Origin of the sequence: Streptomyces deccanensis (genome assembly GCF_022385335.1) — a bacterium.
Taxonomy (GTDB): Bacteria; Actinomycetota; Actinomycetes; order Streptomycetales; family Streptomycetaceae; genus Streptomyces; species Streptomyces deccanensis.
Genome location: NZ_CP092431.1, coordinates 2627939 through 2685609, shown reverse-complemented (window position 1 = coordinate 2685609; position 57671 = coordinate 2627939). Strand labels below are relative to the sequence as shown.

The 57671-nt window shown below is 71.2% G+C and carries 45 protein-coding genes, 1 tRNA gene and 1 pseudogene (2 of these 47 running past the window's edge); 21 read left to right on the top strand and 26 right to left on the bottom strand.

Translation table 11 applies throughout. The features are described from left to right. The 3 genes in view from L3078_RS11990 to L3078_RS11980 are tightly spaced (each overlapping or abutting the next) and all read right to left on the bottom strand, a layout consistent with a single transcriptional unit that may run on beyond the window. Positions 1–10, bottom strand: the beginning of a protein-coding gene (locus tag L3078_RS11990) for an ADP-ribosylglycohydrolase family protein (RefSeq protein WP_239753426.1). It extends 1193 nt beyond the left edge of the window; the window shows 10 of its 1203 coding nt (coding positions 1–10); the start codon lies at positions 8–10; its stop codon lies off the left edge, out of view. Then, positions 7–1488 carry an ADP-ribosylglycohydrolase family protein gene (locus L3078_RS11985; RefSeq protein ID WP_239753425.1) on the bottom strand — a complete coding sequence of 494 codons (1482 nt, stop codon included), beginning with the start codon at positions 1486–1488 and terminating at the stop codon, positions 7–9. The genes L3078_RS11990 and L3078_RS11985 overlap by 4 nt, the downstream gene beginning before the upstream one ends. After that, positions 1485–2591, bottom strand: a complete 1107-nt coding sequence (locus L3078_RS11980) for an ADP-ribosylglycohydrolase family protein (RefSeq protein WP_239753424.1) — start codon at positions 2589–2591, stop codon at positions 1485–1487. The genes L3078_RS11985 and L3078_RS11980 overlap by 4 nt, the downstream gene beginning before the upstream one ends. A gap of 289 nt (positions 2592–2880) precedes the next feature. Here L3078_RS11980 and L3078_RS11975 point away from each other — a divergent pair, with 289 nt between their 5' ends. From L3078_RS11975 to L3078_RS11965, 3 genes are all read left to right on the top strand, one after another. Then, positions 2881–3609 (top strand): VIT1/CCC1 transporter family protein, encoded by a 729-nt coding sequence (locus tag L3078_RS11975; protein WP_239760286.1) that lies wholly within the window; start codon positions 2881–2883, stop codon positions 3607–3609. Between the two features lie 396 nt (positions 3610–4005). Next, positions 4006–8607 carry a glutamate synthase large subunit gene (gene gltB, locus L3078_RS11970; protein WP_239753423.1) on the top strand — a complete coding sequence of 1534 codons (4602 nt, stop codon included), beginning with the start codon at positions 4006–4008 and terminating at the stop codon, positions 8605–8607. After that, positions 8600–10060: a glutamate synthase subunit beta gene (locus L3078_RS11965; RefSeq protein ID WP_239753422.1), complete on the top strand. Its 1461-nt coding sequence runs from the start codon at positions 8600–8602 to the stop codon at positions 10058–10060. The genes gltB and L3078_RS11965 overlap by 8 nt, the downstream gene beginning before the upstream one ends. 150 nt (positions 10061–10210) lie before the next feature. On the opposite strand, the gene L3078_RS11960 is transcribed toward L3078_RS11965, so the two are convergent. From L3078_RS11960 to L3078_RS11950, 3 genes are all read right to left on the bottom strand, one after another. After that, positions 10211–11140, bottom strand: a complete 930-nt coding sequence (locus L3078_RS11960; RefSeq protein ID WP_239753421.1) for a rhomboid family intramembrane serine protease — start codon at positions 11138–11140, stop codon at positions 10211–10213. 130 nt (positions 11141–11270) lie between these two features. Then, positions 11271–12248, bottom strand: coding sequence for an acyl-CoA dehydrogenase family protein (locus tag L3078_RS11955; RefSeq protein WP_239753420.1), 978 nt, complete (start codon positions 12246–12248; stop codon positions 11271–11273). A 116-nt stretch (positions 12249–12364) separates the two neighbouring features. Then, positions 12365–13504 carry an acyl-CoA dehydrogenase family protein gene (locus L3078_RS11950; protein ID WP_239753419.1) on the bottom strand — a complete coding sequence of 380 codons (1140 nt, stop codon included), beginning with the start codon at positions 13502–13504 and terminating at the stop codon, positions 12365–12367. Positions 13505–13553: 49 nt separating this feature from the next. Between L3078_RS11950 and L3078_RS11945 the strand changes: the two genes are divergently transcribed. The 3 genes from L3078_RS11945 to L3078_RS11935 are packed head-to-tail and all read left to right on the top strand — an operon-like array spanning position 13554 to position 16197. After that, positions 13554–14342, top strand: a complete 789-nt coding sequence (locus L3078_RS11945; protein WP_239753418.1) for an SDR family oxidoreductase — start codon at positions 13554–13556, stop codon at positions 14340–14342. A 14-nt stretch (positions 14343–14356) separates the two neighbouring features. Beyond that, positions 14357–14998: a TetR/AcrR family transcriptional regulator gene (locus L3078_RS11940; RefSeq protein ID WP_239753417.1), complete on the top strand. Its 642-nt coding sequence runs from the start codon at positions 14357–14359 to the stop codon at positions 14996–14998. A gap of 41 nt (positions 14999–15039) precedes the next feature. Then, entirely contained in the window at positions 15040–16197 is a 1158-nt protein-coding gene (locus tag L3078_RS11935) for an acetyl-CoA C-acetyltransferase (RefSeq protein WP_239753416.1), read from the top strand. Here the strand turns inward: L3078_RS11935 and L3078_RS11930 are convergent. The 4 genes from L3078_RS11930 to L3078_RS11915 are packed head-to-tail and all read right to left on the bottom strand — an operon-like array spanning position 16181 to position 19722. Next, positions 16181–17230: an NAD(P)H-dependent flavin oxidoreductase gene (locus tag L3078_RS11930; protein ID WP_239753415.1), complete on the bottom strand. Its 1050-nt coding sequence runs from the start codon at positions 17228–17230 to the stop codon at positions 16181–16183. The two genes, L3078_RS11935 and L3078_RS11930, sit on opposite strands and share 17 nt — an antisense overlap. Next, a complete protein-coding gene (locus tag L3078_RS11925) occupies positions 17230–17997 on the bottom strand; it encodes a CoA-transferase subunit beta (RefSeq protein WP_239760285.1) in 768 nt (255 codons plus the stop codon). Before L3078_RS11925 ends, L3078_RS11930 begins: the two co-directional genes overlap by 1 nt. Positions 17998–18008: 11 nt before the next feature. After that, entirely contained in the window at positions 18009–18857 is an 849-nt protein-coding gene (locus tag L3078_RS11920) for a CoA transferase subunit A (RefSeq protein WP_239753414.1), read from the bottom strand. Then, positions 18850–19722, bottom strand: a complete 873-nt coding sequence (locus tag L3078_RS11915) for an enoyl-CoA hydratase family protein (protein WP_239753413.1) — start codon at positions 19720–19722, stop codon at positions 18850–18852. Before L3078_RS11915 ends, L3078_RS11920 begins: the two co-directional genes overlap by 8 nt. Positions 19723–19788: 66 nt before the next feature. On the opposite strand from L3078_RS11915, the gene L3078_RS11910 reads away from it, so the two are divergent. Both L3078_RS11910 and L3078_RS11905 read left to right on the top strand, forming a co-directional pair. Continuing rightward, the gene (locus tag L3078_RS11910) at positions 19789–20541 is read left to right on the top strand and encodes an SDR family oxidoreductase (RefSeq protein WP_239753412.1); all 753 of its coding nucleotides are present in this window, start codon (positions 19789–19791) and stop codon (positions 20539–20541) included. After that, positions 20538–21470: an SDR family oxidoreductase gene (locus tag L3078_RS11905; protein ID WP_239753411.1), complete on the top strand. Its 933-nt coding sequence runs from the start codon at positions 20538–20540 to the stop codon at positions 21468–21470. The genes L3078_RS11910 and L3078_RS11905 overlap by 4 nt, the downstream gene beginning before the upstream one ends. Positions 21471–21584: 114 nt before the next feature. On the opposite strand, the gene L3078_RS11900 is transcribed toward L3078_RS11905, so the two are convergent. After that, positions 21585–22577, bottom strand: coding sequence for a hypothetical protein (locus L3078_RS11900; RefSeq protein WP_239753410.1), 993 nt, complete (start codon positions 22575–22577; stop codon positions 21585–21587). Positions 22578–22660: 83 nt separating this feature from the next. On the opposite strand from L3078_RS11900, the gene L3078_RS11895 reads away from it, so the two are divergent. The 5 genes from L3078_RS11895 (at position 22661) to L3078_RS11875 (ending at position 29230) form a co-directional block, all read left to right on the top strand. Further along, positions 22661–23047, top strand: a complete 387-nt coding sequence (locus tag L3078_RS11895; protein WP_239753409.1) for a chorismate mutase — start codon at positions 22661–22663, stop codon at positions 23045–23047. 71 nt (positions 23048–23118) lie between these two features. After that, complete coding sequence (locus tag L3078_RS11890) at positions 23119–23643, top strand: response regulator (RefSeq protein WP_239753408.1); 525 nt, start codon at positions 23119–23121, stop codon at positions 23641–23643. 90 nt (positions 23644–23733) lie between these two features. Further along, positions 23734–26238 (top strand): aminopeptidase N, encoded by a 2505-nt coding sequence (gene pepN / locus L3078_RS11885; RefSeq protein ID WP_239753407.1) that lies wholly within the window; start codon positions 23734–23736, stop codon positions 26236–26238. 185 nt (positions 26239–26423) lie between these two features. Next, the gene (locus L3078_RS11880) at positions 26424–27797 is read left to right on the top strand and encodes a pyridoxal phosphate-dependent decarboxylase family protein (RefSeq protein WP_239753406.1); all 1374 of its coding nucleotides are present in this window, start codon (positions 26424–26426) and stop codon (positions 27795–27797) included. Then, complete coding sequence (locus L3078_RS11875; protein WP_239753405.1) at positions 27794–29230, top strand: lysine N(6)-hydroxylase/L-ornithine N(5)-oxygenase family protein; 1437 nt, start codon at positions 27794–27796, stop codon at positions 29228–29230. The genes L3078_RS11880 and L3078_RS11875 overlap by 4 nt, the downstream gene beginning before the upstream one ends. A gap of 88 nt (positions 29231–29318) precedes the next feature. On the opposite strand, the gene L3078_RS11870 is transcribed toward L3078_RS11875, so the two are convergent. Beyond that, positions 29319–31127: a 5'-nucleotidase C-terminal domain-containing protein gene (locus L3078_RS11870; protein ID WP_239753404.1), complete on the bottom strand. Its 1809-nt coding sequence runs from the start codon at positions 31125–31127 to the stop codon at positions 29319–29321. Between the two features lie 177 nt (positions 31128–31304). Here L3078_RS11870 and L3078_RS11865 point away from each other — a divergent pair, with 177 nt between their 5' ends. Both L3078_RS11865 and pyk read left to right on the top strand, forming a co-directional pair. Continuing rightward, positions 31305–32024, top strand: coding sequence for an SIMPL domain-containing protein (locus L3078_RS11865; protein WP_239753403.1), 720 nt, complete (start codon positions 31305–31307; stop codon positions 32022–32024). 110 nt (positions 32025–32134) lie between these two features. Next, on the top strand, positions 32135–33571 hold the full coding sequence (pyk, locus tag L3078_RS11860) for a pyruvate kinase (protein WP_239753402.1): 1437 nt from the start codon (positions 32135–32137) through the stop codon (positions 33569–33571). Between the two features lie 4 nt (positions 33572–33575). Here pyk and L3078_RS11855 read toward each other — a convergent pair. Both L3078_RS11855 and L3078_RS11850 read right to left on the bottom strand, forming a co-directional pair. Beyond that, a pseudogene (locus L3078_RS11855) lies at positions 33576–34342 on the bottom strand (transcriptional regulator). A gap of 81 nt (positions 34343–34423) precedes the next feature. Then, a tRNA-Leu gene (locus L3078_RS11850) sits at positions 34424–34506 on the bottom strand. 99 nt (positions 34507–34605) lie between these two features. Here L3078_RS11850 and L3078_RS11845 point away from each other — a divergent pair. Beyond that, positions 34606–35262, top strand: coding sequence for an ANTAR domain-containing response regulator (locus L3078_RS11845; RefSeq protein ID WP_239753401.1), 657 nt, complete (start codon positions 34606–34608; stop codon positions 35260–35262). A 94-nt stretch (positions 35263–35356) separates the two neighbouring features. On the opposite strand, the gene L3078_RS11840 is transcribed toward L3078_RS11845, so the two are convergent. The 9 genes from L3078_RS11840 to L3078_RS11800 form a co-directional block, all read right to left on the bottom strand. Then, entirely contained in the window at positions 35357–36073 is a 717-nt protein-coding gene (locus L3078_RS11840; RefSeq protein ID WP_239753400.1) for an ABC transporter ATP-binding protein, read from the bottom strand. After that, positions 36070–36981 carry an ABC transporter ATP-binding protein gene (locus L3078_RS11835; RefSeq protein ID WP_239753399.1) on the bottom strand — a complete coding sequence of 304 codons (912 nt, stop codon included), beginning with the start codon at positions 36979–36981 and terminating at the stop codon, positions 36070–36072. Before L3078_RS11835 ends, L3078_RS11840 begins: the two co-directional genes overlap by 4 nt. Positions 36982–36984: 3 nt before the next feature. Then, complete coding sequence (locus L3078_RS11830; protein WP_239753398.1) at positions 36985–38811, bottom strand: branched-chain amino acid ABC transporter permease; 1827 nt, start codon at positions 38809–38811, stop codon at positions 36985–36987. Between the two features lie 5 nt (positions 38812–38816). Beyond that, entirely contained in the window at positions 38817–39749 is a 933-nt protein-coding gene (locus L3078_RS11825; protein WP_086801603.1) for a branched-chain amino acid ABC transporter permease, read from the bottom strand. A gap of 108 nt (positions 39750–39857) precedes the next feature. Next, positions 39858–41087 carry a branched-chain amino acid ABC transporter substrate-binding protein gene (locus L3078_RS11820; RefSeq protein WP_239753397.1) on the bottom strand — a complete coding sequence of 410 codons (1230 nt, stop codon included), beginning with the start codon at positions 41085–41087 and terminating at the stop codon, positions 39858–39860. A 279-nt stretch (positions 41088–41366) separates the two neighbouring features. Continuing rightward, complete coding sequence (locus L3078_RS11815) at positions 41367–42026, bottom strand: Tat pathway signal sequence domain protein (RefSeq protein ID WP_239753396.1); 660 nt, start codon at positions 42024–42026, stop codon at positions 41367–41369. Beyond that, the gene (locus L3078_RS11810) at positions 42023–42439 is read right to left on the bottom strand and encodes a hypothetical protein (RefSeq protein WP_239753395.1); all 417 of its coding nucleotides are present in this window, start codon (positions 42437–42439) and stop codon (positions 42023–42025) included. Before L3078_RS11810 ends, L3078_RS11815 begins: the two co-directional genes overlap by 4 nt. 81 nt (positions 42440–42520) lie before the next feature. Continuing rightward, positions 42521–43009 carry a PaaI family thioesterase gene (locus tag L3078_RS11805; protein WP_239753394.1) on the bottom strand — a complete coding sequence of 163 codons (489 nt, stop codon included), beginning with the start codon at positions 43007–43009 and terminating at the stop codon, positions 42521–42523. 66 nt (positions 43010–43075) lie between these two features. Continuing rightward, positions 43076–45355 (bottom strand): FdhF/YdeP family oxidoreductase, encoded by a 2280-nt coding sequence (locus tag L3078_RS11800; protein ID WP_239753393.1) that lies wholly within the window; start codon positions 45353–45355, stop codon positions 43076–43078. Between the two features lie 155 nt (positions 45356–45510). Between L3078_RS11800 and polA the strand changes: the two genes are divergently transcribed. Beyond that, a complete protein-coding gene (gene polA, locus L3078_RS11795; protein WP_239753392.1) occupies positions 45511–48237 on the top strand; it encodes a DNA polymerase I in 2727 nt (908 codons plus the stop codon). Positions 48238–48752: 515 nt separating this feature from the next. Here the strand turns inward: polA and L3078_RS11790 are convergent. After that, positions 48753–49604, bottom strand: coding sequence for a DUF4184 family protein (locus tag L3078_RS11790; protein WP_239753391.1), 852 nt, complete (start codon positions 49602–49604; stop codon positions 48753–48755). Positions 49605–49980: 376 nt separating this feature from the next. Here L3078_RS11790 and L3078_RS11785 point away from each other — a divergent pair, with 376 nt between their 5' ends. From L3078_RS11785 to pgfA, 3 genes are all read left to right on the top strand, one after another. Then, on the top strand, positions 49981–51768 hold the full coding sequence (locus L3078_RS11785) for a lytic transglycosylase domain-containing protein (RefSeq protein WP_239753390.1): 1788 nt from the start codon (positions 49981–49983) through the stop codon (positions 51766–51768). A gap of 161 nt (positions 51769–51929) precedes the next feature. After that, positions 51930–52064 carry an SPW_0924 family protein gene (locus L3078_RS11780; RefSeq protein WP_107072277.1) on the top strand — a complete coding sequence of 45 codons (135 nt, stop codon included), beginning with the start codon at positions 51930–51932 and terminating at the stop codon, positions 52062–52064. Positions 52065–52086: 22 nt separating this feature from the next. Beyond that, positions 52087–53079, top strand: coding sequence for a cell envelope lipid trafficking protein PgfA (gene pgfA / locus L3078_RS11775; RefSeq protein WP_239753389.1), 993 nt, complete (start codon positions 52087–52089; stop codon positions 53077–53079). On the opposite strand, the gene hrpB is transcribed toward pgfA, so the two are convergent. Together hrpB and L3078_RS11765 are read right to left on the bottom strand one after the other, a co-directional pair. Then, positions 53069–55564, bottom strand: a complete 2496-nt coding sequence (gene hrpB, locus L3078_RS11770) for an ATP-dependent helicase HrpB (RefSeq protein WP_239753388.1) — start codon at positions 55562–55564, stop codon at positions 53069–53071. The two genes, pgfA and hrpB, sit on opposite strands and share 11 nt — an antisense overlap. A 25-nt stretch (positions 55565–55589) precedes the next feature. Continuing rightward, a complete protein-coding gene (locus L3078_RS11765; RefSeq protein WP_239760284.1) occupies positions 55590–56507 on the bottom strand; it encodes a class I SAM-dependent methyltransferase in 918 nt (305 codons plus the stop codon). Positions 56508–56823: 316 nt separating this feature from the next. On the opposite strand from L3078_RS11765, the gene rpsA reads away from it, so the two are divergent. Continuing rightward, positions 56824–57671: the 5' portion of a 30S ribosomal protein S1 gene (gene rpsA, locus L3078_RS11760; protein WP_184895379.1), read on the top strand. The gene runs 649 nt beyond the window's last position; only the first 848 of its 1497 coding nucleotides appear in the window; it begins with the start codon at positions 56824–56826; the stop codon falls past the right edge of the window.

Below are 57671 nucleotides of genomic sequence, written 5' to 3'. Positions count from 1 at the left end.
CGGGCGTCATGCCCGGCTAACGCCGGGGTGGGTGGGGAGTTCCGCTGTGCCGAGAAGTTCGGCGAGGTGGACGAGGTCGGTGCCGGTGAGACGGGGGAGGGCGCAGCCGGAGAGGGTGCGGCAGGCGTCCCGCCAGGTGTCGGGGATGGCGGTGCCGCCGCCGAGTGCTCCGGTCAGGGCGCCGGCGAGGGCGGGCGCGGAGTCGGCGACCCGGGAGAGGCAGGCGGCGGCGGGGACGGCCTCGGCGATCCGGCCGCGGGCGGCGGTGGCCAGGGCGAGGGCCACGGGGACGGTCTCGGCGGCGGCGATGCCGTAGCTGTAGACATGGTCGACGATCTGGTGTTCGAGGAGCGGGACCAGGGCGAATGTTCCTTCTTTTTTGTGGCGGTGGGCGAGGTCGAGGGCGTGGCGGGCGTTGCGGCCGATCTCCGTCTCGGCGGGGAGTTCGGCGAGGGCCGCGGCGGCGCAGTCGTCGACATCCGCGCCGGTGAGCGCCAGCGCGAGCGCCGCGGCCATCGCGCGGGCGCCGTGCACGCCGTCGCCGTCCTGGGTGTAGCGGGCGTCGAACTCGGCGAGGTCGGCGGCGCGGCGGGGGTCGCCCGGGTGGGCCACCGCCAGGACGCAGGCGCGGACGCAGGCCGCGTCGTCGAAGTAGTGCGGGTTGTCGTGGCCGGTGGCGGGCGGGCGCAGGCCGGTGGCGAGGTTGCCGAGGCCGGCGCGTACGGAGATACGGGCGCGCAGGGGGAGCACGGCGGACTCGACCTCGGGGGCGCGTTCGGCGGCGGCGGCGATCTCGCTGGCCACGGCGTTCCAGGAGAGGTCGATGGAGGCGCGGGTACGGCGTTCCAGGCTGAGGTCGCCGAGGGCGGCGGCGTCGCCTGCGCGGAGGAGGGCCTCGGCGGCGAAGGCCGCCCATTCCGCGTCGTCGGAGGGGCCGAGGCGGAGGGGCTCGGGGGGTTGGTTGAGGGCGATGGGGACGGGGAGGGTGGTGGTGGCGTTCTGCTCGGCGAAGGTGTCCAGCTCGCGGGTGAGGCGGCGGGTCCACTCCGGCATGCGGGCGGCGCGGTGGCGGGCGGCGGGCCAGCCGGCGGCGTCGCCTGCGGCGAGGCCGAGGAGGAGGCCCTCGATGCGGGTGCCCTTCGGGGGGCGGGGCCTGCCGGCCTCGGCTTCGCCTTCGGCCGCTTCGTTCTTCCCACCCGCACCGCCCGTGCGGCTTTCGTCGTCGCGTGCGGGTGGCCCCTGTGGGGCGCCTCCACCGTCGGCGGCCGCGGCTCCGTGGGTGGGCGGCTTCGCCGAGACCGGGCGAGCGGGCGCGAAGCGCTCGGGGGCGAGCGGTGGGTCGGTCGTGGGGGCGGGGGCGAGCAAGTCGGTCGGGGGTGCGAGGTCGAGAGCCGCGGCGTCGAGCATGGGCGGCCCGGCGGGCGGCTCCTCGTACGGTGACGAGGGGGACGTGGGGGGCGTGTCGTCCCATGGGGTCGGTGGGGTCATGCGGGGGTCTCCGTCGGGTCGGCCGGGGCGAGGGTGAAGGTGGTCGGGGGCGGCAGGGGGCGGTCGCCGTGGGGGAAGAGGGCCGGGCCCGTGGTCCATTTGCCGCCCTCGGTCGGGACCAGGAGTTCGGCCACGTCCAGGACGTGGTGGCCGGTCATGGAGGGCAGGCAGCTGCCTCGCGCCGGGCCGATCGCGGCGGCCCACTCGGCCGGGATCGACGACGCCCCCCGGGTCGCGCCGGCCAACGCGCCGGCGACCGCGGCGGTCGTGTCGGCGTCGCGGCCCATGTTCACCGCGGTCAGCACCGACTCGGTGAAGTCGCCGTCGGCCGCCGCGTAGGCGCCGAAGGCGAGGGCGACGGCCTCGGGGGCGAGGTCGGTCCAGGGGTAGCCGCCGATGACGACGGCGGAGCGGACCGCGCGTTCGCCCCGGTGGGCGACGGCGACCGCCCGGCGCAGGGAGCGCGCCGTCCAGGAGTCGTCGGGGATCACGGCGAGCGCGGAGGCCACGACCGCGATCGTCGGCGCCCCCGCCATCGCGGCCGCCACGCCCGCCGCGACCGCCTGGCCGCCGTAGATGCCCTCGCCGTCGTGGCTGACCGAGCCGTCGACGGCGACCAGCCGGGCGGCCTCCGCCGGGCGGCCCGCCGCGAAGACGCCGAAGGGGGCCGCGCGCATGGCCAGGCCGTCGCTCCAGGCGTGCCGGTGCTGCGCGGAGATCGGCGCGGCGAGGCCCCGGCGGAGGTTCTCCAGGGTGCCGCGTTCGCTGAAGCCGGCGCCCCGGAACGGGCCCTCGTCCAGGTCCGCGATCCACTGGTGCCAGGCCGTCTCCACATGGGTGACGGTGAGGGCCGAGCCGTGCCGGGCCAGCAGCAGCCCGGAGAAGATCGCGTACTCGGTGTCGTCCGTGCCGGAGGGGCTCTCGGCCACATACCCGGTGATGCGCCCCCAGCGCGCGCGGATCTCGGACGGCTTCATGTTCTCGGCGGGCGCCCCCAGCGCGTCGCCGACGGCGAGCCCGAGCATGGCCCCCCGTGCCCGCTCGCGGAGGTCGGCGGCGCCCCCGGGCGCCGGGACCGAGGGAATGCAGGCGATGGAAGGCATACGGTCGCCTCTCTGGCCCATGGGCAGGTCCGGCCCGGCGGGCAGTTGATCCGCTCTCAAGATTTGTCAGCTTTCGCTGGGAAGATCTCTCCCACATCGGGTGCCTCGGCGGCGCGCGGAACGCTCGTGTATCACCCGGTCGACATCTGTGCAGGGTCATGTACGAATGAGCGGCGGCCGTTTCTCGAACAGCCGCCGCCCTCGGTGAGCGCCTGGGTAAGTACGGCCTTCCTTGCTGGCAGAAGCGATTTTCCGAGCGTACGTTCGACGTGAGGAAAGGGGCTTGATCGTGGCGATCATCGACACCGAAGCCGCGTTGCACGAGGCGCACCGGGACAACCACACCCATCGGGACGTGAACGGCGGCTGGCTGCGGCCCGCCGTGTTCGGGGCGATGGACGGGCTCGTGTCCAACCTGGCGCTGATGACCGGTGTCGCCGGTGGAACGGCCGGGCGGGAGGCGGTCGTCGTCGCCGGGCTGGCCGGGCTCGCGGCCGGCGCCTTCTCCATGGCGGCCGGCGAGTACACCTCCGTGGCCTCGCAGCGCGAACTTGTCCAGGCCGAACTCGACGTCGAGCGGCGGGAGTTGCGCAAGCATCCCAAGGACGAGGAGAAGGAGCTCGCCGCGCTCTACGAGAGCCGCGGGGTCGAGCCGGGGCTCGCCCGGGAGGTCGCGCGGCAGCTCTCGCACGACCCCGAACAGGCCCTGGAGATCCACGCCCGCGAGGAGCTGGGCATCGACCCCGGCGACCTCCCGTCGCCCACCGTCGCCGCCGTGTCGAGCTTCGGCTCGTTCGCGCTGGGTGCCCTGCTGCCCGTGCTGCCGTATCTGCTCGGTGCGAGCGCGCTGTGGCCCGCCGTGCTGGTGGCGCTCGTCGGGCTCTTCGGGTGCGGTGCCGTGGTGGCCAGGGTGACGGCCAGAACCTGGTGGTTCAGCGGGCTGCGGCAGCTGGCCCTCGGCGGCGCCGCGGCGGGTGTGACGTACGCCCTGGGCAGCCTGTTCGGGGCGGCCGTATGATGGATCGGATGGCTACGTATGCGCGGGACCGCATAAGTAGTCGTTACCAGGCGGTTTCGAATGCTTAACCGCTGGGCATGAGCCGTAAGCGCCGCGGGCAACGACGCCCGTCAAGCACCTGAAGCACCCTGAAGCACCTGAGTAGTGGGCGACGACGCCTCCTGCGCCCGGTCGACCGACAACGATCTGTACGGTCGGCTCCCCCTTGATCGCGTTCGATCACGCCACCGCGTGCGGCCACCCCTCCGCGCCGCGGCGTCCGCATGTTGGGACGAAGTATCCGCTTCCCGAGAATCGTTCCATCATGTAACCTGCACGAAATTTTGCACCTTACGCAGAGGGCCAGCGTCGTCCCTCGGCACATGCATATGCCAGATGACGACGACGGGAGAGCCGATGCGTACGCCGCGCCAGCCGTCCCAGCACTCCACGAATGGCCAGAAGTGGTCGTTCATGGATGCTCGCCCTGCTGCGCAGGGTATGTACGACCCCCGCAACGAGCGCGACGCCTGTGGCGTCGGCTTCGTGGCCACCCTCACCGGCGAGGCGAGCCATGCGCTGGTCGAGCAGGCGCTCACGGTTCTGCGCAACCTGGAGCACCGCGGGGCGACCGGTTCGGAGCCCGACTCGGGTGACGGCGCCGGCATCCTCTCCCAGGTTCCCGACGCGTTCTTCCGTGAGGTGGCCGGATTCGAGCTGCCCGAGGCCGGCTCGTACGCCGTCGGTATCGGCTTCCTGCCCGAGGAGGGCACCGAGGACGCCGTCGCCCGCATCGAGGCCATCGCCGCCGAGGAGGGCCTGACCGTCCTCGGCTGGCGCGAGGTGCCCGTCGCCCCCGAGCTGCTCGGCGCCACGGCCCGCTCGACGATGCCCGCCTTCCGCCAGGTCTTCGTCTCCGACGGGTCCTCGAAGGACATCGACCTCGACCGCAAGACGTTCGTGCTGCGCAAGCGCGCCGAGCGTGAGGTCGATGTCTACTTCCCCTCGCTCTCCGCGCGGACCATCGTCTACAAGGGCATGCTGACCACCGGCCAGCTGGAGCCCTTCTTCCCGGACCTGTCCGACCGCCGCTTCGCCTCCGCGATCGCGCTCGTGCACTCCCGGTTCTCCACGAACACCTTCCCGTCGTGGCCGCTCGCCCACCCGTACCGCTTCGTCGCGCACAACGGTGAGATCAACACGGTCAAGGGCAACCGCAACTGGATGGTGGCCCGCGAGTCCCAGCTGGCCTCCGACCTGTTCGGACCGCAGGACAAGCTGGACCGGATCTTCCCCATCTGTACGCCGGACGCCTCCGACTCGGCGTCCTTCGACGAGGTGCTGGAGCTGCTCCACCTCGGCGGCCGCTCCCTGCCGCACTCCGTGCTGATGATGATCCCGGAGGCGTGGGAGAACCACGACTCCATGGAGCCGGCCCGCCGCGCCTTCTACCAGTTCCACTCCACGATGATGGAGCCCTGGGACGGCCCGGCCTGTGTCACCTTCACCGACGGCCGCCAGGTCGGCGCGGTCCTCGACCGCAACGGCCTGCGCCCCGGCCGCTACTGGGTCACCGACGACGGCCTCGTCGTCCTCGGCTCCGAGGTCGGCGTCCTCGACATCGACCCCGCCAAGGTCGTCCGCAAGGGCCGCCTGCAGCCGGGCCGCATGTTCCTCGTCGACACCGTCGAGCACCGCATCATCGAGGACGACGAGATCAAGGCCCAGCTCGCCGCGGAGAACCCGTACGCGGAGTGGCTGGAGGCCGGGGAGATCGAGCTCTCCGACCTGCCCGAGCGTGAGCACATCGTGCACACCCACGCCTCGGTCACCCGCCGCCAGCAGACCTTCGGCTACACCGAGGAGGAGCTGCGCGTCATCCTCGCGCCGATGGCCAAGGCCGGCGCCGAGCCCATCGGTTCCATGGGCACCGACTCGCCGATCGCCGCGCTGTCCTCGCGCCCGCGTCTGCTCTTCGACTACTTCACCCAGCTGTTCGCGCAGGTCACCAACCCGCCGCTGGACGCGATCCGTGAAGAGCTGGTGACGAGCCTGCGCTCCTCACTGGGCCCGCAGGGCAACCTCCTGGAGCCGACCGCCGCGTCGTGCCGCAGCGTCACCCTGCCCTTCCCGGTGATCGACAACGACGAGCTGGCCAAGCTCATCCACATCAACGCCGACGGCGACATGCCCGGCATGAAGGCCGCCACGCTCTCCGGTCTCTACCGGGTCTCCGGCGGCGGTGACGCCCTTGCCGCGCGCATCGAGGAGATCTGCGCCGAGGCCGACGCCGCCATCGAGAACGGCGCCCGGCTGATCGTCCTCAGCGACCGCCACTCCGACGCCGAGCACGCGCCGATCCCGTCGCTGCTGCTCACCGCGGCCGTCCACCACCACCTCATCCGCACCAAGCAGCGCACCCAGGTGGGCCTGCTGGTCGAGGCCGGTGACGTCCGCGAGGTCCACCACGTCGCCCTGCTCGTCGGCTTCGGCGCCGCGGCCGTCAACCCGTACCTGGCGATGGAGTCCGTCGAGGACCTCGTCCGTGCCGGAACGTTCCTCTCCGGTATCGAGGCCGAGCAGGCGATCCGCAACCTGATCTACGCCCTCGGCAAGGGCGTCCTGAAGGTCATGTCCAAGATGGGCATCTCCACGGTCGCCTCCTACCGCGGCGCCCAGGTCTTCGAGGCCGTCGGTCTCGCGGACGAGTTCGTGGAGAAGTACTTCAACGGCACGGCCACCAAGATCGGCGGCGTCGGCATCGACGTCATCGCCAAGGAGGTCGCCGCCCGCCACGCCAAGGCGTACCCGGCCAGCGGCATCGCGCCCGCGCACCGTGCCCTGGAGATAGGCGGCGAGTACCAGTGGCGTCGCGAGGGCGAGCCGCACCTGTTCGACCCGGACACGGTCTTCCGCCTCCAGCACTCCACCCGCACGCGCCGCTACGACATCTTCAAGCAATACACGAACCGGGTGAACGAGCAGTCCGAGCGCCTGATGACGCTGCGCGGCCTGTTCGGCTTCAAGGCCGGCGAGGGCCGTGCGCCGATCTCCATCGACGAGGTCGAGCCGGTCTCCGAGATCGTCAAGCGCTTCTCGACCGGCGCCATGTCGTACGGCTCGATCTCGCGCGAGGCGCACGAGACGCTCGCCATCGCCATGAACCAGCTGGGCGGCAAGTCCAACACCGGTGAGGGCGGCGAGGACCCGGACCGCCTCTACGACCCGGCGCGGCGCTCGTCGATCAAGCAGGTCGCCTCCGGCCGCTTCGGTGTGACCTCCGAGTACCTGGTCAACGCGGACGACATCCAGATCAAGATGGCCCAGGGCGCCAAGCCCGGTGAGGGCGGCCAGCTGCCCGGCCACAAGGTCTACCCGTGGGTCGCCAAGACGCGTCACTCGACGCCGGGCGTGGGCCTCATCTCCCCGCCGCCGCACCACGACATCTACTCCATCGAGGACCTGGCCCAGCTGATCCACGACCTGAAGAACGCGAACCCGCAGGCGCGGATTCACGTCAAGCTGGTCTCGGAGGTCGGCGTCGGCACGGTCGCGGCCGGTGTGTCCAAGGCGCACGCGGACGTCGTCCTCATCTCCGGCCACGACGGCGGAACGGGCGCCTCCCCGCTCACCTCGCTGAAGCACGCCGGTGGCCCCTGGGAGCTCGGCCTCGCCGAGACCCAGCAGACGCTGCTGCTCAACGGCCTGCGCGACCGCATCGTCGTCCAGACCGACGGCCAGCTGAAGACCGGCCGTGACGTCGTCATCGCCGCGCTGCTCGGCGCCGAGGAGTTCGGTTTCGCGACCGCGCCGCTCGTCGTCTCCGGCTGCGTCATGATGCGCGTCTGCCACCTGGACACCTGCCCGGTCGGCATCGCCACGCAGAACCCGACGCTGCGCGACCGGTTCTCCGGCAAGGCCGAATACGTCGTGAACTTCTTCGAGTTCATCGCCGAGGAGGTCCGCGAGATCCTCGCCGAGCTGGGCTTCCGCTCCATCGAGGAGGCCGTCGGCCACGCCGAGGCGCTCGACGTGACCCGCGCGGTCGACCACTGGAAGGCGCAGGGCCTGGACCTGGAGCCGCTGTTCCACGTGCCCGAGCTGCCCGAGGGCGCCGTCCGCCACCAGCTGATCGAGCAGGACCACGGCCTGGAGAAGGCGCTCGACAACGAGCTGATCAAGCTCGCCGCCGACGCGCTGGCCGCGAACGACGCGACCGACGCCCAGCCGGTCCGCGCCCAGGTCAAGGTCCGCAACATCAACCGCACCGTCGGCACGATGCTCGGCCACGAGGTGACGAAGAAGTTCGGCGGGGCCGGTCTGCCCGACGACACCATCGACATCACCTTCACCGGCTCGGCCGGCCAGTCCTTCGGCGCCTTCCTCCCGCGCGGTGTCACGCTGCGCCTGGAGGGCGACGCCAACGACTACGTCGGCAAGGGCCTCTCCGGCGGCCGCGTGATCGTCCGTCCCGACCGGGGCGCCGACCACCTCGCCGAGTACTCGACGATCGCGGGCAACACCATCGCCTACGGCGCGACCGGCGGCGAGCTGTTCCTCCGCGGCCGTACGGGCGAGCGGTTCTGTGTCCGCAACTCCGGCGCCCTGGTGGTGTCCGAGGGCGTGGGCGACCACGGCTGCGAGTACATGACCGGCGGCCACGCGGTCGTCCTCGGCGAGACGGGCCGCAACTTCGCGGCCGGTATGTCGGGCGGCATCGCGTACGTCATCGACCTGAACCGCGACAACGTCAACGTCGGCAACGCGGGCGCCGTCGAGGCCCTCGACGACACCGACAAGCAGTGGCTGCACGACGTGGTGCGCCGCCACGCCGAGGAGACCGGCTCCACGGTCGCCGAGAAGCTGCTCGCCGACTGGGACGTGTCCGTGGGCCGCTTCAGCAAGATCATCCCCAGCACGTACAAGGCAGTGCTCGCCGCCAAGGCCGCCGCCGAGCAGGCCGGTCTCTCCGAGACCGAGATCACCGAGAAGATGATGGAGGCGGCGATCAATGGCTGACCCGAAGGGCTTCCTCAACCACGGGCGCGAGGTCGCCAAGTCCCGCCCCGTCGACGTACGGCTGAAGGACTGGAACGAGGTCTACGTTCCGGGCTCGCTGCTCCCGATCATCTCGAAGCAGGCGTCCCGCTGCATGGACTGCGGCATCCCGTTCTGCCACAACGGCTGTCCCCTCGGGAACCTCATCCCCGAGTGGAACGACTACGCCTACCGCGAGGACTGGGGCGCCGCCTCGGAGCGCCTGCACGCGACGAACAACTTCCCGGAGTTCACGGGCCGGCTGTGCCCCGCTCCCTGCGAGTCGGCGTGCGTGCTCGGCATCAACCAGCCGGCCGTCACCATCAAGAACGTCGAGGTCTCGATCATCGACAAGGCGTGGGACAGCGGCGACGTCGCGCCCCAGGCCCCGGAGCGCCTCTCCGGCAAGACGGTCGCGGTCATCGGCTCGGGCCCGGCGGGCCTCGCCGCCGCCCAGCAGCTGACGCGGGCCGGCCACACGGTCGCCGTGTACGAGCGCGCGGACCGTATCGGCGGCCTCCTGCGCTACGGCATCCCCGAGTTCAAGATGGAGAAGCGGCACATCAACCGCCGTATCGAGCAGATGCGCGCGGAGGGCACCCGCTTCCGTACCGGCATCGAGATCGGCCGCGACCTCAAGGCGACGGACCTGAAGAAGCGGTACGACGCCGTCGTGATCGCCGCGGGTGCGACGACCGCGCGTGACCTGCCGGTGCCCGGCCGCGAGCTGGCCGGCATCCACCAGGCGATGGAGTACCTGCCGCTGGCCAACAAGGTGCAGGAGGGCGACTTCGTGGCGCCCCCCATCACGGCCGAGGGCAAGCACGTCGTCGTCATCGGCGGCGGCGACACCGGCGCGGACTGCGTGGGCACCGCCCACCGCCAGGGCGCGGCCTCCGTCACGCAGCTGGAGATCATGCCGAAGCCGGGCGAGGACCGCGCGCCGAACCAGCCGTGGCCGACCTTCCCGATGCTCTACAAGGTCACCTCCGCGCACGAGGAGGGCGGCGAGCGGGTCTACTCCGTCTCCACCACCCACTTCGAGGGCGACGAGGACGGCAACGTGCAGTGGCTGCACCTCGTCGAGGTCGAGTTCGTCGACGGCAAGCTGACGCAGAAGCCGGGCACGGAGCGGAAGATCCCCGCCCAGCTGGTCACGCTGGCGATGGGCTTCACCGGCACCGACCGGGAGAACGGCCTGGTCGAGCAGTTCGGCCTGGACCTCGACGAGCGCGGCAACATCGCGCGCGACGCCGACTTCCAGACCAACGTGCCGGGTGTGTTCGTGGCGGGCGACGCGGGGCGCGGTCAGTCCCTCATCGTCTGGGCGATCGCGGAGGGCCGCTCGGCGGCCCGTGGCTGCGACCGCTTCCTCACGGGCGCGAGCGACCTGCCGGCCCCGATCCGCCCGACGGACCGCTCGCTGACGGTCTGACGACCTGAGCGACACGGGACGGTGACCTTCACGGGTCACCGTCCCCCACACACGTCCCGTACAACGGCGTACGGAACACAGACGGCGCCTGCCCACCAGTCCCCGACCGGACTACCGGGCAGGCGCCGTCGCATGTACCGGCTGAGGGCCTCAGCCCGTCATCGCCGCCGCCTTCGCCAGGGCCAGCACCGCCAGCAGCGCCAGCACCCCCGCGCACACCCCCGCCTGCACCAGCACCCGCCGCCGATCCCGGGGTGCGTACGCGAAGCCCAGGGCGATCAGGCCGCCGGTCAGGAGGCCGCCGAGGTGGCCCTGCCAGGACGTCACGACCGCGGAGATGACCAGCCAGATCAGGAGGCCCGCCATGAAGCGGTTGATGCCCGCCGGGTCGGCGCCGAGGCGGCGGGCCAGGACGTAGTACGCCGTGCAGACGCCGAAGATCGCGCCGGAGGCGCCGACCGTGCGGGCGTCGGGGGCGAGGAGGAGGACCAGGACGGAGCCGCCGAGGGCCGACAGGAGGTACAGGCTCAGATAGCGGGCCCGGCCGAGCTGGGCCTCCACCACCCGGCCCACGTTCCACAGCGTGACCATGTTCATCACGATGTGCAGGATGCCGAACGTGCCGTCGGTGGGCGGGATGTGGAGGAAGGCGCCGGTGAGCAGGCGGTACCACTCGCCGTCGATCACGCCTTCGAGGTGGAAGTCGGCCGGGTAGGCGCTCTGCCAGACGTAGTGCAGTCCGTCCGGGCCGGCGAGGCCCCGGCCCAGCATCGCGAAGTCGTCGACGATCGACGGGCGGAGCAGTTCGGCGACGTAGGCCACGACGTTAAGGCCGATCAGGACGTACGTCACCAGCGGGACCGCCGAGATCCGGCCGCCGAAGGCCGTGCGGGCCTGACGAACCGTACGCGCGCCCTCCTGCACGCACTCCGGACACTGGTGGCCCACGGCCGCGTCGCGCATGCAGTCGGGGCAGATGAACCGCTCGCAGCGGGTGCAGCGGACGTACGACTCCACTTTCGGGTGGCGGTAGCAGGTGGTGACGGCGGGCTCGGACGACGACGGGGACTCGGGTTCCACGGCCGGCTCCTTGTGGGTGCGGGGCTGATGACGAGCCGGTGAGGACGGCGGCGAACAAAATAGCGAACGATGGGGAGGGGTGGTGAGGGGAGGCCCGATCCCGAGCCGTAGGTCGCGCAGCGACGGGAGGTCACCGCCGGCGGCCGCCACCGCTGAGGACCATGTCCCGGCACTCGGCCGGAGCGCCCCACGCGGTTCGCAGGGCGCGGGCCTTGGTCAGCCAGAGGGAGAGGTCGTACTCCGCCGTGTAGCCGATCGCGCCGTGCAGTTGCAGCGCCGTGCGCGCGGTCGTGTACGCCGCCTCGCACGCCGTCACCTTGGCCGCCGCCGCGTCCACCGGGTCCAGGGTGACCGCTGCCCCGAACACCAGCGGGCGCGCGAACTCCAGGGCCACCTTGGCGTCCGCCAGCCGGTGTTTCACCGCCTGGAACGACCCCACGGACACACCGAACTGCTTGCGCTGCCTGACGTACGCCACCGTCCTGTCCAGGAGGGACAGCCCGACGCCCAGCGCCTGGGCGGCCACCGCGAGACGGGCCCAGGTGAGGGCGTGGGGGAGGGGCGCGTGGGGGGCGAGGAGTTCGCCGCCGGGGGAGAGGTGGGTCAGACGGCGGGCCGGGTCCAGGGAGGGGCGCACGGGGCCGTGGCCGGGGGCGAGGCGCAGTCCGCCTGCCGCCGGGTCGAGGGACAGGCGGGTCTCCGCCGCGTCCCCGTCCAGCGCGTACGACCCCGGCGCCGGCGCCACCGTGGCCATCGCCTTCCCCGACACCAGCGCCGGGAGCAGGCGCTCGGCCGGGCCCGGGTCGTCCAGGCCGGCCAGGAGGACCGTCGCCGTCACCGTCTCCACGAGCGGGCCCGGAACGGCGTGCCGACCCAGCTCCACGAAGGCGACGGCCAGTTCGACGGGGAGCGGACCGACCCCCTCGTACGCCTCCGGCGCCGCCAGCGCGAAGACGCCCGCTTCCGCGAGACGCGCCCACACCGCACGCCCCACCGCGTGCTCCCCGCGCCCCCAGGCCCGTGCGACGGCGGGTGTGCCGGCGGCCGTCAGCATGGCGTCCAGCGACTCGGCGAACGCCCGCTGCTCGGTGTCCAGGAGGAAGCGCATCGGAGGCGGCCCCTTCGGTTCGGGAGGGGGCCACGCGTCGGGCGGTGGCCCTTGGGGTCGAGATGAGGTGGAGGCCCCGCGACCGCGACGGCCCCTCGGACGGACGTCGTCGCGCGTCAGCGGCGGCCCTTCGGCAGGCCGAGGAGGCGTTCGGCGATGATGTCGCGCTGGATCTCGTTGGTGCCGGCGTAGATCGGGCCGGCGAGGGAGAAGACGTACCCCTCGGACCAGCCGGTGTCCGCCGCCTCGCCCTCCTCGCCGAGCAGGTCGAGCGCCGTCTCGTGCAGGGCGATGTCGTACTCGGACCAGAAGACCTTGTTCAGGCTGGCCTCGGGGCCGATCGGCGTGCCCTGAAGGAAGCGGGAGGCGGCCGCGTGGGTGAACAGCTCGTAGGCGCGGGCGCCGATCAACGCGTCGGCCACCGCGTCGCGCGCGGACGCCGGGCTCCCCCGCTCCTGCCAGAGGCCGAGCAGCCGGTCCGCGGCGGCCAGGAAGCGGCCCGGGGAGCGGAGCGTCAGACCGCGTTCGTTGCCGGCGGTCGACATCGCGACGCGCCAGCCCTGGCCGGGCGCGCCGATGACGTCCTCGTCCGGCACGAACACGTCGTCGAGGAAGAGTTCGGCGAACGCGGGCCTGCCGTCGAGGCGGCCGATCGGGCGGACCGTCACACCGGGGGCGCGCAGGTCGAACATGAGGTACGTGAGCCCCTGGTGGGGCCGGGCGGTCCCGGGCTCGCTGCGGAACAGGCCGAACGCCCGGTCCGCGAACGCCGCCCGGGACGACCAGGTCTTCTGCCCCGTCAGCAGCCAGCCCCCGGCCGTGCGCACGGCCCGGGAGGTGAGCGAGGCCAGGTCGGACCCGGCCTCGGGCTCCGACCACGCCTGGGCCCACACCACCTCGCCGCAGGCCATGGGCGGCAGCACGCGCGCCCGTTGCTCCTCCGTGCCGTGGTCGAAGAGGGTCGGGGCGAGGAGGTTGACGCCGTTCTGCCCGACGCGGCCCGGGGCGCCCGCCGCGTAGTACTCCTCCTCGAAGACCAGCCAGCGCGGCAGGCCCGCGTCGCGGCCGCCGTACGCGGTCGGCCAGTGCACCACCGACCAGCGGTCGGCGGCCAGTTCGGCCTCCCAGGCGCGGTGTGCGGCGAAGCCCTCCTCGGTCTCCAGGGAGGGCAGCGGCTCCGACGGGACATGGGCGCGCAGCCAGGCGCGGGCCTCGGCGCGGAAGGCCTCGTCGGCGGGGGAACGGGCGAGGTCCATGGAGCGCTGCTCCTTCCCTAACAAGTGTTTGGTAGGTTAGCGTGCCCGCATGAAGAACGTCGACCCTCCGACGTACGTCCCCGGCCACGGTCTGCTCGCCGGACGGACCGCCGTGATCACCGCGGCGGCCGGCGCGGGCATCGGCGGAGCCACCGCGCGACGCTTCCTGGAGGAGGGCGCGCGCGTACTGATCAGCGACGCCCACACGCGCAGGCTCAAGGAGTACAAGACCGAGCTGGTCGCTGAGTTCGGGGCGGACTCCGTCCGCGCGGTGCCCTGCGACGTCACGAACGACGACCAGGTGAGGGCCCTGTTCGAAGCGGCGGCCCGGCTGCACGGACGGCTCGACATCGTCGTCAACAACGCCGGCCTGGGCGGCACCTCGGACCTCGTCGACATGACCGACGAACAGTGGTCCAGGGTGCTGGACGTGACACTCAACGGCACCTTCCGCTGCACCCGGGCCGCCCTGCGACTCATGCGGGAAACCGGGACCGGCGTGATCGTCAACAACGCCTCCGTCGTCGGCTGGCGCGCCCAGGCCGGCCAGGCGCACTACGCCGCGGCGAAGGCCGGCGTCATGGCCCTGACCAGGTGCGCCGCGATCGAGGCGGCCGCGTACGGGGTCCGGGTCAACGCCGTGTCGCCGAGCCTCGCCATGCACCCGCACCTCGCGAAGGTCACCACCCCGGAACTGCTGGAGGAACTGACCGCACGCGAGGCCCTCGGGCGGTACGCCGAACCCTGGGAGGTGGCCAACGTGATCGTCTTCCTCGCGTCCGGCTACTCCTCGTACCTGACGGGTGAGATCGTCTCCGTCAGCAACCAGCACCCGTGAGGACGAGGAACAGCGTGCCGACCAAGAAGAAGCCCACGACGACCGCCGGCGACAAGCCCCCCGCCGCGCCCGCCCGCCGTCGGGAACTCCTCGACCGGGCCGCGACGGTCTTCGCCGACCTGGGCTACAACGCCACCACCGTCCGCAGGATCGCGGACGACGTCGGCATGCTCGCGGGCAGCCTCTACTACTACTTCGAGTCCAAGGACGCGATGCTGGAGGAGATCCTGCGGACCTTCCTCGACGAACTCTGGGAGGGCTACGACGCCGTCCTGGACGCCGAACTGCGCCCCCGGGAGACCTTCGAGGCCCTGGTCGTCGAGTCGTTCCGCGCCATCGACCGGCACCGCGCCGCCGTCGCGATCTACCAGAACGAGGCCAAGAAACTGGTCGCGCAGGACCGGTTCCAGTTCCTCGACGCGTCACAGCGCAAGTTCGAGAAGGCATGGCTGACCACGCTGGAACGCGGCGTGGCCGCCGAGGAGTTCCGGGCCGACCTCGACACCAGGCTCACCTACCGGTTCGTGCGCGACACGGTGTGGGTCGCCGCCTCCTGGTACCGGCCCGGCGGACGACTCGGCCCGGAGGAGATCGCCCGCCAGTACCTGTCGATGGTCCTGGAGGGGATCGCCGTACGCGCGGAGCCCCAGCCCTGACGCACATGCGGTGAACAACCTTTGACAACAAGGGAGTTGCCATGGCCGAGGCCTACATCGTCGAAGCAGTCCGCACGCCCGTGGGGCGGCGCGGAGGAGGGCTCGGCCAGGTCCATCCGGCCGACCTCGGCGCCCATGTCCTAAGGGCGCTCGTCGCACGCGCCGGCGTGGACCCGGCCGCCGTGGAGGACGTCGTCTTCGGCTGCCTGGACACCGTCGGCCCGCAGGCCGGTGACATCGCCCGCACCAGTTGGCTGGCCGCCGGGCTGCCCGAGGAGGTACCGGGCACCACCGTCGACCGGCAGTGCGGCTCCTCGCAACAGGCCGTGCACTTCGCCGCGCAGGCGGTGCTCTCCGGCACCCAGGACCTGGTGGTCGCGGGCGGCGTCCAGAACATGACGATGATCCCCATCGCCTTCGCCTCCCGCCAGGCCGCCGTCCCCCTCGGACTCACGGACGGCCCCTTCGCGGGCAGCGAGGGCTGGCGGGCCCGCTACGGCGACCGGCCGGTGAACCAGTTCGCCGGCGCCGAGATGATCGCCGCGAAGTGGGGCATCAGCCGACGCGACCAGGAGGAGTACGCGCTGCGCTCGCACCGGCGCGCGGTACGGGCCGTCGACGAGGGCCGCTTCGCGCGCGAGACCGAGCCGTACGGTGACGTCACCGTCGACGAGGGGCCGCGCCGCGACACCACGCTGGAGAAGATGGCCGCGCTGAAGCCCGTCATCGACGGCGGCACCGTCACCGCCGCCTGCTCCTCCCAGGTCTCCGACGGCGCCGCCGCGCTCCTGCTCGCCTCCGAACGCGCCGTACGGGAGCACGGGTTGACCCCGCGCGCCCGCGTGCACCACCTCTCCGTACGCGGTGAGGACCCCATACGGATGCTCACCGCCCCGATACCGGCGACGGCGTACGCCCTGAAGAAGTCCGGCCTCACCCTCGACGCGATCGACCTCGTGGAGATCAACGAGGCCTTCGCACCGGTCGTCCTGGCATGGCTGAAGGAGACGGGCGCCGACCCGGAGAAGGTCAACGTCAACGGCGGCGCGATCGCCCTCGGCCACCCCCTCGGCGCGACCGGCGCCAAGCTCATGACGACCCTCCTGCACGAACTGGAGCGCACGGGCGGCCGGTACGGGCTCCAGACGATGTGCGAGGGGGGCGGGCAGGCCAACGTGACGATCATCGAACGACTGTGAGCCGCCGCAGCACCTCGTCCGCCTCCGCCATGATCCGGTCCACCAGCTCCGCGCACGACGGCAGGTCGTCGATCACCCCGGTGACCTGCCCGGCCGCCATCACCCCCAGGTCCGTACGGCCGTCCACCAGCGCGGACCTGAGCAGCATGGGCGTGTTCGCGGCGAGCAGGACCTGACTCCAGGCGAGGTCCTTGCCGTGCCGCAGCGCGAGGCCGTCGCGGACCATGGCGCGCCAGGTGAGCCCGGACAGCCGCCGGAAGCCCGCCGCGTGGCGTACGGCGCGCAGCAGGGCGCGCGCCCGTCCGGACGCCTCCAGCGCGCTCACGAACTCCGTGCGGAGCATGCGGTGCGGCAGCCCGTCCACGGCCCGCGTCACCGTGACGTCCTTGACGGTCGCCGCCAGATAACGGGCCTTCACCGCGTCGGGCACCGTCGAGTCCGAGGTGAGCAGGAACCGCGTGCCCATCGCCACCCCGGCGGCCCCGAACGCCAGCGCGGCCACCAGCCCCCGCCCGTCGTGGAAACCGCCGGCGGCCACCACGGGAATGTCGACGGCGTCCACGACCTGCGGCAGCAGCACGGTCGTGGCCACCTCCCCGGTGTGTCCGCCGCCCTCGCCGCCCTGCACGACCACCGCGTCCGCCCCCCACGCCGCCACCTTCTCGGCGTGCCGCCGGGCGCCCACGGACGGGATCACCACCACCCCCGCGTCCTTGAGCTCGGCGATCAGCTCCCTGGACGGCGCGAGCGCGAACGACGCCACCCGGACGCCCTCCTCCACGAGGATCCGCACCCTCTCCCGCGCGTCGCCCGCGTCGGCCCGCAGATTCACCCCGAACGGCGCGTCCGTGCGCGACCGCACCTCCCGTACGGCGTCCCGGAGCCGCGCCGGTGTCATCGTCGCGGAGGCCAGGATGCCGAGCGCCCCCGCGTTCGCCGCGGCGGAGACCAGCCGGGGACCGGCCACCCAGCCCATACCGGTCTGCACGACCGGGTGGCGGACGCCGACGAGCCGGGTCAGCGCCGTCTCCATCAGCCCCGGACCTCACGGTCGCGGCTGCCCGCCGGGTCGATCACCTCACGGATCAACCGCAGCTCCTCCGCCGTCGGGTCCCGCGTGTACGGCACCTCGTCCGGGACGGCGAGCGCGAAGCCCGTCGCCTCCGCGACCTCCTCGACGGTGACCCCGGGGTGCAGCGAGGCCAGCCGCATCGCGCGGTCCGGTGTCGCGAAGTCGAACACCCCGAGGTCGGACACCACACGCGGCAGGTGGTGGAAGCGGGCGGCGGCCGGATGCGCGGCCACGCGGTCGTGACCCACCCCGCACACCATGTCGACCGCCTCGACGAACACCCGCCGGGAGTGCTTCGGAACCCAGTAACTGGTCGGGTTGTTCAAGGTGTTGACCGGCGCTCCCCGCACCCCCAGCAACTGCCGCCTCGGCCTCGCCCAGTCGCCGACGCAGGAGATGTTCTGATTGCCGTACCGGTCGATCTGGCTCGCGCCCATCATCACGTGCCGCCGGCCGCCGGTGACCAGGTCCAGATGCCGACGGTAGGGCAGCCAGCCCTCCACGGTGCCGTCGAGGTCGACGAGCAGCGCCTCGCCGTCGGTCAGCAGCAGGTCCGGCGAGAAGGTCCGCCTGGCGAGGCGTGCGCCCAGCGACGGGATCAGCCCCATCGGACTGGCGAGGATCTCCCCGGCCCCGCGCCAGGCCTCGGCGCAGGCGATCACGCAGTACTCGGCGCGCGTCGCTCCACTCGCCGTTCCGCTCGTCGTTCCGTGCGTCGCTCCGCTCATCGGCCCCTCGTTCACGAGCCCTCCTTCTGCCAGGTCCGTACGGCCGACTGGTAGGCGGGCTCGTCGCCGGAGAGGAACCGCTCGGCGAAGTCCTCCCAGGGCGTGGTCGCGTACATCCTCTGGAAGGCCTCGTCCCGGCCGTGGTCGGGGGCGCAGGAGGTGAAGTGCGCGCCGTTCGGCGCCTCGATCACACCCGTGACCACATGGCGGCCGACCAGCAGCGTCTGCGGAGCCGCCTCCTTCGTCAACTCGGCCGTGTCCACGATCCGTTCGCAGGAGACGTACGCCGTGTCGGCCGCCTCGCAGAACAGGTCGTCGAAGTACGGGTCCGGGCCCAGATACTGGCCGTTGCCCCGGCGGTCGGCCCGGTTGACGTGCACGAACGCGGCGTCGAGGCGCAGGGCGGGCATGGCGACGAAGGTCTCGCCGTCGTCGTACGGCGAGGTGACCGTCCGCAGGCCGGGGTTGACCCGCATCACGTCCGAACCGATGCCCGCCCGCACGGGCAGGAAGGGCAGCCGGTACGCGGCGGCCCGCAGGCCCCACAGGAACATCGCCTCGTCCACCTCCATCAGCTCGAACGCGCCCCGCTCGCGCGCCGCGCGGAAATGGGGTTCGAGGGGGATGGAGTCCAGGGTGGCGAAGGGGGCGACCAGTTTCCTGATCCGTCCGGCGGCGGCGAGCATGCCGACGTCCGGACCGCCGCACGAGACGACGGTGAGATCGCCGATCCCGGCCCGGAGCACCGCCCTCACCAGGGCCATCGGCTTCCGGCGCGACCCCCAGCCGCCGATCCCGACCGTCATCCCACCCACCAGCCGCGAGGCGGCCTCATCGGCGGTCATGGTCTTGTCACTCACCCGGGTCCCCCTCCACCGCGCCGCTTCCCTCCACCGAGCCCCTTCCCTCTGCCGCGCCCCGCCGCTCGGTCGGCGGGCGTGCCTTGGCCGCGCCGGCCGTCCCGGCCTTACCCGCAGTCCCAGTCCCTCCCGCCGTCCCGAACCGGTCGCGGATCTCGTCCGCCAGTCCGCTGAGGTTCGCCTCGAAGGTGAAGCCCTGTTCGAAGCGGTAGCTGCGGCGGACGTCGACGGGGTCGATGCCGTTGATGGCGGCCTTGGCCAGGCGCAGCAGGCGGCCGTCCTTCGCGGCGATCTCCCGGGCCAACTCCAGCGCGGCCGAGGGAAGTTCGGCACGCGGTACGACCCGCCACACCGAGCCGTGCGCGCGAAGCTCCGCGGCAGTCGCCGTACGCGAGGTGTAGTACAGCGCGCGCATCAGATGCCGGGGCACCAGCCGGGCCAGATGCGTCGCCGCACCCAGCGCGCCCCGGTCCAGCTCCGGCAGCCCGAAGGTCGCGTCCTGGCTCGCCACGATCGCGTCCGCGTTCCCCACCAGCCCGATCCCACCGCCCAGACAGAACCCCTGCACGGCGGCGACCACCGGCACCTCGCACTCGTACACCGCCGCGAAGGCCTCCGCGCACCCGTGGTTGGCGCCGATCAACGCGCTCTGCCCCACCGCCTGGATCTCCTTGATGTCCACCCCGGCGTTGAACCCGCGCCCCTCCGCACCCAGCACGACACACCGCACCTCCGGATCGCGCCCCGCGCCGCGCACGGCCTCCGCCAGCTCGAACCAGCCGCGCACCGGCAGCGCGTTCACCGGCGGGAAGTCGACCGTGACGACGGAAATCCCCTTTTCCGGGGACGAGGTGGAGACACTCATCGGAGCATCAGCTACCTTCCACCTAACGTTTGTTTGGTGCGTCTCTTCTGCGGAAGGTAGCAGCGGATGCGGCTCAACGGAAAGGTCGCCGTCGTCACCGGCGGCACGCGCGGCGTCGGCGCCGGCATCGCCCGCGCGTTCACCGAAGCCGGCGCCGACGTCGTGACCTGCGCCCGCAGACCGCCCGAAGTTCCCCTCAAGGGCGCCGAGTTCATACCGCTGGACGTCCGCGACCCCGACGCGGCGCACCGCTTCTTCGCCGAACTGCCCCGCGTGGACGTCCTCGTCAACAACGCCGGCGGCACCCCCTACCGCCCGCTCACCGAGGCCGACGCCCGCCGCCACGCGCGCGTGCTCGAACTCAACCTCACCGCCCCGCTGACCGTCTCCCTCGCCGCCCACGCGCATCTGCGCCGGACCCGGGGCGCGATCGTGATGATCGGCAGCGTCAGCGGCAGCCGCCCCTCACCCGGCTCGGCCGCCTACGGCGCCGCCAAGGCGGGCCTGGAACACCTCGCCCGCTCCATGGCCGTGGAGTGGGCCCCGGAGATCCGGGTCAACACCCTCGTCCTCGGCATGGTCCGCACCGAGCTCTCCCACCTCCACTACGGCGACGACGCCGGTGTCGCCGCCGTCGCCCGCACCGTCCCGCTGGGCCGCCTCGCCGCCCCCTCCGACATCGGCGACGCGGCGGTATTCCTCGCCTCCGACGCGGCCGCCTACATCACCGGTGCCTCCCTCCTCGTCCACGGCGGCGGCGAACGACCCGCCTTCCTGGACGCGGCGACGGCCCACACCGACGAAGGAGAACCACCATGAGCGGCACACACCGGCACCGCCCGGCGCGGCTCTGCGAAGGGCGCGTGGTTGTCGTGACCGGCGCGGGCCGCGGCCTCGGGCGCGCGCACGCGCTCGCGTACGCCGCCGAGGGCGCCCGCGTGGTCGTCAACGACCTCGGCGTCGGACTCGACGGCACCCCCGACCCCGACAGCCCCGCCGCCCGGGTCGTCGAGGAGATCCGCGCCCAGGGAGGGGAAGCGGTCGCACACGGCGGTGACATCGCCACGTCCGACGGCGCCGCCTCCCTGATCCGCACCGCCCTGGACACCTACGGCCGCCTCGACACCCTCGTCAACAACGCCGGCTTCCTGCGCGACCGGACGCTCGTCAACCTCGACGAGGACGACTTCGACGCTGTCCTCCGCGTCCACCTCAAGGGCCACTTCCTGCCCCTGAAACACGCGGCCGCCCACTGGCGCGCCGAGACCAAAGCGGGCCGCACCCCCACCGCGCGCATCGTCAACACCAGCAGCGGCGCGGGCCTGCTGGGCTCACTCGGCCAGGGCAACTACAGCGCCGCCAAGGCCGGCATCGTGGGCCTCACCCTCGTCGCCGCCGCGGAACTCGCCCGCTACGGCGTCCAGGTCAACGCCATCGCCCCAGCGGCCCGCACCAGGATGACCGAGACGGTCTTCGCCGAGACCATGGCCGCCCCCGACACCGGCTTCGACGCCATGGCCCCCGAGAACGTCTCCCCCTTGGTGGTGTGGCTGGGCTCCCCCGCGAGCGACGGCGTCACCGGTCGCGTCTTCGAGACGGAAGCGGGCCGCATCACCGTCATGGAGGGCTGGCACCCGGGCCCGACCGACGACAAACACGCCCGCCGCACCCCAGAGGAGGCGGGCGAAACCGTTCGAAAGCTCCTGGCGGAGGCCCGCCCCCCGACCCCGGTATACGGCACCTCATGACCGAGGCTCCACCACACAGGGGCGCGGGGAACTGCGCGACAAGCCCCCACCCACCCGCACCCGCCCCTCACGCGCACCCACCACCCCCTCACGCGAACCGAGCTCCCCCATCCCCTACGTGTCACACTCCAACACCGTCCGACACAACCCACACCGAGCCCGCACCCGCCCCCGCACCGGCACCCGAATCCGCTGCTGACACGTCGGACAGGGAAACGACACCCGCAACGCCACCCCCCGCCCCTCCGGCGTGAACGCATACGAGACCCCCGCACCCCCGGCCCCCGCACCCCCGGCCCCCGTACCCCCGGCCCCCGTACCCCCGGCCCCCGTACCCCCGGCCTCAGTACCCCCCGCCCCCGCACCCCCCGCCCCAGCCGACCGCAGGGACGACGCATGGCGCCGATCCCGCACATACCGCCGCCGCCCCACCCACCCCGCCGCCGTCAGCGGCGGCTGCCGCTCGTCGCTCCGCGCCCGCACCCGCCCCTCCGCGAACGCGGAATACGCCTGCGCACTGGTGAACCACACCGACGGATCCTCACCGAACACCTGCGCCCGCTTGGCCAGCACGTACCCGAACTCCTCCGGCGTCAGATACCCCAGCTTCTGCGACGACGCGGCGTCCTCCCGGTACGCGTCCAGCAGCAGCCACCCCGCCCCCAGATACGTCGCCGCCGTGTCCGTCAGGATCTCGTTCTCCCGCGTACCGGGAAACGACAGCCCCAGCCGGTGCAGATAGACGTGCATCACCTCGTGCGCGAGGGCCGCCCCGATGTCCCGCCGATGCCTGCGGAAACGGTCGTTGAGCTCGACGAAGTACTCCGGCCCCGCCGCCAGCTCCACATGCGCCGCGTGCGTCATCTCCCGGAACGAGACGATCATCCGCGCGTCCGGCAACCGATAGTGCCGCACCAGCTCCCGCGCCACCCGCTGCGCCCCCAGATACAGATCGTCGGTGTCGCAGAACGCCACGTCCACGGGGGCCACACTGGTGGCGAAGGTCTGGATCGTGTCGTACGAGAGCCGCTTGTACAGCGCGGTGATCGACGCCCGCACGGTGTCCAGATGCGGGTAGCCGTGCTCGACAGGTCCGCCGTTCGCCACGTCCGCACCCCCAGAAGACGCCCCGATACGTTCCACTCTAAGCCGGTGCGGGCCGCGAACCACGGCGTCGTAGGGTGACGACCATGACCACCAGCAACACCAACCAGGCGAACAGCGGCGCCGCCCCGGCCGGCGACGTCGACGCGGACGTCCGGGCCGAACTCACCCGGCTGCGCGACAGCATCGACAACATCGACGCCGCCGTCGTCCACATGCTCGCCGAACGCTTCAAGTGCACCCAGCGGGTCGGCCACCTCAAGGCCGCGCACCACCTGCCCGCCGCCGACCCGGGCCGCGAGGCCCAGCAGATCAACCGCCTGCGCGGCCTCGCCGAAAGCGCCAAACTGGACCCGGCGTTCGCGGAGAAACTGCTCAACTTCATCATCGCCGAGGTCATCCGCCACCACGAACGCATCGCGGACGACGCCCTGAACAGCGCGGCGGGCACCGCACCCGACGCGGGGGAGTGACATCGAGTCCGCCAAAGGGCATCCTGCGTGAGCACTGCTTGTCAGGAATCGACCACACACCGTGAGAAGCCATGCCGTCGGAAGCCAAGATCCTCATCGTCGACGACCATGAGGACACGCTGTACGCCCTGGAGAGCGCCCTGGCCCCCCTGGGCTACCTGCTGACGCGCGCCACCAGCGGCGACGCGGCGCTCAAGGAAGTCCTCCGCGGCCAGGTCGGCCTGCTCCTCCTCGACGTCCGCATGCCCGGCGTCAGCGGCCTCGACGTCGTCCGCTACATGCGCGGCGTCGAACAGACCCAGCACATCCCCGTCATCCTCCTCACCGGCTTCGGCCCCGACGCCGAACTCACCGCCACCGCCTACCGCCTCGGCGTCGCCGACCTCGTCATGAAACCCATCGACCCCTGGGCCCTGCGCACCAAGGTCCGCTACCTCTACGACGCCCACGAACGCTCCCACGCCCTGGAACGCGAGGTCCGCGACCTGCGCGCACGCCTCAAGAACCACGACGAACCCCGACGCCACGGCGACGGCGGCCACCGCGACAAGGGGCGCGTCCCCGCGCAGCACGACGGCGCGAAGGACCGGGCATAGGCCGCATACGGCCGGGCGCACGGCGCGTACGACCGGACATAGGTCGCGTACCAGGCCCGCCCCTGTCCTGCGTCAAGGGCATCAGGCAGCATGTCCCTCATGTCCGTACTGACGCGCGACGAAGCGCATGCCCGTGCTCGGCTCCTCGACGTCCACCGCTACGAGATCGCACTCGACCTCACGCGCGGCGACGAGACCTTCGACTCCCGTACCGCCATCCACTTCACCGTGCGGGGGAAGAAGAAGGCCGCGGACACCTTCGTCGAGCTCAAGCCCGCCGAACTGCGCTCCGTCACCCTCGACGGCGAACCACTCGACCCGGCCACCCTCGACGGCAACCGCCTGCCCCTCAAGGGCCTCACCCCGGGCGACCACGAACTGCGCGTCGACACCGCCATGCGCTACTCCCGCACCGGCGAGGGCATGCACCGCTTCACCGACCCCACCGACGGCGAGACCTACCTCTACACCCAGCTCTTCATGGACGACGTCCAACGCGTCTTCGCCGCCTTCGACCAACCCGACCTCAAGGCCGCCTTCGACCTCACCGTCACCGCCCCCGAAGGCTGGACCGTCCTCGCCAACGGCATCACCGAACGACAGGACGACGGCACCTGGCGGGCCGCCACCACCCCGCTGATCTCCACCTACCTCGTCGCCGTCGCCGCCGGCCCCTGGCACTCCGTCCGCACCGAACACCGCGGCCTGCCCTTCGGCATCCACTGCCGCCGCTCCCTCGCCCCCCACCTCGACACCGACGCCGACGAGATCCTCGACGTCACCCGCGCCCTCTTCGACCGCTACCACGAGAAGTTCGAGGAGCCGTACCCCTTCGACTCCTACGACCAGGCCTTCGTCCCCGAGTTCAACGCCGGCGCCATGGAGAACCCCGGCCTCGTCACCTTCCGCGACGAGTTCGTCTACCGCTCCGCCGTCACCGACACCGAACGCCAGACCCGCGCCATGGTCATCGCCCACGAGATGGCCCACATGTGGTTCGGCGACCTCGTCACCCTCAAGTGGTGGGACGACATCTGGCTCAACGAGTCCTTCGCCGAGTACATGGGCTACCAGACCCTCACCGAAGCGTCCCGCTTCACCGACACCTGGGTCGACTTCGGCGTCGCCCGCAAGGCCTGGGGCTACGACGCCGACCAGCGCCCCTCCACCCACCCCGTCGCCCCCGAGAACGTCGACGACACCGCCGCCGCCCTCCTCAACTTCGACGGCATCTCCTACGCCAAGGGCGCCTCCGCCCTGCGCCAACTCGTCGTCTGGCTCGGCGAGAAGGACTTCCTCGCCGGCATCAACGCCCACTTCACCCGCCACCGCTTCGGCAACGCCACCCTCGCCGACTTCATCGACAACCTCGCCGGCGCCACCGAACGCGACGTCCACGCCTGGGCCGACGCCTGGCTCCGCACCACCGGCGTCGACACCCTCACCCCCGAGGTCACCCGCACCGCCGACGGCACCTACACCCTCACCGTCGCCCACACCGGCGGCCGCCCCCACCGCATCGCCGTCGGCCTCTACGACCGGGACCACGGCGACGACCAGGGCCACCTCACCCTCCGCGACCGCGTCGAACTCGACCTCCCCCAGACCGCCGCCCAACCCATCGGGAAGCGGCCCGCACTGCTCCTCCTCAACGACGGCGACCTCACCTACGCCAAGGTCCGCTTCGACCCCGAATCCTTCACCGCCGTCACCGGCCACCTCTGCGGCCTGCCCGACCCGCTCACCCGCGCCGTCGTCTGGAACGCCCTGCGCGACGCCGTACGCGACGCCGAACTCCCGCCCACCGCCTACCTGGAGGCCGCCCGCACCCACCTCCCGCGCGAGACCGACCTCGCCATCGTCCAAGGCGTCCTCGGCTTCGCCGGCACCCAGGTCACAGGCCGCTACCTCGCCCCCGAACAGCGCGCCGCCGGCCTCGCCACCCTCGGCTCCCTCTGCCGCGACCTCATCCGCCGCACCGAGGACGGCGACAACCCCGGCCTGCGCCTCACCGCCGTACGCCACTTCATCGACGTCGCCGCCCACCCCGAGACCATCGCCGCCTGGCTCGCCGACGGCACGGTCCCCGGCGGACCCGAACTCGACCCCGAACTGCGCTGGCGCGTCCTCGGCCGGCTCGCCGTCCTCGGCGCGGTCGACACCGCCACGATCGACGAGGAACTGGAGCGGGACCCCAGCGCCAGCGGCCGCGAAGGCTCCGCCCGCTGCCGCGCCGCCCTGCCCGACGCCGAGGCCAAGCAGGCCGCCTGGGAGGCGATGTTCACCACCGACGACCTCTCCAACTACCTGTTCACCGCCACCGCCCAGGGCTTCTGGCAGCCCGAACAGGCGGAACTCCTCACGGAGTACGTCGAACGCTACTGGGCCGACGCGGTGTCGCTCGCCGCTCGGCGCGGACCGGCGATCGCGGAAGCCGCCGGACGGTGGGCGTTCCCCGTGTACGCCGTGGATCCGCAGACACTGGGGCTGGGGGAGCGGTGTCTTGAGGACGGCGAGGTGATCCCGGCGCTTCGGCGGAAGCTGGTGGATCAACTGGATGATCTCGCCAGGGCGTTGCGGGTTCGGGAGGTGTAGACCGGGACACGCCGTAGGGGCGTGGGGCGTCTGCGGGCCTGCGGGCCGTTCGTGGCTGGTCGCGCAGTTCCCCGCGCCCCTTTCGGGCGCGCTGCACTACCCTCTTTTGGTTGTAATTAGCTGCTTTTTCGGGCTCGGCACCCGATTGGCGTACAAGATGGGATTCCCCGTGCTCGGAGGAACCCATGACCGCCCCGCCCCTCGCCTCGGGACCCCAAGGTCCCGGCGCGCTCCGGCCGTTGCTCGACACCGTGCTCGACGCGCTGCGGGAAGGGGCCGGGACACGGGGCGGCCCCCTCCCCGCCGGTGGCCCGGAGGCCGTCGCGGCGATGGTGCGGGACGCCCTCGGAGAGCCGCTGCCCGCCGACGGCGACCCCGACGCCCTGCACCGCCTGGTCCGCGCCCTCGCCGCCGGCACCGCCGACCCCGCCGACCCCCTCTGCGCGGCTCACCTGCACACCCCGCCCCTGGCCGTCGCCGCCGCCGCGGACCTCGCCGTCTCCGTGCTGAACCCGTCCCTCGACTCCTGGGACCAGGCCCCGGCCGCCTCCACCCTCGAAGCCCTCGTGACCCGGGCCCTCGCCGAAGAGGCCGGCGCCGCCGACGCGCTCGTCACCACCGGCGGCACCGAATCCAACCAACTCGCCCTGCTCCTGGCCCGGGAGACACACCCCGGCGTACGACTCGTCCACGGGGCCAACGCCCACCACTCCCTGCCCCGCGCCGCCTGGCTCCTCGGCCTGCCCGAACCCGTCGTCATCCCGACCCCGGCCGGCACCCTCGACCCCGCCGCCCTGGACGACGCCCTCACCCACCTCCCCGGCCCCCTCCTCGTCGCCGCCACCGCCGGCACCACCGACGCCGGACTCATCGACCCCCTGCCCGCCATCGCCGACCTGTGCCACACCCACGGCGCCCGGCTCCACATCGACGCCGCCTACGGCGGAGGCCTCCTGTTCAGCGACCGCCACCGGCCCCGACTCGACGGCCTCGCCCACGCCCACACCGTCACCCTGGACCTGCACAAACTGGGCTGGCAGCCGGTAGCCGCCGGACTCCTCGCCGTACGCGACACGGCCGACCTCGCCGCCCTGCACCAGCGCGCCGACTACCTCAACGCCGACGACGACACCGAGGCCGGCCTGCCCGACCTCCTCGGCCGGTCACTGCGCACCAGCCGACGGCCCGACATCCTCAAGACCGCCGTCACCCTCAAGACCCTGGGCCGCACCGGACTCGGCCGACTCGTCGACCAGGTCTGCGCCCTCGCCCAGGACTTCGCCGACACCGTCGAGGCACACCCCGGCTTCGAGCTCCACGACCGGCCCACCATCAGCACGGTCCTCTTCCGGCCCGCCGGAGCCCCCGACACGACCGTGGCAGCCGTTCGCCGCCGGCTCCTCCACGACGGCCGGGCCGTCATAGGCCGCGCCGAGCTCGACGACCGGCTCTGGCTCAAGGCCACCCTGCTCAACCCCCATGCCCGGCCGGACGAACTCACCGCCCTGCTGAAGCTCGTAGACCTCGCACGCCTCGCCGAAGGACACACCCCCACATGAGCACCACCCCCGCACACGACCAGCCCGACCCCGAAGCCCCCCGCGACCTCGTCGGCGTCGGCATCGGACCCGCCAACCTCTCCCTCGCCGCCCTCGCCCACCCCCTCGCCGAACTCGACGCCGTCTTCTACGAACAGCGCCCCGGCTTCGACTGGCACCCCGGCCTGCTCATCGACGGCGCCACCGTCCAAGTGCCTTTCCTGGCCGACCTGGTGACCCTCGCCGACCCCGTGAGCCCCTGGTCGTTCCTGAACTACCTCAGGACCCGCGACCGGCTCTTCCCGTTCTACTTCGCCGAGCGCTTCCACATCCAACGCGCCGAGTACGACGCCTACTGCCGCTGGGTCGCCGAGAACCTGCCGGGACTCCGGTTCGGCCACCAGGTCGACTCGGTCCGCTGGAACCCCGAACGGGACCTCTTCGAGGTCGACTTCAGCCGACTCGATGCCGACGGCGAGGTCGAGGCCCTCGGCCGCACCCACGCCCGCAACATCGTGCTCGGCGTCGGCACCGAACCGTACGTCCCCGAACCCCTCAAGCCACTCGTCGAAGCAGCCGGCGTGCCCGTCGTCCACGCCGCGGACTACCTCGGCGAACGCGACCGCCTCCTGACCGCCCCACACGTCACCGTCATCGGCGCCGGACAGTCCGGCGCCGAAGTCTTCCTCGACCTGCTCCGCCACCGCCCCGCAGGCCGGGAAGGACTGCACTGGCTCGGCCGGACCGAGGCGTTCGCCCCCATGGAGTACTCCAAGCTGGGCCTGGAACACTTCACCCCCGACTACACCCGCTACTTCCACGCCCTCGCCGAACCCACCCGCGACCGGCTCGTCGCCGCCCAATGGCAGCTCCACAAAGGCATCGGCGCCGACACCATCGCCGCCATCCACGACGAGCTCTACCGCCGCACCCTCGACGGCGGCTGGCCCGACGCCGTCCTCACCCCCGGCGTCCACGTCCGCACCGCCGGCCGACTCGCCACCACCCGCGTCGAACTCCACCTCGAACACGTCGAGCAGGGCACCCGCTCCCGCCTCACCACCGACGCCGTCGTCCTCGCCACCGGCTACCGCGAACGCCCCCTGGACCGCGTCCTCGCCGGCCTCGACCCGTACATGCGGCGCGACAACCGCGAGCGACCCCGCGTCGACGAGAACTTCCGCATGATCCTCGACCCGTCCGTCACCGCCGCCGGCTGCCACGTCTACGTCCAGAACGCCGAACTCCACACCCACGGCGTCGGCGCCCCCGACCTCGGCCTCGCCGCCTGGCGCAGCGCCACCATCCTCAACACCCTCACCGACAAGGAGCCCTACCCCCTGCCCCGCCGCACCGCCTTCACCACCTTCGGCCTCGAACCCCACCCGCAGATCCCACCCGCCCGCAGGCCCGACTCCGCCGTCCCCCTCACCCCCCTGGTCGACGTGCGGTAGCCGACAGGCAAAAGAAGAAAGGGGGAGGCGGCCGCAGCAACCGCCACGGCCGCCTCCCCCTGGAAGACCGGCGTACCGTCTAGAACGTCTAGAAGACCGGCGTACCGTTCCGCGTCAGCTTCCAGTCCACCGAAGCGAAATCGGCCGGGTCGATCGACCCCTTCGCCTTCACCCACGCGATCATCGTGTTACGGATCTCGTCCGAGTTCGACCACAGCAACTGCGCCGCGGCCACATGCGGGAAGTTGCCACCACCGTTGGCCCGGTAGTTGTTCACCGCGAACACGAACTTCTGCTCGTCCGCCAGCGGAGCACCCTCGAACCGCACGTTCGTGATGCGCGACCCCGCCGGCTTCGCGATGTCGATCTCGTACGACAGCCCGCTCACCGCGTCGTAGTTGTAGTCCGGCGTCCCGTTCGCGTTCGTCAGCTTCGCCGGGTCGACCACTGCGTCCGCCGCCGTCTGCACGAAGTAGTTCGCCGAGTACTCCAGGTACGCCTTCATCTGCGCACCCGTCATCAGACGCGCCTCCAGCGTGTTCTCGAAGACGTACAGACCTGCGACGTCCCGAATGGTGACGTCCCCCGCCGGAATCACCGCGCTCCGCGAGAACGCGGCCGCCTGCGACAGCACCGGCAACGACCCGTACTCCGTCGCGGACAGCGCCTGCTTCACCGTGTCGGCCTGGATGTGGTTGATCAGATCGATGATCGCCACATCCTTGTACGGCGCCTCCACCGACGTCATCTCGGCGGCATTCGTACCGATGACCTGATTGACGTACGCCACGACCTTCTCGTGCTCGTCACCCAGCATCTTCACGATCACCGGGTCCTCCTCCACCGTGTTGGAGTTGAGCACCTGCGCCGCGACCTTCTCGACCTTCCAGCAGCCCTTGCTCCACACCAGCTCGAAGTCGAACAGCGTCAGCCGCTGCCCCCACTTCAACGGCTCCGACAGCACGACCTGCTTACCCGTCTCCTTGTTGGTGACGAAGTACTCCGGAATCTCCGTGTGCGCGTGCCCGACGAGAATCGCGTCGATCCCCGGCACCTGCTCGGCGACCAGCCCGGCGGCGTTCTCGATGTACGGCAACTGGTCACCGTACGACGACGTCCCCGACGAACCGCTGTGCGCCGACACGATGACGACGTCCGCCCCCATCGACCGCAGCTTCGGCACCCACTTCGCCGCCTGCTCCTCCAGCCCCGGGAACGTCATCTTCCCCTGCACGTTCGCCTTGTCCCAGATCGCGATCCCCGGGTTCGTCAGCCCCAGCACCGCCACCTTCACATCACGTCCGTGCGGCGTACGCAACCGGTGCATGCTGTACGGCGGGAAAGCCGGCCGCAGCGTCTTCGCGTCCAGCGCGTTCGCCCCCAGCAACGGGAAACGACACTGCTCCTGGAACTTCCGCAGCACCGGGATGCCGTAGTTGAACTCGTGGTTGCCCAGTGCCGCCGCGTCGTAGTCGATCGCGTTCATGGCCTGCGCCATCGGATGCACCGGACCACCCTTGGCGGTGATCGGGTCCACCTTCGCGTAGTAGTACGACAGCTGCGTGCCCTGAATGGTGTCACCGGCGTCGATGAGCAGCGTGTTCCGGCGCCCCTTCTCCTTGCGGATCCGGTTCACCAGCGTGGAGATCTTCGCCAGACCGACGTCGTTGTGCGCCTTGTCGTCGAACTCCTTGTCCGTGAAGTAGTCCCAGTTGAAGACGTTCCCGTGCAGGTCGGTCGTCCCCATCACGGTGAAGCTGTACCGCTTCGGGGCCCGCTTCCCCTCGGGCTTCACCTCGGCCGCCTGAGCGCTCGGAGCGAGCGCCGTACCGGCGACGGCCACACCCGCACCGGTCACGGCCGACTTCTTCAGGAACTTCCGGCGGTTCAAGGGCATCTCGGGGCACTCCTCGGAGGAACGGACGATCGCAACGCGCGTAGACACGGCCGACGGCCGACGCCACAACGCGCGTAGATTCTGACCCGACCCGCCCCCACCGCAACAGACCCCCCAGGTTGCGATCTGGTGACCGACAACACCCGCCACCAGGCCATCAGTGACAGAGTGGGGCGTATGACCACCAGTCCAGAGGAAGCCCAGCCCACCGCCGTCCCCTACGGCACCCCCGACGCGCCCCGCATCGCCGTACGCGGCGAAGCCCGCCTCGACGTCGACCCCGAGATAGCCCGCATCGGAGTCACCGTCCTCGCCCGCGGCAAGGACCGGCGCGCCGCCCTCGACGACCTCACCCGCCGCAACACCACCGTCCTCGACCTGGTCAAGACCTACGGCGAAGCAGTCGAACGACTGGAGACCGGCGCCTTCTCCATCACCCCCGAACTCAAGGAGAAGGGCCGAGGAGAACGCATCCAGGCCTACCACGGCCGCGTCCACATCACCGCCGAACTCACCGACTTCACCGCACTCGGCGAACTCACCACCCGCCTCGCCGACCTCGACCTCACCCGCGTCGACGGCCCCTGGTGGTCCCTCCGCCCCGACTCACCCGCCCACCGGAAAGCCAGGCAGAAAGCCGTCACCGAAGCCGTCCAGCGCGCCCGCGAATACGCCGAAGCCCTCGGCACCACCCTCGCCGCCCTCGTCGAACTCGCCGACATCGGCGCCGAAGCCCCCCAACCCCTCCGCCCGGGCGCCCCCGGCGGCCTCATGCGCTCCGCCCGCGCCAAGGGCGCAGACGACACCGACGCCGCACCCCTCGACCTCGAACCCCAACGCCAACGCGTCCACGCACAGGTCAACGCCCGCTTCACGATGCACCCGCCACGCCTGTGACAGGCCCTCCCCAAACAGGTGACTGCTTGTCAATTACCCTTCACCAGAAGGCCGTTGAGTAGTCACGCTCCGCCAAGTCGCTACCGGCGGGTAAGCCATAGGCTCGCACCATGCGCCGAGCAAAGATCGTCTGCACCCTCGGGCCCGCCACCGACTCGTACGACCAGATCAAGGCACTGGTCGAGGCCGGCATGGACATCGCCCGCTTCAACCTCAGCCACGGCGGCCACGCCGAACACGACGCGCGCTACCAGTGCGTCCGCAAGGCCGCCGACGAGACCGGCCGCAGCGTCGGCACCCTCGCCGACCTCCAAGGCCCCAAGATCCGCCTCGGCCGCTTCACCGAAGGCCCCGTACTCCTCGAACGCGACGACACCTTCACCCTCACCGTCGAAGAGGGCGCGACCGGCGACAGCGAGGGCTGCGGCACGACCTACGCCGGCCTCGCCGCCGACGTCACCCCCGGCGAACAGATCCTCGTCGACGACGGCAAAGTCACCCTGGAAGTCACGGCCGTCGACGGCCCCCACGTCCACACCAAGGTCGTCGAAGGCGGAATGATCTCCGACCACAAGGGCCTCAACCTGCCCGGCGTCGCCGTCTCGGTCCCCGCCCTCTCCACGAAGGACGAGGAAGACCTCCGCTGGGCCCTGCGCACGGGCTTCGACGTCATCGCTCTGTCCTTCGTCCGCTCCGGCCGGGACATCGAACGCGTCCACCAGATCATGGACGAGGAAGGCCGCCGACTCCCCGTCATCGCCAAGATCGAGAAACCGCAGGCGGTCGACAACATCGACGAGATCGTCGCGGCCTTCGACGGGGTCATGGTCGCGCGCGGCGACCTGGGCGTGGAAATGCCCCTGGAGCAGGTCCCACTGGTCCAGAAACGCACGATCAAACTCGCCAAGCGCAACGCCAAGCCGGTCATCGTCGCCACCCAGATGCTCGACTCGATGATCCACCACTCCCGCCCGACCCGCGCCGAGGTCAGCGACGTCGCCAACGCGGTACTCGACGGCACGGACGCGGTGATGCTCTCCGGCGAGACGAGCGTCGGCAAGTACGCGGTGGAGACGGTCCGCACGATGGGCCGCATCGTGACGGCGGCGGAGGAGGAGATGCTGGCGAAGGGTCTCCCACCCCTCACCGAGCACAACAAACCCCGCACCCAGGGCGGCGCGGTCGCCCGAGCGGCGGCCGAGATCGGCGACTTCCTCGACGCGAAGTTCCTGGTCGCCTTCAGCCAGTCCGGCGACACGGCGCGGCGCCTCTCCCGCTACCGCTCCCCGATCCCCCTGCTGGCCTTCACCCCGGACCCGGCGACGCGCTCGCAGCTGAGCCTGACGTGGGGCGTGGAGACGTTCCTCGGCCCGCACGCGGACAGTACGGACGCGATGGTCGACCAGGTGGACGAGCTGCTGCTGCGGTACGGCCGCTGCGAGAAGGGCGACGTGGTGGTGATCACGGCGGGCTCCCCACCGGGCGTCGCGGGCACGACGAACATGGTCCGCGTCCACCACATCGGCGAGGCGGCCGGCCCCGCCTAGGGCGTCAGTACTTGGGGCCGACGTGGGTGTCCATGAGGGCGACGGAGGCCTTCTTGGCGACGGAGATGTTGTACGGGTTGCCGTCGCGGGTGCAGTGCGTCCACTCGACGCCCAGCGTGTCGAGGGTGTCGGTGTAGAGCTGCCGGATGTCATCGGACTTGTTGGTGAAGAAGTACCGCGGGTACTCGTAGCGCTTGCGCTCACCGGCGACGAGGCGGGTCGTCCAGTTGGTCAGGCGACAGCCGTCGGAGTGGATCAGACCTCGGACGAACTCCCAGGGGTGGGCGTCGACGATGGCCTGCTGCCAGGGGGCGAGGGCGATGGTGCGCTCGTGCTTCTTGCCAGTGCCGTGCTGAGGGAAGAGGCAAGTCCAGTGCTTGGTGAAGGACTTCACGTCGACGCAGCCCGCTCGCTGGATTCGGCTGACCTGGGCCAGGGTAAAACCCGGCGCATGGCGTCCTCGGCTGCATCGATCAGACCGGGCCAGGATGCCGTACACGTGACCATCAGGTAGTGCTGCCGCGGTTTGGAGATGATGTAGCCGTCGCCCAGATAGAGGCCGAGCAGGTAGGCGTAGGCCGCGGAGTCTTCCGGTGTTCCTGGTGTGTCCCGGCACCGGATGCAGGGAGGCGTGCGTGCAAGGGGTTCGATCCGAGTCAGCCAACACCGGATCGCCGATCGCGAGACGCCAGTCTCTCGGCTCACGGAGTTGAGGCTGCGGCCCTGAGCAACCAACGCGAGTGCTCGCTCGCGTGTGCTGATGTCGTACATGCGGCCACTCTCGGTGACTGATCGCGACAGTGCGCAGCAAAAAGCGGATGTTCACGAGAATGTGAACATCCGCTTCTGAAGTGCCCGGTGTGGGATTCGAACCCACATGCCCTAAGGCACGGTGGTTTGAGCACCGCGAGTCTGACCAGTTCCTCCAACCGGGCAAGCCATGTAGCTGCGGGAAGTGTACCGGTTCACCGGAGCCACTCGCAGCTAGGTACCCTGCTCCTCAGCAGTACCCCTGCCCCGAACAAGGAGCCCACGTGACCGCCCCCGAGTCGCCCCAGCCCCTCGACGCGCCCGACGACGACAAGTCGCACGTGCCTCCGCTGACGACCCGTGTCGTCATCGCCGAGGACGAGGCGTTGATCCGTCTCGATCTCAAGGAGATGCTCGAAGAGGAGGGCTACTCCGTCGTGGGCGAGGCCGGTGACGGGGAGCAGGCCGTCGAGCTGGCCCGGGAGCACCAGCCGGATCTGGTGATCCTGGATGTGAAGATGCCGAAGATGGACGGGATCTCGGCGGCGGAGAAGATCGCCGAGGAGCGCATCGCGCCGGTGCTGATGCTGACCGCGTTCTCGCAGCGGGACCTGGTGGAGCGCGCCCGGGACGCGGGTGCGATGGCGTACTTGGTGAAGCCGTTCAGCAAGAGTGATGTCGTGCCGGCGATCGAGATGGCTGTCTCGCGGTTCACGGAGTTGAAGGAGCTGGAGAAGGAGGTCGCCGACCTCACGCTGCGGCTGGAGACGCGGAAGCTGGTGGACCGGGCGAAGGCGATCCTGCAGACGGAGTACGGGTTGACGGAGCCGGCGGCGTTCCGGTGGATCCAGAAGACGTCGATGGATCGTCGGATGTCGATGCAGCAGGTGGCGGAGGCGGTCATCCGGGACGCGGAGGAGAAGAAGGCGGCGAAGGGCTGATCTCGCCCGCCCTCACCAAGAACGAGGACGAGGCCCGCACCCCCTACCTGAAAGGGGGTGCGGGCCTCGTCGTGTACGGGCCGGAGGCCGGAGGCTAGTCCTCGCCGAGGTAGGCCTTGCGGACCGACTCGTCGACCAGCAGGTCGGAGCCCGTGCCGGAGAGGACGATCTTGCCGATCTCCATGACGTGGCCCTGGTCGGCGAGGGAGAGCGCCGCTTGGGCGTTCTGCTCGACGAGCAGGATGGTGGTGCCCTGGGACTTCAGTTCGGCGATGGTGGCCATGATCTTCTGCATCATGATGGGGGAGAGGCCCATGGAGGGCTCGTCGAGCATGAGCAGCTTGGGCTGGGACATGAGCGCGCGGCCCATGGCCAGCATCTGCTGCTCACCACCGGAGAGGGTTCCCGCGGCTTGCTTACGGCGTTCGCCCAGGATGGGGAAGAGGTCGTAGGCGCGCTGGATGTCCTTCTCGATGCCGGGCTTGTCGTTGCGCAGGAAGGCACCGAGGCGGAGGTTGTCCTCGATGGTCATGCGCGGGAAGATGTGCCGCCCCTCGGGGGAGTGGGCGAGGCCGAGCGCGACGATGTCGTGCGCGGGGATCTTCTTGAGTGACTTGCCGTTGAACTTGACCTGGCCGCCGACGGGCTTGAGGAGGCCCGAGAGGGTGCGCAGGGTGGTGGTCTTGCCGGCGCCGTTGGTGCCGATGAGGGTGACGACCTCGCCGGCGTCGACCTTGAAGGAGATGCCCTTGACGGCTTCGATCTTGCCGTAGGCGACCCGGAGGTCCTCTACTTCGAGCAGTGCGGTCATCGGTCGTTCTCCTTGCCGGGCGCGGCGTCGTTCGAGGCCTCGGCGTGTGCTTCGGCGGCTTCGACCTCGGCGATCTCGTCCTTGCCGGGTGCGTCCTCGAAGGGTTCGCCGAGGTAGGCGGCGACGACGCGTTCGTCGCCCTGCACGGTGGCGCTGTCGCCTTCGACGAGTTTTTCGCCTTGGACGAGGACGGCGACGCGGTCGCAGAGGTTGAAGATGAACCGCATGTCGTGCTCGATGACGAGGACGGCGATGCCCTGGTCGCGGATGGCGAAGACCAGTTCTTCGGTGGCTCGCGTCTCCTGGGGGTTCATGCCGGCGGTGGGCTCGTCGAGGAGGAGCAGGCCGGGTTCGCTCGCGAGTGCCCGGGCGATCTCCAGCTTGCGCTGTTCGCCGTAGGGGAGGTTGCGGGCGAGGTGTTCGGCCTTGGCGTCGAGTCCGACGAACGCGAGGAGTTCCATGGCGCGGTCGCGGGAGGCGGCTTCGGCCTTGTGGAAGCCGGGGCCGCGCAGGAGGGCGGACCAGAGGCCTTCCTTGGTGCGGGTGTGGCGTCCGACGAGGACGTTCTCCAGGACCGTCATGTTGGCGAAGAGGCGGATGTTCTGGAAGGTGCGGGCGATGCCGGCCGCGGTGACCTTGAAGGACTTGGGCGGCAGGACCTGGCCTTTGTAGCGGACCTCTCCCTCGGTGGGGATGTAGAGGCCGGTGAGGCAGTTGAAGAAGGTCGTCTTGCCGGCGCCGTTGGGGCCGATGAGTCCGACGATCTCGCCGCTGTTGACGGTGAGGTTGACGTTGCGTACGGCGGTGAGGCCGCCGAAGCGCATGGTGACGCCGCGTGCGTCGAGGACGGTCTCGCCGGGGGCGTTGGCGCCGGGTGTGGCGTCCTTGGTGGTGGTGTCGGTGGTCATGGGTCAGGCCCCTGCCTTGCTGAGGACTGTGGGTGCTTCGGCCTCTTCGTGGAATTCGAGCTGGCGGCGCCGGTTGGGGATGAGGCCCTCGGGGCGGAACCGCATGAGCAGGACGAGTGCGAGTCCGAAGGCGAAGAGCTGGTAGTCGCCGAGGAACTGGAGCTTGGCCGGGATGAGGTAGAGCAGTGCGGCGCCGACGAGGGGTCCGCTGATGGTGCCCATGCCGCCGAGGACGACTGCGGCGAGGAGGAACGCGGAGTTGGGCGGGACGACGTGGGCGAACTGGTACTGCTCGGGGGTCACGGTGTAGGTGACGTGGGCCTGGACGGTGCCGGCGAGGCCGGCGAGTGCGGCGCCGAGGGCGAAGGCGATGAGCTTGACGCGGAAGCCGTTGATGCCCATGGCGAGTGCCGCGGTTTCGTCCTCGCGGATGGCGATCCAGGCGCGGCCGATGCGGGAGTCGCTGCTGCGTCGGAAGACGACGACCACGACGAGCGTGATGAGCAGCATGAGGAAGAAGTAGTTGGCGAACCGGGCGATGGTGAACCCGGCGATGGTGTGTTCCTGGCCGAAGTCGAAGCCGAGGATGTTGAGGTTCGGGATCGAGGAGATGCCGTTGGAGCCGTTGGTGATGTCGGGGCCGGAGGTGCCGTCCATGTTGAGGACGGCGAGGCGGAAGATCTCACCGAAGCCGAGGGTGACGATGGCGAGGTAGTCGCCGCGCAGTCGCAGGGTCGGGGCGCCGATGATGACGCCGAAGATCATGGCGACGACGGCGCCGAGGATGGCGCTGGCCCAGAACGGCAGGTGGATGTCGAAGGGGGAGGAGGGGGAGCCGGAGACCATGGCCGCGGTGTAGGCGCCGACGCCGAGGAAGGCGACGTATCCGAGGTCGAGGAGGCCGGCGAGGCCGACGACGATGTTGAGGCCGAGGGCGACGGTGGCGAAGATCAGGATGTAGACGCCGATGGTCGCGTACTGGTCGTCGGACTGGGTGAAGGGGAACGCGGCGGCCGCGGTGAACGCGCCGATCATGGTGACCGTGCGGTGCTTGGCGGTGACGGCGGAGACCCGGGCGACGAGGCCGGCCTTGGAGAGGGCGCCGATGGCGAAGCCGGCGGTGATGAGGAAGCCGACGAAGAGTTCGTCGTACTCGGTGCCGATGCCGTAGGTGAAGACGAGCAGGCCCAGTGCCATGGCCGCGACGATGATCAGGATCTCGGCGTAGGCGGGGAGCTTGCGGGCGGGTGCGGCGGTGCCGGTGGCGAAGCAGGCCTTCATGACGGCGCGGGCGTTGCGTGCGCCGAGCAGGAACTGTTCCCAGGCGGTGTCCTCGGGGTCGGCGGTCTCGGGTGCCGGTCGTTCGAACGGCAGGGCGAGGGCGCCGAGGAGGGCGGCGAGGGTGGCGAGGGCCGCGACGTAGCCGCCGGGTTCGAGGTTGACGAGGCCGCCGAGCTGGATGCTGATCGCGAGGATCGTGTACCAGGCGGTGACGAAGGTGCCGAGCGCGGCGAGCTTGATGGAGCTGTCGGCGCCGGCGGGGACGAGCCAGCGCAGGCCCTTGATGCCGTAGGAGGCGAGGCCGAAGAGAGCCGTGAGGGCGCCGCCGATGAGGACGAGGACCTGGAGGCCGCCGGGGTAGCCGTAGAAGGTGAGGTCGCCGGGGAAGGCGGAGGTCCAGGTCCAGGCGAGGAAGGTGGAGATCACGGCGAGGACGCCGCCGCCGGTGGCGAGGGCGCGGCCGATGTTCTCGGGGATGCCGACGAGGCCCCGGGGGGTGGTGTCGTGCTTGGCGGCGGCTGCGGTGGCCGCGGTGGTGTTGGTGGTCATCGGTGTCACGCCCTGTCCGCCACGCGCTCTCCGAGCAGGCCCTGGGGCCTGAACAGGAGGACGAGGATGAGGAGTACGAACGCCCAGACGTTGGCCCAGGACTGGCTGCCGAACTGCTCCATGCCGGGGATGTCGGCGATGTAGGCGGTGGAGAGGGCTTCGGCGAGGCCGAGGACGACGCCGCCGAGCATGGCGCCGTAGATGTTGCCGATGCCGCCGAGGACGGCCGCGGTGAAGGCCTTGAGGCCGAGGATGAAGCCCATGCGGAACTGGACCTGGCCGTACTTGAGGCCGTAGGCGACGGCTCCGACGGCGGCGAACGCGGCGCCGAGGGCGAAGGCGACCACGATGATGCGGTCGGTGTTGATGCCCATGAGCTTGGCGGTGTCGGGGTCCTGCGCGGTGGCCTGCATGCCGCGGCCGGTGCGGGTCTTCATGACGAAGTAGGCGAGGATCGCCATGCTGATCGGGGCGGCGACGAGCAGGAAGATGTCACCGGTCTGGATGGTGACGTTGCCGATCTCGAAGGGCCCGCCGTCGATGTGCGGGAAGTTGATGGACTCCTTGGCGTCCGGGTACCACGCCCACACGGCCTGCTGGAGGGCCAGGGAGAGGCCGATGGCGGTGATGAGGGGGGCGAGGCGGGGGGCGGTGCGCAGGGGCCGGTAGGCCAGGCGTTCCGCTCCCACGGCGGCGAGCACGGCGACGATGATGCCTCCGACGAGCATCAGCGGGAGTGCGACCCACATGCTCGTGCCGTCGGGCAGTACGTAGAGATAGACCGTGATGGCGCCGAAGCCGCCCAGCATGAATATCTCACCGTGGGCGAAGTTGATGAGCTGGACGATGCCATAGACCATCGTGTAGCCGATGGCGACCAGCCCGTACATGGATCCTAGTAGCAGGCCGTTGACCAGCTGCTGCGGCAGTTCGTTCACCGCATGTCCTCCGAGACTTTCGGATGTTCGACGAATGTGACCGGATGTGAGTCCGCGCGGGGCGCTGTGGTGCAGCGCCCCGCGCGGCTCAGGTGTGTGCGGGTTGGGTCAGCCGGTGTAGGTACCGGAGTCGACCGCCTTCCACTCGCCGCCCTCGACCTTGTAGACGGTGAGCTGCTTGTTGGTCGTGTCGCCGTACTCGTCGAAGGAGACCTTGCCGGTCACGCCGTCGAAGGAGATGTTCTGCATGGCCTCGGTGATCTTGGCGCGGGCGTCGCTGGGAAGCTTGCCGTCGTTGTCCTCGACGACCTTCTTCACGGCTTCGATGATCGCCCAGGCGGAGTCGTAGGAGTAGCCGCCGTAGGCCGCGTAGGGCTCCTTGTAGCCGCCGGCCTTGTAGTCCTCGATGAAGGTCTTGGCGGAGGGGAGTTCCTCGACGGGGGCGCCGACGGAGGTGGCGAAGTCGCCGGTGCTGGCGCTGCCGCCGAGCTCGATGTAGGTCGGGTCGTACATGCCGTCGCCGCCGGCGACCGGGATCTTGGCGCCTGCGGCCTTGATCTGCTTGGTCAGCGGGCCGGACTGCGGGTACTCGCCGCCGTAGTAGACGACGTCGGCGCCGGAGTTCTTGACCTTGGTGGCGACCGTGGAGAAGTCCTTGGTCTCGGGGTCGATGTGCTCGGTGCCGACGACCTTGCCGCCGAGCTTCTTGAACTCGTCGGTGAAGGTGGCGGCCAGGCCGGCGCCGTAGGTCTTCTTGTCGTCGATGACGAAGACCTTGGTCTTCTTGGCCTTGTTGTACAGGTACTGCGCGGCGAACGGGCCCTGGATGGCGTCCGTGGTCGCGGTGCGGAAGTACGACTTGTACGGGCGGACCTTCTTGGTCTGCCAGTCGGCGCCCTGGGTCAGGGTCGGGCCGGTGTTGGCCGGGGAGACCTCGACGAGCTTGGCGTCGTCGAAGACCTTCTGCATGGACTCGGCGACCGAGGAGTTCAGCGGGCCGACGACGCCGAGGACGTCCTTGTTGGCGACGAACGTGGTGGCGTTCTGCTGGCCCGAGGAGGGCTGCGCCTGGTCGTCGAGGGCTTCGATCTTGAAGGTTATGCCCTCGACGTACTTGTCCTTGTTGGCGGTCTTGGCGGCGAGGTCGGCGGAGTTCTTGATGCCGAGGCCCAGCGCCGAGAGGTCACCGGTCAGCGGGGCGTCGACGCCGATGACGACAGTGGTGCCACTGCCGGTGTCCGAGCCGCCCTTGTCCTCGTCGCGCGAACCACAGGCGGTGAGAGTGAGTGCTCCCGCCGCCAGCGCGGCGGTGATGGCGATGAGCGAACGTTGACGCACGATCAGTCCTTTCCCTGGCACGGCCCTTCCTGTTGGAAGTGGCCGAGTCGAGCGCTGGGCCGAAGACGTGACTTCGATTCCGTTGGCGCGGTGACTGGCCGTGACTCTAAGCGTGTGTGGACAACGTGGAGGAGAGTCTGACCAAGGCTGTGACGCTCTTGTTATGACACGAGGTAATGCAGAGCGGTACTCAGTGGGCGGTTGCGCGGAATTCAGGCCGATTCGCCCTGTCCGCATAGTGAGAACGTGCAGGGTCGACGCGGGTAGGTTCAGGAGTGTTCAGCTTTTTGGTGATGACGCGGAATCGTTGCCACAGGCGACTCGAAGGGCGTCGGAGAGGTCCTGTGCGTAGCGCTCGCCCAAGATGAAACTGTGCGCTTCTATTGCGCGCGTATTACGCAGAGTTACATCCAGGAATGGAAGTCCGGCGTTCTCCGGTGCTTTCCCGCATTCGGTGACGCGCATGGTGACGAGGATCTTTCGGGCGTCTTTCGTCCCGATCCGGAGCGGAGTGCGCGGGTCCGTGCGCAGCGACAGGCCCGCGTAGGGCTGGGTCATCCGTTCCACGGTGATCGGGGGGCCGTACCGCACGCTCAGCCGCACCTCGAAATCGAAGCGTCCGCGCGGCGCCCGGCCGGAGTGCGTCACCGGGCCGACGTAGCTGACGACGATGGCCTGGGAGGGGTACGGCGTCTCCCGCGGTGTCGGCTCCGGCGTCGGGGCCTGGGTGGGCCGGGTCGCGTAGAGGTAGCCGCCGCCCGCGAGCACGACGACCGCCGCCGCGCCCGCGAGCACGGCCCGGCGGTGCCGGGCGTACGCCTGGGCGTACCGTGCGCGCGGCGACTCCGGTGGGGGCGGGCCGTGCGCGTCCGCCGGATCGTCCGCCGCGTCCCACGCGCGCGTGCCCTCGCCCGGCTCCACGGGGCCGACCCCGCTCAACTCCAGGGCCCCTCGCCCGGGCCGCCCGAGCGGTACCACTCCTCGCAGCCCGCGCGGGCCCGCCGCTCGATCAGCCGCCGGGCCGCCGTGGCGCCCGCGCGCTTCTTCTCGGCCCGCGCCTCGTCGACGACCTCCCGCAGGATGTCGTACTGCCCGTTCGACAGTCCCATGGACTGATAGTCCCCATAGGTGTCGCCGTCCAGCACCTCCAGCGACCAGTGCGAGACGAGCTTCGCGCACAGTTCCTCGGGCGGGGTGGCCGACGGCGACGGCGAGCCGCCGCCGCGCGCGGCCGTCGAGGGGCCCGCGGCCCCGTCCGCCTTTTCCGCCCCCGCGCACCCGGTGACCAGGACGCCGATCAGCAGCGCCGGCCCGAGCACCGCCCCCGGCCAGGGGGCTCCTCCCGTTGCCATGCCCCGACGCTAGGGCCTGCGCGCCCCGGCGGACCAGAGGCGAACAGGTCGCCGCCCGGGCCCGCCCCTCGTCCGCACGGGTCACTCGGCCGTCCGGGCCTTCGCGCCCGGGGCGGTGGGGGCGTCCCGCAGCAGGCAGGTCAGCCGGGCGGTGCAGACCCGCTTGCCGTCCTCGTCGCTGATCACGATCTCGTACGTCGCCGTCGAGCGGCCCCGGTGCAGCGGTGTGGCGACACCTGTCACCAGGCCGGACCGTGCGCCCCGGTGATGGGTGCAGTTCAGGTCCACACCGACGGCGATCTTGGAGCTGCCGGCGTGCAGCATGGAGCCGACCGAGCCCAGCGTCTCCGCCAGCACGGCGGACGCGCCGCCGTGCAGCAGCCCGTACGGCTGGGTGTTGCCCTCCACCGGCATCGTGCCGACGACCCGGTCCGCCGAGGCCTCCACGATCTGTACGCCCATCCGGGTGCCCAGGTGGCCCGCCGAGAACATCGCGACCAGGTCGATGCCGAGGTTCGCGTACTCGTCGATGACCGCTTGCGGGAACTTCGCGTAGTGCTGCTCGCCCATGGGGCTCCGTTCGTCGTCGATCGCCTGCGCCGCCGGCGGAGGAGCGCCGGACTCCTGAGCAAACGCTCAGTCGGTGGACGATTGTTCCAGACGGACCACGACGGACTTGCTGGCCGGGGTGTTGCTGGTGTCGGCGGTGGAGTCCAGCGGCACCAGGACGTTGGTCTCCGGGTAGTAGGCGGCCGCGCAGCCGCGCGCCGTCGGGTAGTGCACCACCCGGAACCCGGGGGCGCGCCGCTCGACGCCGTCCTTCCACTCGCCCACCAGGTCCACGTACGACCCGTCGGCGAGCTTCAGCTCCCGCGCGTCCTCGGGGTTGACGAGGACGACCCGGCGGCCGTTCTTGATACCCCGGTAGCGGTCGTCCAGGCCGTAGATGGTGGTGTTGTACTGGTCGTGCGAGCGCAGCGTCTGCAGCAGCAGGCGGCCCTCGGGCAGCCGCGGGTACTCCACCGGGGCGGCCGTGAAGTTGGCCTTGCCGGTGGCGGTGGGGAAGCGGCGCTCGTCGCGCGGGGCGTGCGGGAGCGCGAAGCCGGACGGGTCGGCCACGCGCGCGTTGAAGTCCTCGAACCCGGGCACCACGCGCGCGATGCGGTCGCGGATCGTCGCGTAGTCCTTCTCGAACTCCTCCCAGGGCGTCCGGCTCTCCTCGCCGAGGACGCGGCGGGCGAGCCGGCACACGATGGCCGGCTCGGACAGCAACTGCCCGCTCGCGGGCTCCAGCCGGCCGCGCGAGGCGTGCACCATGCCCATGGAGTCCTCGACGGTCACGAACTGCTCGCCGCCGCCCTGGAGATCGCGCTCGGTGCGTCCCAGGGTGGGCAGGATCAGCGCCCGCGCGCCCGTGACCGCGTGCGAGCGGTTCAGCTTCGTCGACACGTGCACGGTCAGCCGCGCCCGGCGCATCGCCGCCTCCGTGACCTCCGTGTCGGGGGACGCCGAGACGAAGTTGCCGCCCATCGCGAAGAACACCTTCGCCTTGTCGTCGCGCATGGCCCTGATGGCCCGTACGACGTCGTAGCCGTGCTCCCGGGGCGGCGCGAAGCCGAACTCCCTCTCCAGGGCGTCCAGGAACGCCGGGGCGGGCCGCTCGAAGATGCCCATCGTGCGGTCGCCCTGCACGTTGGAGTGGCCGCGCACCGGGCAGACACCGGCGCCGGGGCGGCCGATGTTGCCGCGCAGCAGGAGGAAGTTGACCACTTCGCGGATGGTCGGCACCGCGTGCTTGTGCTGGGTGAGACCCATGGCCCAGCAGACGATGGTCCGCTTCGAGGCGAGCACCATGCGCAGCGCCTCGTCGATCTTCTCGCGCGTCAGACCGGTCGCCGCGAGCGTCTCGTCCCAGTCGGCCGCGCGGGCGGCTGCGGTGAACTCCTCGAAGCCGTGGGTGTGTTCGGCGACGAAGGTCTCGTCGACGGCGCCTTCCGTCTCCAGGATCAGCTTGTTGAGGAGGCGGAACAGGGCCTGGTCGCCGCCGATGCGGATCTGGAGGAACAGGTCGGTGAGGGCGGCGCCCTTGAGCATGCCCTGCGGCGTCTGCGGGTTCTTGAACCGCTCCAGGCCGGCCTCGGGCAGCGGGTTGACGGTGATGATCTTCGCGCCGTCGGCCTTGGCCTTCTCCAGGGCGGAGAGCATCCGGGGATGGTTGGTCCCGGGGTTCTGTCCGGCCACGATGATCAGGTCGGCCCGGTAGAGGTCCTCCAGCAGGACGCTGCCCTTGCCGACGCCGATGGTCTCGGAGAGCGCGGAGCCCGACGACTCGTGGCACATGTTGGAGCAGTCCGGCAGGTTGTTCGTGCCGAACTCGCGGGCGAACAGCTGGTAGAGGAACGCGGCCTCGTTGCTGGTCCGCCCGGAGGTGTAGAAGAGGGCCTCGTCGGGGGAGGTGAGCGCCTTCAGCTCCTCGGCGACGATGTCGAAGGCGCGGTCCCAGGACACCGGCTCGTACCGGTCGCCGCCCTCGGGCAGATACATGGGGTGGGTGAGCCGCCCCTGCTGCCCCAGCCAGTAACCGCTGCGGGTGGCGAGATCGGCCACGGTGTGGGCGGCGAAGAACTCGGGCGTGACCCGGCGGAGCGTGGCCTCCTCGGCGACCGCCTTCGCGCCGTTCTCGCAGAACTCCGCCGCGTGCCGGTGCTCCGGCTCCGGCCAGGCGCAGCCCGGGCAGTCGAACCCGTCCTTCTGGTTGACCCGCAGCAGGGTCAGCGCGGTCCGCTTCACACCCATCTGCTGCTGCGCGACCCGCAGGGTGTGCCCGATCGCCGGCAGTCCCGCCGCCGCGTGCTGGGGCTCCGCGACCCGGGGCGCGTCCTGAACCGGATCATTCTTCGGCGCCTTGCCGGCCATGGCTGCTCCCCATATCGCATACACGTGCTGTTCGGACGGGTGGCTACACCTCCGATCCTCGCACGACCGATCGGACGGGAACGAGGGTGATCGGGGGCGGGCGGCGACAGGGACGGGGGGTCCGGGTGTCAGTGGTACGTGGCAGGATCGGGGGCGTGGCAGAGACAGGATCGAAGAAGACCGACAGCACCCCCGGCGGCAGCCGTCCCCGGCTCATGCTCATGGACGGGCACTCGCTGGCCTACCGCGCGTTCTTCGCGCTGCCCGCGGAGAATTTCACGACGGCGACGGGCCAGCCGACCAACGCGATCTACGGCTTCGCGTCGATGCTGGCGAACACCCTGCGCGACGAGGCCCCCACCCACTTCGCGGTCGCGTTCGACGTCTCCCGCAAGACCTGGCGCTCGGAGGAGTTCACCGAGTACAAGGCGAACCGCTCGAAGACCCCGGACGAGTTCAAGGGCCAGGTCGAGCTGATCGGCGAGCTGCTCGACGCGATGCACGCCGTCCGCTTCGCCGTCGACGGCTTCGAGGCCGACGACGTCATCGCCACCCTCGCCACCCAGGCCGAGGCCGAGGGCTTCGAGGTCCTCATCGTCACCGGCGACCGTGACTCCTTCCAGCTCGTCAGCGAGCACACCACCGTGCTCTACCCGACGAAGGGCGTCTCGGAGCTGACCCGGTTCACCCCGGAGAAGGTGTTCGAGAAGTACGGCCTCACCCCGGCCCAGTACCCGGACTTCGCGGCCCTGCGCGGCGACCCGTCCGACAACCTCCCCGGCATCCCCGGCGTCGGCGAGAAGACCGCCGCGAAGTGGATCAACCAGTTCGGTTCGTTCGCGGACCTCGTCGAGCGCGTCGAGGAGGTCAAGGGCAAGGCCGGGCAGAACCTCCGCGACCACCTGGAGGCCGTCAAGCTCAACCGCCGCCTCACCGAGATGGTCCGCACGGTCGAACTGCCCAAGGGCGTGGGCGACCTGGAGCGCGCCGCGTACGACCGCAAGGCCGTCGCGATGGTCCTGGACACCCTGGAGATCCGCAACCCCTCGCTGCGCGAGCGCCTGCTCGCCGTCGACCCGGGCGCCGAGGAGGCCGACGCCGCCTCGCCGGCCGCCCCCGGCGTCGCGGTGGACGGCACGGTCCTCGCCTCCGGCGAGCTGGCCCCCTGGCTCGCCGAGCACGGCACGGACGTCCTCGGCGTCGCCACGGTCGACACCTGGGCGCTCGGCACCGGCTCGGTCGCCGAGGTCGCGCTCGCCGCCGCCGGGGGAGCGGCCGCCTGGTTCGACCCGACGCAGCTGGACGAGACCGACGAGACGGCATGGGCGACCTGGCTCGCCGACATCGCCCGGCCGAAGGTGTTCCACAACGCCAAGGGCGCGATGCGGGTCTTCGCCGAGCACGGCTGGAGCGTGGACGGCGTCTCCATGGACACCGCGCTCGCCGCCTACCTGGTCAAGCCGGGCCGCCGCTCCTTCGACCTGGACGCGCTCTCCCTGGAGTACCTGGGCCGCGAGCTGGCGCCGGCCGCCACGGCCGACGGCCAGCTGGCCTTCGGCGCGGACGAGGGCGCCGAGGCCGACGCGCTGATGGTGCAGGCCCGCGCGATCCTCGACCTGGGCGAGGCCTTCGGGGAGCGGCTGGAGGAGGTCGGCGCGACGGAGCTGCTGCGTGACGTGGAGCTGCCCACCTCCGCGCTGCTGGCCCGGATGGAGCGCCACGGCATCGCGGCGGACCGGGCCCACCTGGAGACCATGGAGCAGATGTTCGCGGGCGCCGTCCAGCAGGCGGTGAAGGAGGCGCACGCGGCGGCGGGGCACGAGTTCAACCTGGGCTCGCCCAAGCAGCTCCAGGAGGTCCTCTTCGGCGAGCTGGGCCTGCCCAAGACCAAGCGCACGAAGACGGGCTACACCACGGACGCGGACGCCCTCGCCTGGCTGGCGGGCCAGACGGACAACGAACTGCCGGTCATCATGCTCCGGCACCGCGAGCAGGCGAGGCTCCGGGTCACCGTCGAGGGCCTGATCAAGATGATCGCCGCGGACGGCCGGATCCACACCACCTTCAACCAGACGGTCGCCGCCACGGGCCGTCTCTCCTCCGTCGACCCGAACCTGCAGAACATCCCCGTCCGCACCGACGAGGGCCGGGCCATCCGCCGCGGCTTCGTCGTCGGCGAGGGGTTCGAGTCGCTGATGACGGCGGACTACAGCCAGATCGAACTGCGCGTCATGGCCCACCTCTCCGAGGACGCGGGCCTGATCGAGGCGTTCACCTCGGGCGAGGACCTGCACACCACGGCGGCCGCGCAGGTGTTCGGCGTCGAGCAGTCCGCCGTCGACGCCGAGATGCGCCGCAAGATCAAGGCGATGTCGTACGGCCTGGCCTACGGGCTGTCCGCGTTCGGCCTCTCCCAGCAGCTGAACATCGAGGCGGGCGAGGCGCGAGCCCTGATGGACGCGTACTTCGAGCGGTTCGGCGGGGTGCGGGACTATCTGCGCCGGGTCGTGGACGAGGCGCGGGCCACGGGCTACACGGCGACGCTCTTCGGCCGCCGCCGCTACCTCCCCGACCTCAACAGCGACAACCGTCAGCGTCGCGAGGCCGCGGAGCGGATGGCTCTGAACGCGCCGATCCAGGGCACCGCCGCCGACATCGTCAAGATCGCGATGCTCAACGTGGGCCGCGCGCTGGATGAGGCGGGCCTCGCCTCCCGCATGCTCCTCCAGGTCCACGACGAAATCGTCCTGGAGATCGCCCCCGGCGAACGCGAACGCACCGAACAACTCCTCCGCCACGAAATGTCCAACGCGGTCCACCTGCTGGCCCCCCTGGACGTCTCGGTGGGCCACGGCCCGGACTGGGAGTCGGCGGCGCACTAGCCCCGCAGGGGTAGGGGCGGGGTGCGTCGTTCTGGTGCGGGTGCGTGGGGGCTGGTCGCGCAGTTCCCCGCGCCCCTGCAAGGCCGCAGGCCCTCGCGGGCCTGCGGCCTTTCGGGCCGAAAAGGCAGGGGGCGCAGCCCCTGCTTTTTCAGGGGCGCGGGGAACTGCGCGAGAAGCCCCACCGGACCCGCACCCGAACGCGGCCCCACACCCCCCCGCACTCACCCGACCGGCCCCCACCACCGCGCCCCCCGCGGAGCGCAGCCGTAAGGATGCCCGCATGGGCATACGCACGCTCCGCCGTCGTACAGCGACAGCTGCCACCCGCCTGTCAGGGGTGCGATCCCGCCTCACCCGGGGCCCCTGGACCCGCCCCCGCGTCCGGCGGCCGCACAGCCTCTACCCCTGGCCGCTGACCCACCCCCTCGCGGCCCTCCTCGGCCACGTCCCGCCCTACGCCCCCCGCGCCGCCAGACCCCGCATCCCCAGCGGAGCCCCGCCCCGGCGCCCCGCGCTCAGCGGCGGACCGAACTGTCCGCCTCCGCGTCGGCTGCGGGCGCCGCAACGGCAGGAGCCGGGCGCCGCACCCTGACCCCGACCCCGTAGAGGATCACGCCGACCACCAGCCCGGCGCCCGCCCCGAAGCACACCGTCGGGATCACCTCGTACGGCTTGGCGACCGACCCCCAGTGCGCCCACCACCGGGCCACCCGCTGCACCGCCGCGACGAGCGCGCACCCACCGATGACGACGCCCGCCACCCACCGGTCGGCCGAGGAGAGCACCGGCACGCCCACGGGCTCGCCCGCCGGCTGCCGGCGCAGCGCCCGCACGACGAAGACGGCGAGCACGACCGCCGCGACCGCGGAGCCCCCGTACTGGAGGTACCAGTAGAGCGGCGAGCCCGCGATCTCCTCGCCGAGGACGGGGAAGAGCCGCATCCCCCACCGGTCGAGATGCGTGAACGCGTCCCACACCACATGCGTCAGGGAACCGAGGGCGGCCGAGACGTACCACCACAGCGCCACCGACGCGCTGAACTGCCGCGCCCCCGTCCCGCACCGCACCAGCGCGGCCACCCTGCCCTGCCGCCGTCTCGGCAGCAGCGCCACCAACGGCTCCCGGAGCACCAGCCACAGCCCGACCAACGCCCAGGTGACGAGCACGTCCACGGTGAAGACCCCGGCGAAGGAGTGCGTGACATCGCCGAACTCCATGGCCTCCGGCAGCACACTCGCCGCGTAGTAGGTCATGTCGGGCGCGAACGAACCGGCCACGAGCACCGAGGGCACCAGAGGGCCGCGGCCGGTCCCGTTCCCCCGCAGGGCGGGCAGTACTGCGGCCGCATGGCTGAGCGTGAAGGGCAAGTCGTCCCCCTGTGACGGACTTTGGCCGGACGGATCGCCCGGCGATGACCGGTCGCCAGTATGCGCGACCGGGGCGCCGTCCCCGGGAGGACGCCCACGGACAGCAAACCGATAAGGCCAATCGGTGAATATCGGGCACGAACGGGTGTCCGGGCGGCGGAAGTTGTCGTAGGGTCGCCTGGGCCGTCGTGCCGGTCGGCGCGGTGGTCACCGGAGTTCGGGAAATGGAATGCCGGAACAGGGCAACCAAGACCGGAACTTCGGAGTCGGTGTACCTGGGCGGGAAAGCCGGTCCGGCGAAACCGGAAGAAATGCCCGAGACATCACGAGACGGGAAGAACGCCAAGGCGTTCGGCCACCGGGAGGGGTTCACTCAATGGCGGCGCAGTTCGGTTTGAGGCTCCGCAAGGGGGCGGCCACCACCGTCCTGGCCGCGGCCACCGTGGCGGCGATGGCCGCCTCGCAGGCCCCGGGAGTGACCACCGACGGCGCGGGCAGACAGACCACCGGCTCGCCCTCACCGGAGATGAGCACCCAGGCCGACGACACCGCCTCCGGCAACTCGCGGTACTACACGGACCTCCCGCCCCTCGACAGCCCCACCCCGACGACGGGTACGGGCGACACGTCCGGTACCACCGCCGGCACCGAGCGCGGCATACCCGCGACCGTCCTCGACGCCTACAAGCAGGCCGAGGCGTCCCTGCGCGAGTCCAAGCCCGGCTGCAACCTGCCCTGGCAACTCCTCGCCGCGATCGGCAAGGTGGAGTCCGGCCACGCGAGCGGCGGCCGTGTCGACGCCGAGGGCACGACGACCGGCGAGAAGATCCGCGGGCCCCAGCTCAACGGCAACGGCTTCGCGAACATCACCGACACCGACGACGGCGCGTACGACGACGACAGCACGCACGACCGCGCGGTCGGCCCCATGCAGTTCATCCCCTCCACCTGGGAGTGGGCGGGCCGCGACGGCAACGACGACGGTGCCAAGGACCCCAACAACGTCTACGACGCCGCCCTCGCCGCCGGCCACTACCTGTGCCGCTTCGACTGGGACCTGTCGAACGACGCCAACCTGCGCAGCGCGATCCTCAGCTACAACAACTCGACGGAGTACTACAACACCGTCATGACGTGGCTGGAGTACTACCGCAAGGGCACCCACGAGATCCCGGACGGCACCGGCTCCCTGCCCCAGACGCCGAGCGGCGGCAACAGCAACAACACCGGCAGCGGCAACAGCGGTGGCCGCAACGGCGGCGGCCCCACGACGAGCCCCAGCCCCAAGCCGGCGAATCCGTCCAAGCCGGGGAAGCCGGGCACCAACGAGCCGGGCGGTGGTGGCAGCACCCCGAAGCCGCCCACCACCACACCGCCGCCCTCGACGACGCCCACCCCCACGGACACCGTGCACCACCTGGAGAACGCGGGCGCGTCCAACCTCACGGCCATGGCCGGGGACACCTTCACCGGCAAGCTCGCCACCCGCACCGAGACCAAGGACGGCAAGGCCGTCGCGAAGGTCCGGGTCCGCTTCACCGTCGTGGGCGACACCGACACCACGTTCGTCGGCGGCGAGAAGGTGGCGGTCGTCATCACCGACAGCGTGGGCAAGGCCACCGCCCCGGCGCTCGTGGCCGGTGAGAAGACCGGCACCGTCACGGTCCGGTCCACCGTCGTGGGCCGCTCCGTGACCGCCCTCGACCACAAGGTCACCGTCACCGCCCGCCGGGCCGACGCCCTCGCCCGCACCGGCACGGCCGCGCTGACCTGCGTGACGAACGGCGAGTTCGCCGAGCAGATCGGGCTCAAGGCCACCTACCGGGGCGAGGTCGCGGACAAGGTCGCCGTCAAGGCGACCCTGATCAAGTCCGTCCTCGACCCCACCGCGAACGACAAGGGCCCCTACTTCAAGGACGCGGCGGGCAACCCCGTGCGCTCCCTGACCGCCCTGCAGACCGACGCCGACGGTCTCCTGAAGCTCCCGAAGCTCTACTCGGACGACACCGTCGGCACGTTCCTGCTCCGCATCGAGACCGAGGGCGGCGCGACCCTCACGCTCGAACTGAAGGTGGAGGCCCCGGCCGAGACGACGGAGCCGACCCAGCCGACGGAGCCGACCGGCACGACCGAGCCGGCGACGCCGAGCCCCAGCGAGTCCTGACCCGATCGGTCGTCCCACAGACGACGGCGGCGCCGCTCCTCCGGGAGGGGCGCCGCCGTCGTCTGTGCGCGACGTGTTCTCATCTCGCCCGCCCGTTGCTACGGTGCCGGATCTGACGAACTATCAGTTCCCGTCCTGGGGCCCGTAGTCGGGAGGTCCGTATGCGCGCCCTGATCGCCGCCGCGACCGGTCTCGCCCTCGCCTTCGCCCTGGTGTTCACGCTCACCGCGCTGGGCTCACCGACGGGGAAGACGTCCCCGAAGCCACTGCTGACGACGGTCCCCGCACATCCGTGACCGCCAGGGAGGGAGGCCCGAGATGCGCCGTAGGGCCGGTCTGATCCTGCTCGCGCTCGCCGTGTTCTTCACCGCGCTGTCCCCACTGGTGCGCTGGTACGTGTTCCCGAACCTGGCGAAGATCCCGGCGAACCAGTACCAGGACATGGTCCTGGAGGCGAAGGACGCCACCCTCCTCGACTACGCCACGATGACCGCCCGCACGGTCCCGAAGGTCACCATCGTGCAGACCCTCAAGGGCAACGTGGAGGCCTCCGAGGAGATCGAGAGGACCACCGACCGGGACGTCGTCGTCTGGGACGGCCTGTCGTACGTCCAGGGCCCCGAAGGCGAGATGGTCTCCCGTATCCCCGAGCGCTACATCTTCGACGCCCACACCCAGGAACCCGTCCACGCCAAGGGCGAGACGGTCGACGGCGACCCGGTGAAGAGGGAGGGCCTGGAATTCAAATGGCCGTTCCTCACGGAGAAGAGGGACTACGAGTACTTCGACGCCCAGGCCAGGATCACCGCCCCCATCCACTACAAGGGCACCCAGGACTTCCGCGGCGTCGAGGTCTACTACTTCGAACAGACCATCCCCTGGACCGAGGTGCCCTTCCCGCGCGTCATGCCCGTCGAGGGGATCACCCGGGAGACGGTCGCCCAGACCGGCACCACCCGCTGGTACACCACGGTCCGCAAATTCTGGGTGGAACCCGTCACCGGAGGCCCCGTCTACGGCGAGGAGATCCACAAGGAGGAACTGCGCGGCGGCACGCTCCTGGGCGACCGCGAGAAGGTGACCGCCTTCGCCGGGCACGTGAAGATGCGCGAGGACTACATCGAGCACACCGTCGACCTGGTCACGTCCCAGCGCCTGCTCGTCCTGCTCATGACCTCCTACCTCCCCTGGGGATTCCTGGGACTCGGCCTGCTGCTCCTCGCCCTCGCCCTCTACGTCGAGGCCCGCGGCCGCAGGCCCGGCGAACCGGAGTCCGCGAAGCCCCCGGCGTCCGAGCCGGTCAGCGCCTGAGCCGCGCGTTGGTGTACCGGGTGGGCTCCGCCGTCGCCGGGTCCTCCGGCCACGGATGCTTCGGGTACCGGCCCCGCAGCTCCGCCCGCACGGCCCGGTACCCGTCCCGCCAGAACGAGGCGAGGTCGGCGGTGACGGCGGCGGGCCGCCCGGCGGGGGACAGCAGATGCACCAGCACGGGCACCCCGGCCAGCACGGGCGACTCCCGCAGCCCGAACATCTCCTGCAACTTCACCGCCAGCACCGGCTGTTCGGGCCGCGCGTAGTCCACCCGGATCCGCGAACCGCTCGGCACCTCGATCCGCTCGGGCGCCAGCTCGTCCAGCCGTACGGCGTCCCCCGTGGCCCACGGCAGCAGCCGCCTCAGCCCCGCCCCGGCATCGATCCGCCCGAGGTCGGCCCGCCGCCGGGCCCGGCTCAACTCGGGCTCCAACCATTCCTCCACGCGCGCGTGCAGGGCGCCGTCGGACACGTCCGGCCACGGCTCACCGAGCCGCTCCCTCAGGAACGCCAGCCGCTGCCGCAGCCCTGTCGCGTCCTGGGACCACCGCAACAGCCCGAACCCCTCGGTCCGCAACCCCTCCAGCAACGCCTGGCGTACGCGTGCGGGCGTCGCGTCCCGCAACGGTCGCACCGCCAACTCCACGGCCCCCAGCCGCTCCACCCGCCGCGCCACGACGTCCCCGTCCCGCCACACGACCTCCTCGTCCCGGCGGTACAGCTCCCCGGCCGCCTCCCGGGCGACCCCCTCGTCGATCGCGACCCCGAGCCGCACGCGCGCGTGCCCGCTCCCCACCGCCCGGTCGGCGACGGCGACGGCGATCCAGCCCACTCCTCGCAGCCCGGACGCCTCCGACACCTCGGCCCGGGTCCCGGAGACCATGAGGAACGTCCCGTCGTCCCGTCGGGCCACCCGCTCCGGGAACGCCAGCGCGGTCACCACTCCGGCCGCGTGATCGCCCCCGGCACCTGCCGCGGGCGCGGGCGGCGACGCGGTCCGCAGTCGCCGGGCTTCCGCGCGCCAGCGGGCCGCGTAGGCGTCGCCCCCGAGCCGGGCGCCTCGCAACGCGGCGGCCAGGTCGTCGCCGTACTCCCGGGGCGGCTCCTCGCTCAGCAGCGCCACGACCTCCGCCGCGAGCTCGGCGCCCACCAGCGGCGCCGCGTCCAGGAGGGCCCGGGCCAGCCGGGGATGCAGGCCCAGGCGGGACATGCGTACACCCCGATCCGTGGCGTGGCCCGCGGAGTCGACCGCACCGATCGCCGAGAGCACGTTCCGCGCCGCCGCCATCGCCCCGCCCGGCGGCGGGTCCAGAAGGGCGAGCCCCGTGGCCTCCGGATCGCCCCAGCAGGCCGCCTGCAACGCGAACGCCGTCAGATCGGCCACCTTGATCTCCGGCGAGGGGAAGCGCGGCAGACGGGCGTCCTCGGCCTCCGCCCAGCACCGGTAGACGGCGCCGGGGGCCTCGCGCCCGGCCCGCCCGGCCCGTTGCCGTCCGGCCGCCTGCGAGGCCCGCACCGTCGTCAGCGAGCCGAGGCCCCGCGCGTGGTCGACCCGCGGCTCCCGCGCGAGCCCGGAGTCGACGACCACCCGCACCCCGGGCACCGTCAGCGACGACTCGGCCACCGACGTCGCCAGCACCACCCGGCGCCGCTCCCCGCCCGCCAGCACCGCGTCCTGCACGGCGGCCGGCGCCCGCCCGTGCACCTGGAGTATCTCCACGTCACCGAGCCCGCCCAACTGCCCCGCCACGCGCGCGATCTCGCCCACCCCCGGCAGGAAGCACAGGACGTCGCCCTCCCGTTCGGCCAGCGCCCGCCGCACCACCGACGCGACGTGCGTCAGCGCCGCCGGGTCCACGCGCATCCCGTGCGGCGGCCGTACCGGACGCGCCGGCGGCGCCCACACGACCTCGACCGGGTACGACACTCCCTCGGCCGCCACCACCGGCGCCCCGCCCAACAGCCGTGCCCAGCCGTCCGCGTCGGTCGTCGCCGACGCCGCCACCAGCCGCAGCTCGGGCCGCAGCGCCGCCCGCACGTCGAGCAGGAACGCCGCGACCGTGTCCGCGTCCAGATGCCGTTCGTGGCACTCGTCGAGCACGACGACGTCGACACCCGGCAACTCCTGGTCCCGCTGCAACCGTTGCAGCAGTACACCGGTCGTGACGACCTCCACGCGCGTGCGTGGTCCCACGACCCGTTCGCCGCGCACCGTGTGGCCGACGCTGTCGCCGGCCTGCTCGCCCAGCAGCCACGCCATCCGCCGGGCCGCCGCCCGCGCCGCGATCCGCCGCGGCTCGGCGACGACCACCCGCCGTACCGGACCGCCGCCCAGCAGGCCCGCCAGGGCGAGCGGCACCAGCGTCGTCTTGCCCGTCCCGGGCGGCGCGACGAGGACGGCGGTGCCGTGCGCTTCCAGGGCGTCGTCCAGCGCGGGCAGGGCGCCGCGCACGGGCAGCGCGTCCAGGGCGTCGTAACGGATCACGCCCCCAGTGTGTCGCGTGCCCGACTCAGTCCCGCTCGCACACGAAGATCGCCGTGCCCGGGATCAGGTTGCCGCGCAGCGGGGACCAGCCGCCCCACTCGGAGGTGTTCCAGGCGGGCCACTCCGGCTCGACCAGGTCGACCAGCCGGAGGCCCGCCGCGACGACGTCCCGGACGCGGTCGCCGACCGTGCGGTGATGCTCGACGTAGACCGCGTTCCCCGCCTCGTCCTGCTCGACGTACGGCGTGCGGTCGAAGTAGGAGCCGGAGACGGACAGCCCCTCCGGGCCGGGCTCGTCGGGGAAGGCCCAGCGGATCGGATGGGTCACCGAGAAGACGAAACGGCCCCCGGGGCGCAGGACGCGGCGGACCTCCCGCAGTACCCGCACCGGGTCGGCGACGAAGGGCAGCGCCCCGTACGCCGAGCACGCCAGGTCGAAGGAGGCGTCGGCGAACGGCAGATCGCCGGCGTCGGCGCACACCAGGGGGAAGGACCCGCCGATGCGCAGCGCGTGCTGCAGCTGGCGGTGGGAGAGGTCCAGGGCCACCGGACGGGCACCCTGGGCGGCCAGCCAGCGCGCGCACTGCGCGGCACCGGCGCCGATCTCCAGGACGTCCTTGCCCTTCAGCTCCTCCGGCGGCCCCAGCAGCTCCGCCTCGATCTCGTCGAGCCCCTCCGGGCCCCACACGAAACGGTCGTCGCCGAGGAACGTGCCGTGCTCGACCTGGTAGTCGTCGGCGTTCCGGTCCCACCAGCCCCGGTTGGCCCGGGAACTCTCCGTCACCCCGGCGTCGCGGCGGGTGGCCTCCGGTTCATCGGTCCCGGCGGCACCGGAGGCCTCGTCGGTCCCGGCGGTTTCGTGGACTTCGGGCTCTTGGATGATCGGCTCCCTCGTCGTACTCTTCCGTAACCTGCGTGCCGCGACCCGCTCCGGCGGTGACACGAAAGGGGTCTCCCAGGCCTGCGTGGCCTCAAGGGACAGGTTTTGTGCCGGGTATGCGGCGTTCCGCCCCGGGTGTGCGCCTTCGCGCATTGACCCTGCCTGGCTGCCCCCGTATGCTACAAGTTGCGCTGCGGGCCTGCGCACCTCAGACGTAGCAGGCTGCGCTCGCATCTGTTGTATGTCCCCTCGGTTTTCGAGGCGCCACCGGCTTTGCCTCATGTGGCGCTTCCTTGGCTGTCCGGCTTCTTCAGAGCGATACGGGCTCCCGGCGTAGCAGTACCTACGACTCACTGTCCGTACCGGAGCCCTTTCCCACATGACGAGCAGCACCGAGACCACCGCCACCACCCCGCAGGTAGCGGTCAACGACATCGGTAACGAGGAAGCCTTCCTCGCCGCGATCGACGAGACGATCAAGTACTTCAACGACGGCGACATCGTCGACGGCGTCATCGTGAAGGTCGACCGGGACGAGGTCCTGCTCGACATCGGTTACAAGACCGAAGGTGTCATCCCGAGCCGCGAGCTCTCGATCAAGCACGACGTCGACCCCAACGAGGTCGTCGCCGTCGGTGACGAGATCGAAGCCCTTGTTCTCCAGAAGGAGGACAAGGAAGGCCGCCTGATCCTCTCGAAGAAGCGCGCCCAGTACGAGCGTGCCTGGGGCACCATCGAGAAGATCAAGGAAGAGGACGGCATCGTCACCGGTACCGTCATCGAGGTCGTCAAGGGTGGTCTCATCCTCGACATCGGCCTCCGTGGCTTCCTGCCGGCCTCCCTCGTCGAGATGCGTCGCGTCCGCGACCTCCAGCCCTACGTGGGCAAGGAGCTCGAGGCGAAGATCATCGAGCTGGACAAGAACCGCAACAACGTGGTCCTGTCCCGCCGTGCCTGGCTGGAGCAGACCCAGTCCGAGGTCCGCCAGACCTTCCTCACGACCCTCCAGAAGGGTCAGGTCCGCTCCGGCGTGGTCTCCTCGATCGTCAACTTCGGTGCCTTCGTGGACCTGGGTGGCGTCGACGGTCTGGTCCACGTCTCCGAGCTGTCCTGGAAGCACATCGACCACCCCTCCGAGGTCGTCGAGGTCGGCCAGGAGGTCACGGTCGAGGTCCTCGACGTCGACATGGACCGCGAGCGCGTCTCCCTGTCGCTGAAGGCGACCCA

Excerpts from the sequence above, each read along its gene's own strand:
- L3078_RS11985 (WP_239753425.1), bottom strand. The coding sequence starts at position 1,488 with ATGACCCCACCGACCCCATGGGACGACACGCCCCCCACGTCCCCCTCG.
- L3078_RS11980 (WP_239753424.1), bottom strand. The coding sequence starts at position 2,591 with ATGCCTTCCATCGCCTGCATTCCCTCGGTCCCGGCGCCCGGGGGCGCC.
- gltB (WP_239753423.1), top strand. The coding sequence starts at position 4,006 with ATGCGTACGCCGCGCCAGCCGTCCCAGCACTCCACGAATGGCCAGAAG.
- L3078_RS11965 (WP_239753422.1), top strand. The coding sequence starts at position 8,600 with ATGGCTGACCCGAAGGGCTTCCTCAACCACGGGCGCGAGGTCGCCAAG.
- L3078_RS11955 (WP_239753420.1), bottom strand. The coding sequence starts at position 12,248 with ATGCGCTTCCTCCTGGACACCGAGCAGCGGGCGTTCGCCGAGTCGCTG.
- L3078_RS11950 (WP_239753419.1), bottom strand. The coding sequence starts at position 13,504 with ATGGACCTCGCCCGTTCCCCCGCCGACGAGGCCTTCCGCGCCGAGGCC.
- L3078_RS11945 (WP_239753418.1), top strand. The coding sequence starts at position 13,554 with ATGAAGAACGTCGACCCTCCGACGTACGTCCCCGGCCACGGTCTGCTC.
- L3078_RS11935 (WP_239753416.1), top strand. The coding sequence starts at position 15,040 with ATGGCCGAGGCCTACATCGTCGAAGCAGTCCGCACGCCCGTGGGGCGG.
- L3078_RS11930 (WP_239753415.1), bottom strand. The coding sequence starts at position 17,230 with ATGGAGACGGCGCTGACCCGGCTCGTCGGCGTCCGCCACCCGGTCGTG.
- L3078_RS11925 (WP_239760285.1), bottom strand. The coding sequence starts at position 17,997 with ATGAGCGGAGCGACGCACGGAACGACGAGCGGAACGGCGAGTGGAGCG.
- L3078_RS11915 (WP_239753413.1), bottom strand. The coding sequence starts at position 19,722 with ATGAGTGTCTCCACCTCGTCCCCGGAAAAGGGGATTTCCGTCGTCACG.
- L3078_RS11910 (WP_239753412.1), top strand. The coding sequence starts at position 19,789 with ATGCGGCTCAACGGAAAGGTCGCCGTCGTCACCGGCGGCACGCGCGGC.
- L3078_RS11905 (WP_239753411.1), top strand. The coding sequence starts at position 20,538 with ATGAGCGGCACACACCGGCACCGCCCGGCGCGGCTCTGCGAAGGGCGC.
- L3078_RS11895 (WP_239753409.1), top strand. The coding sequence starts at position 22,661 with ATGACCACCAGCAACACCAACCAGGCGAACAGCGGCGCCGCCCCGGCC.
- L3078_RS11890 (WP_239753408.1), top strand. The coding sequence starts at position 23,119 with ATGCCGTCGGAAGCCAAGATCCTCATCGTCGACGACCATGAGGACACG.
- pepN (WP_239753407.1), top strand. The coding sequence starts at position 23,734 with ATGTCCCTCATGTCCGTACTGACGCGCGACGAAGCGCATGCCCGTGCT.
- L3078_RS11880 (WP_239753406.1), top strand. The coding sequence starts at position 26,424 with ATGACCGCCCCGCCCCTCGCCTCGGGACCCCAAGGTCCCGGCGCGCTC.
- L3078_RS11875 (WP_239753405.1), top strand. The coding sequence starts at position 27,794 with ATGAGCACCACCCCCGCACACGACCAGCCCGACCCCGAAGCCCCCCGC.
- L3078_RS11870 (WP_239753404.1), bottom strand. The coding sequence starts at position 31,127 with ATGCCCTTGAACCGCCGGAAGTTCCTGAAGAAGTCGGCCGTGACCGGT.
- L3078_RS11865 (WP_239753403.1), top strand. The coding sequence starts at position 31,305 with ATGACCACCAGTCCAGAGGAAGCCCAGCCCACCGCCGTCCCCTACGGC.
- pyk (WP_239753402.1), top strand. The coding sequence starts at position 32,135 with ATGCGCCGAGCAAAGATCGTCTGCACCCTCGGGCCCGCCACCGACTCG.
- L3078_RS11840 (WP_239753400.1), bottom strand. The coding sequence starts at position 36,073 with ATGACCGCACTGCTCGAAGTAGAGGACCTCCGGGTCGCCTACGGCAAG.
- L3078_RS11835 (WP_239753399.1), bottom strand. The coding sequence starts at position 36,981 with ATGACCACCGACACCACCACCAAGGACGCCACACCCGGCGCCAACGCC.
- L3078_RS11830 (WP_239753398.1), bottom strand. The coding sequence starts at position 38,811 with ATGACCACCAACACCACCGCGGCCACCGCAGCCGCCGCCAAGCACGAC.
- L3078_RS11810 (WP_239753395.1), bottom strand. The coding sequence starts at position 42,439 with ATGGCAACGGGAGGAGCCCCCTGGCCGGGGGCGGTGCTCGGGCCGGCG.
- L3078_RS11805 (WP_239753394.1), bottom strand. The coding sequence starts at position 43,009 with ATGGGCGAGCAGCACTACGCGAAGTTCCCGCAAGCGGTCATCGACGAG.
- L3078_RS11800 (WP_239753393.1), bottom strand. The coding sequence starts at position 45,355 with ATGGCCGGCAAGGCGCCGAAGAATGATCCGGTTCAGGACGCGCCCCGG.
- L3078_RS11785 (WP_239753390.1), top strand. The coding sequence starts at position 49,981 with ATGGCGGCGCAGTTCGGTTTGAGGCTCCGCAAGGGGGCGGCCACCACC.
- L3078_RS11780 (WP_107072277.1), top strand. The coding sequence starts at position 51,930 with ATGCGCGCCCTGATCGCCGCCGCGACCGGTCTCGCCCTCGCCTTCGCC.
- pgfA (WP_239753389.1), top strand. The coding sequence starts at position 52,087 with ATGCGCCGTAGGGCCGGTCTGATCCTGCTCGCGCTCGCCGTGTTCTTC.